The 45619-nt window shown below is 65.2% G+C and carries 30 protein-coding genes; 13 read left to right on the forward strand and 17 right to left on the reverse strand.

All coding sequences use genetic code 11. The annotated features are described in order from the left end of the window. The first annotated feature begins 22 nt into the window (after nt 1-22). On the forward strand, nt 23-1465 hold the full coding sequence (locus FRC98_RS09245) for a sigma 54-interacting transcriptional regulator (protein ID WP_146981006.1): 1443 nt from the start codon (nt 23-25) through the stop codon (nt 1463-1465). Between the two features lie 35 nt (nt 1466-1500). On the opposite strand, the gene FRC98_RS09250 is transcribed toward FRC98_RS09245, so the two are convergent. Beyond that, on the reverse strand, nt 1501-4020 hold the full coding sequence (locus FRC98_RS09250; RefSeq protein ID WP_347342155.1) for a serine/threonine-protein kinase: 2520 nt from the start codon (nt 4018-4020) through the stop codon (nt 1501-1503). Nucleotides 4021-4210: 190 nt separating this feature from the next. Here FRC98_RS09250 and fni point away from each other — a divergent pair, with 190 nt between their 5' ends. Further along, a complete protein-coding gene (gene fni / locus FRC98_RS09255) occupies nt 4211-5269 on the forward strand; it encodes a type 2 isopentenyl-diphosphate Delta-isomerase (protein WP_146981008.1) in 1059 nt (352 codons plus the stop codon). Between the two features lie 35 nt (nt 5270-5304). Here the strand turns inward: fni and FRC98_RS09260 are convergent, their stop codons facing one another. The 6 genes from FRC98_RS09260 to FRC98_RS09285 form a co-directional block, all read right to left on the reverse strand. Continuing rightward, entirely contained in the window at nt 5305-9189 is a 3885-nt protein-coding gene (locus tag FRC98_RS09260; protein WP_146981009.1) for an efflux RND transporter permease subunit, read from the reverse strand. After that, entirely contained in the window at nt 9179-10696 is a 1518-nt protein-coding gene (locus tag FRC98_RS09265) for an efflux RND transporter periplasmic adaptor subunit (RefSeq protein WP_146981010.1), read from the reverse strand. The genes FRC98_RS09260 and FRC98_RS09265 overlap by 11 nt, the downstream gene beginning before the upstream one ends. After that, nucleotides 10693-12108: a TolC family protein gene (locus FRC98_RS09270; RefSeq protein WP_230467456.1), complete on the reverse strand. Its 1416-nt coding sequence runs from the start codon at nt 12106-12108 to the stop codon at nt 10693-10695. The genes FRC98_RS09265 and FRC98_RS09270 overlap by 4 nt, the downstream gene beginning before the upstream one ends. 153 nt (nt 12109-12261) lie before the next feature. Then, nucleotides 12262-12717 carry a hypothetical protein gene (locus FRC98_RS09275; RefSeq protein ID WP_146981012.1) on the reverse strand — a complete coding sequence of 152 codons (456 nt, stop codon included), beginning with the start codon at nt 12715-12717 and terminating at the stop codon, nt 12262-12264. Nucleotides 12718-12786: 69 nt separating this feature from the next. Beyond that, nucleotides 12787-15678 (reverse strand): transglycosylase domain-containing protein, encoded by a 2892-nt coding sequence (locus FRC98_RS09280; protein WP_146981013.1) that lies wholly within the window; start codon nt 15676-15678, stop codon nt 12787-12789. A gap of 139 nt (nt 15679-15817) precedes the next feature. Continuing rightward, nucleotides 15818-16780: a YihY/virulence factor BrkB family protein gene (locus FRC98_RS09285; RefSeq protein ID WP_146981014.1), complete on the reverse strand. Its 963-nt coding sequence runs from the start codon at nt 16778-16780 to the stop codon at nt 15818-15820. A gap of 230 nt (nt 16781-17010) precedes the next feature. Between FRC98_RS09285 and FRC98_RS09290 the strand changes: the two genes are divergently transcribed. Continuing rightward, nucleotides 17011-17757 carry a fatty acid desaturase CarF family protein gene (locus FRC98_RS09290; protein WP_230467457.1) on the forward strand — a complete coding sequence of 249 codons (747 nt, stop codon included), beginning with the start codon at nt 17011-17013 and terminating at the stop codon, nt 17755-17757. Between the two features lie 7 nt (nt 17758-17764). After that, a complete protein-coding gene (locus FRC98_RS09295; RefSeq protein WP_146981016.1) occupies nt 17765-18766 on the forward strand; it encodes an alpha/beta hydrolase in 1002 nt (333 codons plus the stop codon). A 3-nt stretch (nt 18767-18769) separates the two neighbouring features. Here the strand turns inward: FRC98_RS09295 and FRC98_RS09300 are convergent, their stop codons facing one another. The 6 genes from FRC98_RS09300 to FRC98_RS09325 form a co-directional block, all read right to left on the reverse strand. After that, complete coding sequence (locus tag FRC98_RS09300) at nt 18770-20023, reverse strand: alkaline phosphatase family protein (protein WP_146981017.1); 1254 nt, start codon at nt 20021-20023, stop codon at nt 18770-18772. Nucleotides 20024-20162: 139 nt separating this feature from the next. Beyond that, entirely contained in the window at nt 20163-22208 is a 2046-nt protein-coding gene (locus tag FRC98_RS09305; protein WP_146981018.1) for a tetratricopeptide repeat protein, read from the reverse strand. Between the two features lie 72 nt (nt 22209-22280). Then, on the reverse strand, nt 22281-23768 hold the full coding sequence (locus tag FRC98_RS09310) for an AI-2E family transporter (protein ID WP_146981019.1): 1488 nt from the start codon (nt 23766-23768) through the stop codon (nt 22281-22283). 55 nt (nt 23769-23823) lie between these two features. After that, nucleotides 23824-24723 (reverse strand): hypothetical protein, encoded by a 900-nt coding sequence (locus FRC98_RS09315; RefSeq protein WP_146981020.1) that lies wholly within the window; start codon nt 24721-24723, stop codon nt 23824-23826. Between the two features lie 28 nt (nt 24724-24751). Then, entirely contained in the window at nt 24752-26323 is a 1572-nt protein-coding gene (gene guaA / locus FRC98_RS09320; RefSeq protein WP_146981021.1) for a glutamine-hydrolyzing GMP synthase, read from the reverse strand. Nucleotides 26324-26476: 153 nt separating this feature from the next. After that, on the reverse strand, nt 26477-27136 hold the full coding sequence (locus FRC98_RS09325; RefSeq protein WP_146981022.1) for a hypothetical protein: 660 nt from the start codon (nt 27134-27136) through the stop codon (nt 26477-26479). Between the two features lie 184 nt (nt 27137-27320). Between FRC98_RS09325 and FRC98_RS09330 the strand changes: the two genes are divergently transcribed. Continuing rightward, on the forward strand, nt 27321-30650 hold the full coding sequence (locus FRC98_RS09330; RefSeq protein ID WP_230467458.1) for a hypothetical protein: 3330 nt from the start codon (nt 27321-27323) through the stop codon (nt 30648-30650). 140 nt (nt 30651-30790) lie between these two features. Next, complete coding sequence (locus tag FRC98_RS09335) at nt 30791-31762, forward strand: methyltransferase domain-containing protein (protein ID WP_146981024.1); 972 nt, start codon at nt 30791-30793, stop codon at nt 31760-31762. Nucleotides 31763-31810: 48 nt separating this feature from the next. Here the strand turns inward: FRC98_RS09335 and FRC98_RS09340 are convergent, their stop codons facing one another. The 4 genes from FRC98_RS09340 to FRC98_RS09355 form a co-directional block, all read right to left on the reverse strand. Further along, nucleotides 31811-33508 carry a cyclic nucleotide-binding domain-containing protein gene (locus FRC98_RS09340; RefSeq protein WP_146981025.1) on the reverse strand — a complete coding sequence of 566 codons (1698 nt, stop codon included), beginning with the start codon at nt 33506-33508 and terminating at the stop codon, nt 31811-31813. Between the two features lie 286 nt (nt 33509-33794). Continuing rightward, entirely contained in the window at nt 33795-34475 is a 681-nt protein-coding gene (gene rplC / locus FRC98_RS09345; protein WP_146981026.1) for a 50S ribosomal protein L3, read from the reverse strand. Nucleotides 34476-34663: 188 nt separating this feature from the next. Continuing rightward, on the reverse strand, nt 34664-35674 hold the full coding sequence (locus FRC98_RS09350; RefSeq protein ID WP_146981027.1) for a mechanosensitive ion channel family protein: 1011 nt from the start codon (nt 35672-35674) through the stop codon (nt 34664-34666). A 12-nt stretch (nt 35675-35686) separates the two neighbouring features. Next, complete coding sequence (locus tag FRC98_RS09355) at nt 35687-38959, reverse strand: coiled-coil domain-containing protein (protein WP_146981028.1); 3273 nt, start codon at nt 38957-38959, stop codon at nt 35687-35689. A 135-nt stretch (nt 38960-39094) separates the two neighbouring features. On the opposite strand from FRC98_RS09355, the gene FRC98_RS09360 reads away from it, so the two are divergent. The 7 genes from FRC98_RS09360 (at nt 39095) to FRC98_RS09390 (ending at nt 45459) form a co-directional block, all read left to right on the forward strand. After that, nucleotides 39095-40180: a tetratricopeptide repeat protein gene (locus tag FRC98_RS09360; RefSeq protein ID WP_146981029.1), complete on the forward strand. Its 1086-nt coding sequence runs from the start codon at nt 39095-39097 to the stop codon at nt 40178-40180. Next, a complete protein-coding gene (locus FRC98_RS09365; protein ID WP_146981030.1) occupies nt 40177-40920 on the forward strand; it encodes an ABC transporter ATP-binding protein in 744 nt (247 codons plus the stop codon). Before FRC98_RS09360 ends, FRC98_RS09365 begins: the two co-directional genes overlap by 4 nt. An 8-nt stretch (nt 40921-40928) precedes the next feature. After that, complete coding sequence (locus tag FRC98_RS09370) at nt 40929-41726, forward strand: MlaE family ABC transporter permease (protein WP_146981031.1); 798 nt, start codon at nt 40929-40931, stop codon at nt 41724-41726. Nucleotides 41727-41736: 10 nt separating this feature from the next. Beyond that, nucleotides 41737-42582: an MlaE family ABC transporter permease gene (locus FRC98_RS09375; RefSeq protein ID WP_146981032.1), complete on the forward strand. Its 846-nt coding sequence runs from the start codon at nt 41737-41739 to the stop codon at nt 42580-42582. 448 nt (nt 42583-43030) lie between these two features. Continuing rightward, nucleotides 43031-43534 carry a hypothetical protein gene (locus FRC98_RS09380; protein WP_146981033.1) on the forward strand — a complete coding sequence of 168 codons (504 nt, stop codon included), beginning with the start codon at nt 43031-43033 and terminating at the stop codon, nt 43532-43534. Between the two features lie 10 nt (nt 43535-43544). Further along, nucleotides 43545-44294, forward strand: a complete 750-nt coding sequence (locus tag FRC98_RS09385; RefSeq protein ID WP_146981034.1) for an ABC transporter ATP-binding protein — start codon at nt 43545-43547, stop codon at nt 44292-44294. 112 nt (nt 44295-44406) lie between these two features. After that, nucleotides 44407-45459, forward strand: coding sequence for an MlaD family protein (locus FRC98_RS09390; protein WP_230467459.1), 1053 nt, complete (start codon nt 44407-44409; stop codon nt 45457-45459). Nucleotides 45460-45619: the final 160 nt, after the last annotated feature.

Here is a 45619-nt window from a genome sequence, read left to right on the forward strand (position 1 = left end):
TTGCAGCCCGTGTCGAGGCCTCATGGCGCCCAACGAGCCCTATTCTGCGCAGTCTCAGCCCACCAAGATCGCTTATATCAACGGCGATCCGAAGACGGTACATATCCGTCGCGCCCAGCTGATCATCAACCCGGGTGCGGAGGACCAGCGCGAAGTCATCTTCGACCAGAACGTCATCAAGATCGGCGCGCTCGAAGATAACGACGTCGTGCTCGACGATGAGACCGTCAGCCGTAATCACTGCCGCATCGTCCAGGAAGACGACCATTACGTGGTCATCGACCAGGGCTCTACCAACGGCACGCACATCAACGGGGTGCGCATCCGGGAGGCCTTCCTCTCGCCAAACGTGATTTTATGCGTGGGCAACACCAATATTCGCTTTCGCCCCATCGACGAGCAGGTGGCCGTGGAGCCCTCGCGCACCGAGCGCCTGGGCAACATCGTGGGCCGCTCGGTGAAGATGCGCGAGATCTTCGACATCCTCTCAAAAATCGCCCCCACCGCCGCAACCGTTGTCATTGAGGGGGAGACCGGCACCGGCAAAGAGGTCGTCGCGCAGACCATCCACCAGATGAGCCCGCGCAAAGACAAGCCTTTCATCGTCTTTGACTGCGGGGCGGTGCCCGAGAGCCTCATTGAGAGCGAACTTTTTGGCCACGAAAAGGGCAGCTTCACCGGCGCCATCATGACCCGCAAAGGTCTTTTTGAGATGGCCCAGGGCGGCACGATCTTCCTCGATGAGCTTGGCGAGCTCTCCATCGATCTGCAGCCGAAGCTGCTGCGGGTGCTGGAGCAGCGCGAGGTGCGCCGGGTGGGATCCAACAAGCCCATCCCCATCAACGTGCGCGTGGTGGCGGCGACCAACCGCTCGCTCGAAGACGAGGTCAAAGAAGGCCGCTTCCGCGAAGACCTCTTCTACCGCCTGAGCGTGGTGCGCCTCTTTTTGCCGGCGCTGCGCGAGCGTGTGGAAGATATCCCGCTGCTGGTCGATCACTTCCTCAAGCACCTGGACTGCAACCTGGACTTCGATGGCGAGCGCCGCCTGCAGAGCGTGCAACCCGAGGCGCTGGCCGCGCTGATGGCCTACGAGTGGCCGGGCAACGTCCGCGAGCTTGCCAACGCCATTGAGCGGGCCTGCTCCTTTGCCGAGACCGACATGCTGCAGCTGGCCGATCTTCCCGACTACATCGCCGGGCAGCGGCCGCGTAACGTCGACTCCGGCCCGCTGGATGAGGATGATCAATGGAGTGAGATCCCGGCCAAAGCCGAGCTCAAAGAGCAGCCCTTTAAAGAGGCCAAAGAGCAGTGGATCTCGTCTTTTGAGCGCGACTACATCGCCGAGCTGCTCTCGCGCCACGGCGGCAACATCAGCCAGGCCGCGCGCGAGGCCGACATCGACCGCAAGTACTTCCGCAAGCTCATGACGAAGTACGGGATCGTGGCCGACGAACTCAGCTCTTAATTTCGTATCAGGTCAAGCGATGGGGGGCATCGCCATCAGAGCTCAAAGCGAAGGTCGCGCCGAAAGCCGGTGCCCTCGCCAGCGCGCAGCTCGATGTTGAAGTCGACCTGGCGGTCGCCTCGCCGAAAACTCAGCGTACGTTGGCCGGCGGCCACCGGGATGCGCGCGTCGCCCTCAATCGGGGTCACAAGCCCGGTGTTGATGTCGTCAATGTAGACGCTCCACCAGTCCTCACCGGTGTCTACGCTGAGCCAGCCGTAATCGTCGCTGTCGCGCACCGGAAGTTCATGCACGGCGTCGCTTTCGATGCGCCCCAGGCCGAGCTCCGGAAACCCGATGGCGCTCTTAAAGGTACCCAGCTCCAGGGTGTAAACGCGCTCCGGGCTCAGGTCGGTGAGCACCACCGGCGGCGGGCCGTAAGAGCGGCCGTTGAGCACGACCTCGTGGGCACTCTCGCCAGCGATGAGCAGGCGGTCGGAGGGCTCCAGGGCAATCTCGACGCGATTCTCCGCACCGATCTCGGCAATGAGATGATGACTGAAGGGTTTGTGGCCCGGCGCCAGCGCCTCAATGAGGTGGCGGCCGCGGGGCAGGCCCAGTAAGGCGTCGGAACGCTCGCGTACGCTGACCTCCTGGGTGTTTACAAAGACGCGCAGGCCGTCGATCTGCTGCCAGCTCAGCTGCACTTCGAGATCGGCCGCCAGATCCGCGCGAAGCTCCGCGCGCTCATCGGCTCCTACGGTGATGGAGCGCACCAGCGGTTCAAACTCCGGGTGGCGAAGCTCAACGGCGTAGGTCCCGGGCGCAAGATCCGCGATCGTGGCCGGGGAGCCCTGGGCCCGCTCGACCCCATCGATCCACACGCTGACGCCCTGCGCCGGCGCCACCTGAACGTCCAGCGTCGCCGTAGGCGGCGCTGCGGGCTCGGGGGGCGTGCGCATCATCAAATAGAGCGCGGCGGTACCGAGCAACGCGACCGCCAGCACGGTCACAAAGGCTGCGACGATGCGCCGGCGAGTGCCGGCATCAAGCCCCGAAGAAACAGGGGCAGCCGCCGGCGCGGCCCCGGCCAACAGGGGCGACTCGCGGGTGCCGGTGTTTTGAATCGCCGCAAGCGCACGCTGCGGATTGGCCACCCCGGTGACATCGGTGGCTTCCGCATCAAAGCTCGGTCGAAGCGCGGGGCGTGGCGAGGCCATGGTGTGGCGGCCGGTGGGCTCGGCGGAGAGCACTTCGTCGAGGCGCGCGTCAACCTCATCGCGGGTCTCATCGATGGTGTCGGGTGCGTCGGCCCAGGCCTCGTAGTCGGAGAGTTCCAGCCCGCCGGCCTGCACCACGGTGTGGTTGGCCACGAAGGCGTCGAGATCCACACCCTCATCGGGGGCCTCGTCTACATCCCAGATCTGGGTGGCCTCTTCGAGCTCCACGTCGCCGTCGGCGCCGCCCGGCCCGTAGTTCTGCGAGAAGACCTGGCGAACATCATCAGCGGTGTTGATGCGGCGAAAACGCTCGCGCTTTTGCTTCTCGGCGTCGTACTCCTCGGCAAAAGCGCTGCGCATCCAGGTGGTGAGCTGGGAGCGGTGGTAAGGCGGCTTCTGCTGAGTGAGGTAGGCTTTGAGATCGGCGGCCATCTCACCGGCCCACTGGTAGCGATCTTCGCGTTCGGCGGCCAGCGCGCGCATCACGATGGCTTCCACCTGCGGCGGCACCTTCGGGTTGTAGAGGCATGGCGAGTCGATCTGCGGATCTCGAATCAGCCGCATCGTCTCGATCTGGCTCTCACCGCGAAAGAGGCGCTGGTTGGTGAGCAGCTCCCAGAAGAGCGTGCCCATCGCGAAGATGTCGCTGCGGTGGTCGATGTCGTGGCCCCGCACCTGGTCGGGGCTCATGTAGCCGAACTTCCCCTTGAGCACGCCCACCTGGGTGCGGGTCGACTGTGAGGCGGCCTTGGCGATGCCAAAGTCGATGACCTTGACCTGCCCATCCCAGCTCACCAGCACGTTCTGCGGGCTGATGTCGCGGTGGATGATGTTGAGGGGGTTGCCGTTCTCATCGGTCTTGCGGTGGACGTAGTCCATGCCGCAGGCGATCTCGTGGAGGATATGGCAGGCCATGTCCACCGAGAGGATCGTGTTCTGGCGGCGCACCAGCTTCTGCAGGGCGAGCAGATCCTGGCCGGCCACAAACTCCATGAGGATGTAGAAGCTCGACTGGAACTTCCCGAGCTCAAAATTCTGCACCACGTTGGGGTGACGCAGCTGCACGGTAAGACGGGCTTCATCGATGAACATGCGGATGAAGTCTTCGTCTTCTGCAAGATGCGGCAGAATGCGCTTGAGCGCGAAGTAGCGGTTGGGGTCCGGGGCGCCCAGGGGCTTGGCCCTGAAGACTTCTGCCATGCCCCCGACACTGACGCGCTCAAGGAGCGTGTATTTCCCAAAGAGAAGGGGTCGTTCCAAAACGTGGACCTGCGCGCGGCGTCGCAATTCTGGAGGCTGGCAGCCCGCAAAGGCTGCGAGCACCGGGGAGAAGTTCAGCTGAAGTACAGCGCGCACTAAGTTGGCGGCGCGATCGGTGCCGGAGTATAGGGAGGAGGCTTATCAAGCGTCAATCGCAGCATTTGCCCCTGAAGCGCTGGACAACGCCGGGGGTGGGGTGCAGGTTTGGGCCCCGATGAGCCTTCTGGCGAGCACCGCGACACTCTGGACTCGCCGCCCTGCCCTCCCCCACGCCCGCGAGTGAAGTATGAGCCGTCCGGACATCTCCGATCGAAAACGCGACCACATTGAACTTTGTGCCGACCAGGATGTGGAGGCGCGCATCAAGACCAACCTGCTCGACGCGGTGGAGCTTTTTCATGATTCGCTGCCGGAGCTCGATGTGGACGCCATCGATCTGAGCGCGAGTTTTGCGGGTAAACGCTTAAAGGCGCCGCTTTTGATCACCGGCATGACAGGCGGAGCGCCGGAGGCCGAGCGCATCAACAAAGAGCTCGCGATGGTGGCCCAGGAGCTGGGGCTGGCCTTTGGCGTGGGCAGCCAGCGGGCGATGGCCCGAAACCCCGATCTCACCGCCACCTACCAGGTGCGCGATGTGGCGCCGGATATCTGCCTGCTGGGCAACATCGGCGCGGTGCAGGCCGCCGAGATGAGCACCGCCCAGACCGAAGATCTGGTGGGGGCGATCGGCGCCGACGCGCTCTGCGTGCACCTCAACCCCGGCCAGGAGCTGATTCAGCCCGAGGGCGACCGCGACTTCCGCGGCTGCATCGACGCGATCGCGCGCCTGGTCGAGGAGCTCTCGGTGCCGGTCATCGCCAAAGAGACCGGCTGCGGGCTCTCTCCCCGCACGCTCGACCGCCTGGCGAAGATCGGCGTCAAACACGTCGACACCTCCGGCGCCGGGGGCACCACCTGGATCGGGGTGGAGGCGATGCGCGCGCCGGCCGCACAACAGACCCTGGGTGAGCTCTACTGGGACTGGGGCGTGCCCACGGCCGCCTCGATCGTGTACGCAAAGCGCCGTGAAATGAACGTTATCGGCTCCGGCGGGCTGCGCACCGGCTATGATGCGGCCCGCGCCATCGCGCTGGGCGCCGACATCGCGGGCATGGCGCTCCCCTGGCTGCGGGCCTGCTACAACGAGGGCGCGCCCGGGGCGCGCGCCTTTGGCGAGCGCTGCCTCACGGCGCTGCGCACCGCCATGGCGCTGACGGGATCGTCCAACGTCGACGAACTTCGCCAGGCCCCGAAGATGATTGGCCCGCGCCTGGAGCGCTGGCTTGCGGCCGATCCGCGGCGCTGAGCGCCGCGGGTCGGCCATCGGAAATGCGCAACCTATCAGTCCTCATCGACCTCCGGGGTTGAGGCCGTCCCATCTTCTGAGGCTGGCTCATCCTCCGGCAGGTCTTGAGAGCTCGCGCTTTCCCGAAACTCGCCAAGGCGCACTTTGCTCTCTTCGACCGCGCAGTAGAGCGTGGGCACCACAAAGAGCGTCAAAAGCGCGATGGTCATGCCCCCCACCGCCGGCACCGCCATCGGGATCATCACGTCGGCGCCGGTGCCGTAGCTCGTGAGCACCGGAAGGAGCGCCAGAATCGTGGTTGCCGTGGTCATCAGACAGGGGCGAATGCGGCGAAGCCCCGCCTCCACCACCCGCTCGCGCACCTGCTCGATGGTGTCGCTCTTGCCCTCATCAAAGCGTTGTTTGAGGTAGGTGGCCATCACCACGCCGTCGTCGGCGCCGATGCCGAAGAGCGCAATAAAGCCCACCCACACCGCCACGCTCAGGTTCATGGGGCCAATCTGGAAGATCTCGCGCATCGACACGCCAAAAAGACTCACGTCCAGAAACCAGGGCTGGCCGTAAAGCCAGATGAGCAGAAACCCGCCGCCGAAGGCCACGGCCACCCCGCTGAAGATGATGAGCGAAGTGAGCAGCGAGCGAAACTGCAGGTAGATTAAGAGCGCGATGATCACCAGGATCAAGGGCACGAGAATGCGCAGGCGAGCCTCGGCACGCAGGGAGTTTTCGTAACTTCCCGCGAAGCTCAGGCGCACGCCTTCGGCCAGGCTGAGCTCACCGCGATCCATGGCCTGATCGAGGGTCTGGCGCACGCTCTCCACCACGCTGACCTCGCTTGTGCCCTCGGCCGCATCGAACATCACGTAGGCCACCAGCGCGGAGTTCTCGCTGCGGATCATCTCCGGGCCGCGCTCGTAGCTCACCGTCGCTATCTCGCTGAGGGGCACCTGCGCGCCCGAGGCGGTGGGCACCAGAATGCGGTCGATGGCCTCCGGATCATCGCGAAGTTCGCGCGGATAACGCACGCGCATCTCAAATCGCTCGCGCCCCTCCACGGTCTGGCCGACGCTAATGCCGCCGATCGAGGCCTCGACCACCTGTTGGAAGGCCGCCATGGATACGCCGTAGCGCTCCAGGTGAGCCCGGTCGGGCTCGATGATGAGGTAGGGCTTTCCGACGGGACGGTCGGCGTTGACGGCCCCCTGGTTGACCAGGGGATGCTCGCGCAAAAGCTCCTGAATCTTCAGCGCGGCGTCCGCCAGATCCTCCAGGCTCTCGCCCTGCAACCGTACCGCCATCGGCGCGCGGATGCCGCTCTGCAACATCACCAGACGCGTGCTGATCGGCTGCAAAAGCGGCGCGGTGGTCAGGCCGGGGATATGGCGCGCCACATCGACGAGTTCGTCCCAGATGTCTTCCTGGCGGCGAATCTCATCGCGCCACTGGCGGTAAGGCAAACCCTTCGGATCTTCGATAAGACCGCCGGTCTCATCGCGCACAAACTCGCCAGCGGCGTCGACCTGAAAACGCATGCGGCGGCCCTGCGCATCGAGCACGTACTCGGGTTTGTACTGAATGATCGTCTCGACCATGGCCACCGGCGCCGGATCGAGCGCGCTCTCGGCGCGGCCGAGCTTGCCGACCGAGACCTCCACCTCGGGCACCGTCTCAAAGAGAAGATCGAGGCTCGCGAGCATGTCGCGGGCCTCACCCAGTGAGCCGTGCGGCATGGTCGAGGGCATGTAGAGAAAGGTACCCTCATCGAGATCGGGCATGAACTCGCGCTCCAGCCCCGGGAAGGCGTGATGGAGCCATTGACCGGGCGCGCTCTTCTGAAAGGCGTCGGGCATCCAGCCAAACGTGGCCGAAAAGCCCAGCCAGATCGTCAGCCCCAGGACCACAACGAGCGCCGGGGCGGGCAAAAAGACGGCTTTATGAGCCAGAATCCAGCGCAAAAGCGTCGGGTAGGCGATGCGAAAGAGCGAAAAGGAGCCCAGCACAAAGCCGACGACGAGCGCCACGACGATCAGGTTAGCGACGACGCCCTGCCCCGCTCCCAAAGGCATCCAGGAGGTGGTGAGCAACCAGGTGACGACGATGACGACTGCGGCAAGCCCGACCCATCGCAGCGCGCGGCGCGCCCAGATGTGCGCGGGGGTGTCCTGCCAGAAGCCACGGGCTTTGAGCACATCGTCGATGATCCAGGCCAGGCTGGAGATCAGAAGGGCCACGCCAATGCCGGCGTGGACGGTGAAGGTGAGCGCGAGAGCGCCGGCGGTGGCGGCCAGCCCCAGAAGAAGACGCGAGCGAAGCGAGCGGGCGCGCGCCCCCAGCACCCAGCTTGCTGCGGTGGGGATGATGAAGATCGCGATGATCAGGCTCGCCACCAGCGCATAGGTCTTGGTGAAGGCCAGCGGAGTAAAGAGTTTGCCCTCCTGACCGGTGAGCAAAAAGACCGGCAGAAAGCTCACAACCGTGGTGGTGATCGCGGTGAGAATCGCCGGCGCCACCTCCGAGGCGCCTCGGCCGATCACCGCCAGACGCGGCGCATCGTCGGGGGCCTCATCGAGGTGCTGGGCGATGTTCTCGGTCATGATGATGCCCATATCGACCATCGTGCCGATCGCGATCGCGATGCCGGCGAGCGCCACCACGTTGGCGTCAACGCCGGTGTACTTCATGGCCACAAAAGTCATGAGCACTGCCAGAGGCAAGAGCGCCGAGACGAGCAGGCTCGCGCGCAGATGCAGCATGATCAGCATCACCACGAGCACGGTGATCAGGATCTGCTGGTAGAGTGCCAGGCTGAGCGTGCCCAGGGTGCGATCGATGAGCTCGGAACGATCGTAAAAAGGCACGACCGTGACCTGGCTCACAGTGCCGTCTTCCAGGGTGCGCGAGGGCAAGGCGCGCTGCACCTCGTCGATGGCGTGTTTGACCTCGTCGATGACCTGTTTGGGGTTGGCGCCGTAGCGCGCGGTGACCACGCCGCCGACCGCCTCCACCCCGCTGCGCGTGAGCGCGCCGCGGCGGATGCCCGGGCCGGTGGTCACACGCGCCACCTCGTCGACCGTCACCGTGACCCCGTCGCGGGTGACCACCGGCGCGCGGGCGATATCATCGAGCGATTCGACGTAGCCCACCCCGCGGATCAGGTACTCCACCCCGTTGATCTCGGTGGTACGTGCGCCCACCTCGGCGTTGGACTGGCGCACCGCGTCGGCCACCTGGGCCAATGTGACGTCGTAGGCGCGAAGGCGAGCCGGGTCGACCTCGACCTGGTACTCCCGTACGTGCCCGCCAATCGAGGCCACCTCAGCCACGCCAGGAGCGCTGGCCAGGGCGTAGCGCACCGTGAAGTCTTGCAGGGTGCGAAGCTCCTCGGGCCCCCACCCGCCGGCGGGCTCCCCATCGGGGGTGCGGCCTTCGAGCGTGTACCAGAAGACCTGCCCCAGCGCGGTGGCGTCAGGGCCGAGCTGCGGCGCGACCCCCTCCGGCAGCAGTCCGCCGGGAAGACTCGCCAGGCGCTCGACCAGGCGCGCACGCGTCCAGTAATACTCGGCGTCCTCCTCAAAGATCACGTAGATCGACGAGAAGCCAAACATGCTCGTGCTGCGGATCGTCTCAACGCCGGGGACTCCGAGCAGCGCGGTGGTCAAGGGGTAGGTGATCTGATCTTCGATATCCTGCGGGGAGCGCCCGGGCCACTCCGTGAACACGATCTGCTGGTTCTCGCCAAGGTCGGGGATGGCGTCGACCGGCACCGGATCGCCGGGTTCACCCGCCCCCAGATCCATCGGTGCGACGTAAAGGCCCCAGCCGATCGCGGCCAGCGTAAAGACGACGACCAACAAGCGCTGCTGAAGCGCGCCCTCGATCAGACGCCCGATAAAGGAGGTTGAGGAGGTATCAGTGTGCATGATTTCCCCCGCTGTGATCGTGGCCCTGGTGAGCATCGTCGCCGGCATCGTCATCGCCGGCGCCCTTCTCCTCCAAAAACATCCCGCAGACCGGGCATTCGCCCGATTCATGCTGGGCGTAGTGGGTGGTGCCCATCTCGCAGTACCAGACCCCGTCGGGCAGACGCGCCGGATCGATGGGCGGCTCAAAGCGAGTACCCTCAGGGGCGACCTCCACCGGCTCGAGATCGTTCTGCTCGCTCATCATCGAGGGCCCACCGCGGATTTGCAGCGAGGCGTCGATGCGGAAAGCCCCCTGCGCGGCGACTTCGTCGCCGGCTTTAAGGCCATCTTCGATGATCACCCGGTCGCCGATGCGTTCGCCGAGTTCGACCTGCACCGGAACATAAGCCGGCGGTTCGAGCGCGGGATCGAGCTGGTACACGAGCGAGCGCGGCCCCGTCCACAACACCGCGCTGAAGGGCAATGAAAGAAGATCGTCATCGCCGACGCGGCGCTCCAGTGAGGCTTCCACAAACATGCCCGGGCGAAGTTCGCCCCCCTCATTGGGAAGCGGCACCCGCGCGAGCATCACGCGCCGCTGTGGCTCGATCTCCGGCGCGATAAAGTCCACTCGCCCCTCCAGGGTGCGATTGAGGGCGGGGATGGTCACCTCGACCGGTTGGCCGACCGAAACGCGGGGGATGTCCTGCTCGAAGATCTCCAGCTGGGCCCAGACCGTGTCGAGCGCGGCCAGTGAGACGATGGACTGACCGGTAGTCACATAGTCGCCCACCGAGACCTGGCGTTCACGCACCGTACCGCTGGCCTGGGCAAAGACATCGACCGTCTCGCGGGCGACGCCCTCAGCGAGCACCGCATCGATCTGGCGCGTCTCCATGCCGAGCAGGCGAAGTTCATCGCGCACCGCGCGCATCGAGGCCTGGGCGGCCGCCGTGCGCGAGGGGCTGTCGACGCTTCGGGCGTCTTCGAGGTTGCGCTGCGCCTGAATCAGGGTCTGCTGTGCGCTGAGAAGTTCGGGGCTGTAGATGCGTGCGATGCGTTGGCCGCGTTTGACCGTCTCACCGCGGGCGTTGACGTAGAGGCGCTCAATGCGACCGCCCACCCAGGCGCTCAGGTCAACCTCGGCCTGCTCGCTGACTTCGAGTCGACCAAAGACCTCCAGATGATCGTCGAGCGGGCCTGCCTGCACCCGGGCGTTGGCGACGCCTGCCAGGCGTCGGGCGCCCTCCGAGAGCCGCACAGACGGGACGTCGCCCTCGTCGGAGCTGGAGCCCCCCGGCACAAGATCCATAAAACAGATCGGGCAGGTGCCCGGGCCGTCCTGACGGACCTGGGGGTGCATCGGGCAGACATATTCCTGGGCCGGAGCATCTTCGGCAGCGCTCTCAGATGCAGCACCCGCCTCCTCTGCGTGGGACGTCTCATCGGAGCATCCGACCGATGCGCTCATCAGGATAAAAGCAGCAAACAACGCCAGCGCGCTGCGTGATTGGGTGATCTTCATTGTTGACCTCGCAGGGTGGCCGGGTAGGCCCAGGGGCTCTCAGCAGCGAGCTGGCCGGCGCTTAAGTATTGAAGTTCAATAATCTGGTTGGCGCGTTCGGCTTTGAGTTCGAGGTAGCGGCCGTGCAGGTCCCACTCCTCGCGCACCGCGCCCAGATAGTCGGTCACCGAGCGCTGACCGACCTCCACGCCGGTGAGCACCTCGGCGCTCACGAGCGATGCCATGGGCATGAGCTCTTCGCGGTAGGCCTCCACACGCTCGTCGGCCTGGGTGGCGCGAGCGCGGGCTGACTCCATCTGCGCCAGAAGCTCGCGCAGCGCCCCGGCGCGCGCCTCCTCGGAGGCCGACGCGCTGGCCTGCCAGCGCCTCGCCTCGGTGCCGTAGCGCCCGCCCCAGATCGGCAGCGCGATCGAGAAGCCCACCTGAAAGACGTCGTGGCGCGGATCATCGTGGCTGTACATCGGGGCCATATTTCCGTAGCCGATCATGACCTGGGGAGGCGGACGAAGTTGGCGCTCCACAAGCTCCTCCTGAGCGCGAGCCCGGGCGCGCTCAGCCTCAAAACGCGCCAGCGCTGGCGAGCCCGCCTCGATCATTTTTGCGAGCTCATCGCGCGGGGGAAGATCGAGAGTCCAGTCGAGGATGGCGGTGGTTTCGGGCAGCTCCAGCGCGTCAACGCCCACGCCCAGCAGGTTGGCCAGACGCCCTTTTGCCGCATGCAACATCGCCTCTTCCTCCTGGCGCATATCTTCAAGGCGCGCCTCAGCGAGTTGCAGGCGATAGAGATCGGCATGCTCCGCTCGCCCCACCGAGAGCGTCGCCTCAATGATGCGACGTACATCGGCCACCAGCCCGGCCTCCTCATCGATATGCAGGAGCATCTCCCGGGCGCGGGCAATGGCCACAAGCTCCCGGCGCACATCGCGAAGCACCCGGTGAGCGGCGGCGCGCTCCTCGGCGCGCGCGCCCTGCTCCATCGCGCGGGCCGGCGCGGCGCTGGCGCGGCGCGTGGCCGGCCAGGGGATGGTCTGCATCAGCGTGACCATATGGTCGGTAGTCAGATGCGCCGCCCAGGGCGTGCTGATCTCGGCCATGTACTCGACGCGAGGCTCGGGCCAGCGGCCCTCTTCCACCTCGGCGGCGAGTGCGGCCTCTTCGGCGCGCGACGCCGGGGCGCGCACGCTGGGGTGATTCTCCAGGGCGCGCTCATCCAGCGCGGCGATGGTCTCACCGGAGGGCATCGCCGCCGGCGCCCGGCGATGATGCTCGCCCTGGTGGGGAGCGTTGTCTGGCGAAGGGTCGGTGTCGCTGCGCTCCTGAGCGCTGGCGGTGGACGCAAGAAGCCCGCTTGCTCCCAGCGCCATGACCCACGTGCACAGCGCGACTGACACGCGCCGCGAATGCGTTGGCATGGTCCTACCTCTTGAGCCCATTCGGGGCTCAATCCGCACAAAAGCTCAATCTATGATCGCAATACGATCACAAAAGCCCTTGCGATGCTCATTTTAAAGGGACGAATGCACTTGAGCGCCGGCAGGCGCGCGCCTCATCGAAGGCGCGCGTCATCAAAGACGCAGCGTCTGCACTCGCAGGTAGGTCGGAGCTGCATCTGTAGCATGCTCCACACCGGGAGGGGGGGATCGCCAGGGTGGCGAGGGATCGTGAGCCGCGCTCTGCGCCAGCAGAATGCCCTCGGGCATTCCGGGCGCGGGCAGCTCTACGAGAAGGGGCGCGGCCAGGAGCTGCGGGCGCAGCTCTCCGGTCGTGACGGCTCCCGAGGTATCAGCGACTACCGGGGCCTGGGGAGCCTCTTCGGCCATATCGCAACCGCAGCAGCACTCCTTGTCCTCAGAGTCGTCGGAGCCTTCGCCGTGGGAGCAGGAACACGCCCCCGGGCTCGTCTGCACGCTCACCACCGAGGCCTGCGCAGACGCGCAGAGGCAGGGCACGCTCAACGCGATGGCAAAAATCGCCATGAAGAGCGGACCCAGCAAGGTCTCGATGCGGATGGACAGATTCATAAGAAGGCTCCCGAGGTCAGTCACGTCAACATGACGCCTCTCAGGGGTGCAACCTTACGCACGACAAACTTATTCGTCCAGATCCGATGCAGAATCGCCCCGGTCGCCAGGAGATCGAACGCTGGAAGCCTCGGGCGCCTCGCAGAGATGGCTCTGAGCGTCGGCGGCCTCAATAGCCCGCAGCACCGCGCGGCTGAGCTCGGCAGCGTCGCCTCCGTGAAAGTGATGTGTGGCGGCGTCTTCGCCTTGTTCGAACATCACCACGGTGCCCACCAGGCAGGGGCCTGCAAAAAACACCCAGGCGCCGCTTCGGGCCACCGGTCGGCGCTCCATAACGCGGCCGTCGCGGTCGCGGATCAGCAGAACGTGGTCGCTGGTACCCGTCTTTCCACCGACCTCCCAGGTCGTCTGGCCGATCTGCCAGGGCGCATCGGTGGCGTGGCCGGTGCCACGCTCGGCCACACGAAGCAACAACTTCTCCACGGCGCGGGCGACCTCCGGGCCAAACGCGCGCACCGGCGGCGTCGGCGCCGGGCGAAGCCAGGTCTCGTAGGGCGTGCCCTCAAAAAGACGCACCCCTTCAACGCTATCAAGCCGCGGGACCAACCCGCCGGCGCGCACCGCGGCGACAAGCAGGGCCAGGGAGGCGGGCCGGTCGCCGGAGCTCCCCAGCGCCGTGGCCAGCGAGGGAGTCAGCCGCTCAAAGGGGTAGCCTGCGCGCGCCCACTCCTTTTGCAACACCCCGAACACCTCTTCCTCGACGGCATAGTGGACGCCGCGCCGGGTGTCGATTGCGGTGGTGTGTGCGGCGACCCAGTCGCGGGCGTCGGAGCGGATGTTGGCCGTGGCGAGCATCACCTCGGTGAGCGAGGCCTCGGGGTTTTCGACAAGGGCCGCGATGGCGGCCAGCTCCAGAGGGTCTTGATCGTCCCAGGGTTCGACGTCAGCGGGTGCGTCTGTCGCAAGCGAGGCGTCGGCACAGGGGTGGGAGGCATCCAACGTCGCGGCGCTGCCAATCGCCCGGCGAAGCCGGGCGCAGCGGACGTCGGTGGGCTCAAGACCGGCCAGGGCCTGGCGAGCCATCATTGAAACGTCGCTGTGGTGGTGACGAAAGTAGGCGTCGCGCACCAGGCGCTCGGCCGACATCTTCAGATGACGCTCAAAAAGTTCGTCGAAACGCGGATGCTCCCCGGCCACAACCGCCTCAATGGGCGCGCCGTAGATGCGATGGGCATGAAAGGCCACAACTTCCCGCAGCAGACGCACAAAAGGAAGGTTGGCCGAGGCGACAAAGGCCGAGGCCACGTTGAAGTAGCGCGTATCATGCTCCGGGTTGACGTTCTGAAACTCATGGGGGCCGCCGCCGGTGTAAAACACCTCATCGGGGTCGGCGGAGACGGGGCGTTGCAGGGCGCGCTCCAGAAGCTCATCGAGGGGAAGAACCGGGTCGGCCGTGAGCTCCCGGGTGACAAACTGGCTGAGGGGGTCGGAGGCCACGGGGCTTCCTGCGGCGCGCTCCTCAAAGATCGTCTCCACCGCGCTCAGATACGAGACAAGCACTCGAAGTTTTGAGGTTGAGCCCAGGTCGACGCGCCCCTCCGTGCTCAGATCCACGACGCGAGGCTCGGTGTCGACGATGGCGCGGGGCTCGAGTCGGCCGGCGCTTCGGGCGAAGATCGCAACGCTTGTGCGCGCCGGAGGTTGAGCGGCCTCGATCTCACGGCGCAACGCCTCCTGAAGCGCTGCGTCGTAGGTTGTGGTCACCTGCGCATCGCGCTGGCGCATCACCGCACGCTCCTCACCGCTGAGCGCCCCCCACTGCCGGGCAGCGAGCGCGCTCAGGTAACCTCCTCCCCCCTTTACGGGACGTTTTGACGGGGCTTTCTTCACCGATAATGATCGTGAGGCGATCACATGACCCCATTCGCGGGTTACTTTCCCCTCATCCACCAGAGTGTTGACCAGAGCGTCGACGCGCCGCTCCAGCGCGTCGAGACCACCGGGGAGGTAGCGCGCGGGGCGCTGCTGGGCAATGATCAGGGCGAGCATCTCGCGCTCGAGCTGCGCGCGCTGCGCATCACTGCGCTGGCGATTTAACCCCTGCGCAACCTCTTCAGGCGGACGACCAAACCAGGCCCACATGCCTTCAAAGACGCCCTGAACCGGCCCGTAACCCGGCCTATGGCCCAGCGGCACCGAGTTGAGCCAATCCACAACGATTTGCTCAGCCCAGGCGTCGGCCGCTCGCCCCTGATGGTAAGTGCGCAGCCAGGCGGTGAGCGTCTGGCGGGCTTTTTCCCGAGTGCCGGAAGTTCGCCCGTCGGGGGAGTGGCGAAACTTCTCCATCTGCACCGCCAGGGTGGAGCCCCCGATGGCCGGCGCGTCGCTGCCCAGGCGGGCGCGCACCTGGCTGACGGTCGCCACCCCCAGGCGCGTCCAGTCTACGGCCGGGTTGGTGTAGGGATGCGCGCGCTCGGAGAGCGCGCGGTTCTCCAGGAGCCTGGCTGCGTCCATCGCCAGGCGTGGCGGCGTCTTCCAGACCACCTCGGGATAACTCCAGCGCTCCAGCGTTCTCCCGGCGCGATCGGTTAACGTCAGCCCGGCCTGAGGCTCCAGCGCAAAGATGGGATAGATCTGATCCGAAAACGCTCCCCCTGGAGCAGACGTCGGCGCGTGAGCGGCCGCAACCACCTCAAAGCCGCGCTCCTGCAAATGCGCCACCATCTCACGATGGTTGGCATAGCCGCGGGCGCGATCCCAGGGCCCATCGGGGGCCTCGATGGAGGGCGGCGTAGCGCCGGCCTGCACGCGGTAAACGGGCACCGCCTGGCGAGCCAGGCTCACCCCCATGGCGGACTGCAGCGCCGAGGTGCGCACCTCCTGCCACACCACCGCCAGCGCGCTGAGCAGCACCAGACCCGGCACCACCGTCACCGATACCCACCAGGGCGCCCTGGACATCCCTCCACCTCCAAGTTGACGTATGCGATGCGAGCGTTGCCGTCTCAAACGACCGCCCACGCACGCCCATCAACTCAAAGATAAACACCCCGCCGCCGCCCTTCCCCCTCGCCAGCCCAACCTCATTGCGTCTGGCGAGCTACTCGGCCGGCGCTGCGCCCTTCATCTCCTCGTGGGGATCTTCACGCTCGTACTTCGGGCGCACCACCGCCCCCGGTCCCGGCGCAATCCCCGAGCCCACTCGCCGCGCCCACACCTGGGTGAGCTCTGCGCCAAAGAGCACGATGACCCAGGAGTAATAAATCCAGACCAGAATCACCGCCAGGGTGCCCGCCGCCCCGAACACCGAGCCCACCCCGGAGCGCCCCAGATAGGTGCTGATCGCGAACTTCCCCAGCCCGAAGAGCACCGACGTCATCGCTGCGCCCACCCACACATCCCGCCAGGCCATCTTCACATCGGGCAACACCTTGTACATCGCGCCAAAAACGGCGGTAAAAAAGATCAACCAGACTACGCTATCACCCAGCCTCCACAGCCACACCGGGGTGGTGATCAGGTAGGCAAAATAGGTCTCCACCACCGCGATGATCGAGCCCACCAGAAGTGATCCCATCAGCAGCAGCCCGAAAAAAAGCACCATCGAGAACGCCAGCAGGCGGCGTTTGATCGTGTAGAGGATCCCTTTGTCGGGGTTGGCCTGAACCCTCCAGATCATGTTGAGGGCGTCCTGCAGCGCCGCAAAGATCGCCAGCGCGCCAAAGAGCATCGTCCCCAGACTCACCAGCGTCGCTCCCAGGCCCGTCTCATTGATGCGCACCCCGCGCAGCATCTCCTCGATGAACTTCGCCGCATCGAGCCCCACAAACTCCTCAAGTTCACCGACGACCTGGCCCTGCACCGCCGCCTCACCGAAGACCAGCCCGGCCACCGCGATGCCGATCACCAAAAGCGGCGCCATCGAGAAGACCGAGTAGAACGCCAGCGCCGCGGCCAACCGCAACGCCTTATCATCGTTCCACTCCTTGAACGCCTGCCCCACAAAACTCAAAAAGGGCATGATGGGGGCGAGCACTTCAAGCGCCCTCTCCTTGATTTTCATGCCGTCTTTCCTTAGGTTTTGCGGCCACCAACGTTGATAGATTCGGTCGTGCTTCGGTGGCAGCAATCTCACCACCGAAGACGCGTTCGTCAACCGCTGGTCATTGCGCTCTGAGTGCTTATTTAGCCTCCAACGATGAGCGCCCCCGGCCGCTGCAACCTTTGCCCGCGCGCGATGTATCTCGCCATGCGGCCGGCCCGCTGAAACCCCTTTTGCAATCGAGCTGTATGATGCCTTCGATGATCAAGTCCTTCTTCAGTCGTGACTTTGACTACTCTCCCCTGCACCGAATCCTGGAAATCGTCGCGATCTTGAGCTTTTTTGCGCTCGTGGTGGTGATCAGCGCCCGCGCCATCAGCGGGCTCAGCGTGCTGGGGTGGCAGACCGCCGCCTGGCTCGTTCCCCTGACGGCCGTGATGGGCTACGTGGGCGCGGACTTCGCCTCGGGCTTTGTGCACTGGATGGGCGACACCTTCGGCAGCGAAGAGACCCCGGTGCTTGGCGAGCGCTTTGTGAAACCTTTTCGCGACCACCACACCCACCCCCAGGGCATCTGCGAGCACGACTATGTGACGGTCAACGGCAACAACTCGATCGTGCTGGCGCTCTACATGGTGCCCATCGCGCTCTTTTTTACCGATCCGACCCAGATCTGGCAGCTGCTGGTGCTGGCCTTCTCGGTGACCTTCACCTGCGGGGTGTTCATGACCAACCAGTTCCATAAATGGGCGCATATGGACAACCCGCCGGGCTACATTCGCCTTCTGCAGCGCTTCAACCTGATCCTGACGCCCACCAACCACGATTTTCACCACACCGCGCCCTACGACACCTACTACTGCATCACCTGCGGCTGGCTGAACCCGATCCTCGAGCGCATCAAGTTCTTTGAGACGCTCGAAAACGTGGCGCGACGCGCGTTTGGCATCAAGACGGTGCACGACCAGCCCGACGCGGCGCGCAACCAGCAGGCCTGAGACAATAATGGCGCCCGTCCTTCCCCCCTCGGCCGGCGCGCTGCTTCGGCGTGCAGCCGGTCCGGCCATCGCCTCGATGTTCGAGGGCCTGGCCGCAGTCGGCGCGCTGCACCCGAAGGCTCGCCCCGACGTCCACGGCATTGAGCGCCTGCGCGACATCCCCTACCGTGAGAGTGGGCTTGAAGCTCATCTGCTCGATATCTACCGGCCCATCGACTGCGACGATGCGCCGGTACTTTTTTATGTGCACGGCGGCGGCTTTCGCATCCTCTCCAAAGACACCCACTGGGTGATGGGGCTGGCCTTTGCGCGCGCGGGTTTTGTGGTGGTCAACATCAATTACCGCCTGGCCCCGGCGCACCCCTTTCCGGCGGCGCTCGTCGACGCGAGCCGCGCGCTGGGGTGGGTCCAGGATCACATCGGCGAGTATGGAGGGGACCCCGACCGCCTGGTGATCGCCGGGGAGTCGGCGGGTGCCAATCTGGCGTGTGCGCTGACCCTGGCCACGAGTCTGCGCGCCGAGCCGGGCTGGTTGCAGGAACTCTTTGATCGCGAAGTTCGCCCCACGGCCACCATCGCCGCCTGCGGCATGTTGCAGGTCTCCGACCCGGATCGCTTCCGACGGCGCAAAAAACTCCCCGGCTGGCTCTACGATCGCATCGAAGAGGTCTCAAACGCCTATCTTGGAGCCTCCAGCTACGCGCAGCGGCGCTCGGAGCGCTGGGCCAACCCCCTGATACTCATCGAGTCTCTGGCGGGCCCTGAGGCTTTTGCGCGCCCCCTGCCCCCCTTCTTCACCCCTGTGGGAACGCGCGATCCCATCCTCGACGACACCCGGCGCCTGGCAAAAGCGCTGCGCCGGCTTGAGACACCGGTCGTCGATCGCTACTACCCTGGCGAGGTGCACGCCTTTCATGCCTTTGTGTGGAGAGAGCAGGCCCGGCGCTGCTGGGAAGACACCTTCGCCTTCTTGCAGCAGCACGGGCCCGCCATGGATTCGGGGGGCTGAGGCTCAGGCGCCAAACTTGTTGAAACGCCGCGCCTCAGCGAGCGCCAGCGGAAGCAGGTCGCGCGAGGCGCGAAGCCCCAGCGTTCCCCCGAGCACCTCGCGCTCATTAAAGGCCTCCACACCCCCGCTGAGCACGGTCTTCGACCAGAGCGCGGTGGGGATCGGGTGCCAGGAGTGATCCCCCAGAATCGCAGGCGTGCAGTGGTCGCCGGTCAGCGCGATCACATCAAAGCCCATCTCGGTGACTTTCTTAAAGAGGGGGTCGCAGCTCTCAAAGACGCCGACTTTTCCGTCAAAATCAAAGACGTGGGCAAAGCCGTCGGTCTCTTTGATGTGCAGGTAAAAGAAGTCGTACTGGTCGAACGCCGCCTCCAGCGTCTCGACCTCATCGGCGTGCTCCATCGAGCCGACCTCCAGCACATCCATACCCACAAGGCGGGCGATGCCCTTGTACATCGGGTAGGTCGCGATCGCCGCGGCGCGAATGCCGTAGAGCTCCTCGAGTGTAGGAATGCTGGGGGCGGCGCCGATGCCGCGCAACAGAACGGTGTTGGCCTCGGGCTCCTCCGCGAGGATGCGGGTGGCCTGGGCGATGATCTCATTGACGATCGACGCGGAGCGCTCGGCCTCGGGGCTCTCCGCCTCCACCGGTTTGGGGGGCACACCGCTCTTCTGAGGGTCGGCGTCGCTGAGCCCTCCCACAAGGCCCGGACCGCGCAGGAGCAGCGCAAAGCGGTGCTCTTTGCCCGGATAAACGTAAATCTCATAACCCTCCACCGAGAGCTCGCGGCTGAGCTTCTGGCAGACCCGCCGGCTCTCGGCGGTGGCGATCTTGTTGGCGCGCCGATCAGAGATCACCTGCTGGTCACCGCGCTTCTCCAGCGTGGCGAAGTTGCCGCGCATGGCCAGATCACCGGCGCGAATGCTGACATCGCTGGCCAGCTCCCCGTTGAAGAAAACATCTTCGGCGCCCAGCACCTCGAGCACGCCGCGGGGAAGGTCAAACTGGTCGAGCGGATAACCAAAGAGCGAGAGGTGCCCGGGCCCACTCCCCGGGGTCACGCCGGCGCCGTGCGGCACAAGCCCACCGCAGCTGGCCGAGCGCGCAAAGGCGTCAATCGCCGGGATGTTCGCCGTCTCAAGCTCGGTCTTTCCGGTCTCCGGATGTGGCAGCCCGCCGATGCCGTCGAAGACCCAGAAGAGGATCTTGCTCTGGTTCTTGACGACGAGTTCCTGCAACAAGTTGATGCGTTCCATGTCACCTCCCTTCAAAACCCTTCAGGTTGTTCGCTTTAAAAGATAAGGCAGCGCGCATGCACGACCTCCTCGCGCCCCGAATACAACCGGAGGCTTTAGCCGAAAAAAGCCGACGAAGCAGGCGTCGCTGCCTGGATAACTACTGGTTGGTATCGGCCGGATCTGGCGAGATGCCCTGATCGATGATCTGCTCGTAACGCTTGAGCCGTCGCTGGCCCTCGGCGTTCTCCGGATCGATCTCCAGGACCCGACGCACCGCGTCGCGCGCCTCGGCCCACTGCCCGCGACGCTCCGCCAACTCCGACTGCTTGAGAAAGAGCGGCACCGCGTGGGCGAGCTTGTACTCCGGCATGATCCGGGTTCGGTATCCGTGACGCGTGGGGCGCTTGGCCAGCGCGGCATACGCCGCCTCCACCCGCTCATTGATCTCGCGCACCCGCTGATGCACTTCCTCTTCGAGCTCGGCGGGCACACGCTGCGGATCAAACTGCGCCTGAAGCTCGTGGTACGCCTTCTCAATGACCTCCGAGTAGCTCGACCAGTGCACGTTGAGCACCTCAAAATAACTCGCCTTATGCACGCTGAGGTACTTCACGGTGACGTTCTCGCGCAGACGCTCACGCACCACCGTCTGGTGCAACGAACGATCAAAGTGCAGAAGTCCCATCCGGTGCAGCGCGAAGACCACAGCGAAGGTCTCCGCCGGCGGAAGCGCGCTCTCGGTGAGAACTTCGCGCAACCTCCGCCGCCCGTTGAGCACCTTATCGACCAGGCGAATCTGCGAGGCGGCGCTCACCGCGCGCTCCAGGCGATCGCGCTCCTGAACGAGCACCTCCGGGTAGGTGTCGAGCTCGGGCGCCATGGTCTGCTCGCGCTCCCTGGCCGAACATTGCGAGAGCCCGCGCACCAGGCGATCGTAGATGATGCGCTCCACCGCCACGTGCACGCGCAGAGGCGGCTGAGGCAAAAAGTCCGCCGGCAACGACGACGCATCAAAGACCTGGAGGCTGCCCTCCCGCTCCTCGCAGAACTCGCGCAGCAAAAAGGTCAATCGGCCCGAGATGGCATGGCGGATGCGCTCCGGATCGAGGATGTCGAGCTCCATCAGGCTGCGCGCCAGCGTCGTGCCCAGCTCATCGGCGTGGGCCGCAGCCATCGCCAGCTGCCGCTTGGTGATGCGGTTGGCCGCCTGAAGCATCGGCCCGAGCTCCGAGCCCGGGGTGCGCGGCTGGCTGCTGATCTCCACAATGTAGCCGCTCTCAAAGAGCAGCTGACGACCTTCTTTGCCGTGGCGATGGGTTACCGCCCCGGTAAAACCGCTGGCGGAGAGCTGCAAGAGGATATCCAGCACACGCTCACCGGCGAGCTCTTCGACGCGATCGGGATCGCCATCGGGCTCAAACCAGGGGGGCGCCGGGCCGTAAAACTCGCGGGTGACAAGCCCCGACTCCAGCGAGTGCTGGGTGGAGCGCACCACATCCATATCCGGATCGGGCATGTCGAAGCGTCGCCGTCCGGTGGTCTGCATGGTGCGTTTGACGCCGCTTCGGCGCGAGCCGTAAGGCGCAAACGAACGCATCGGATCATCGGCGACCTGCACCGCCGGCCCGCTATGATGGTCCTGAAAGGAGTCATGCACCCCGGGGGCGCTCTCATCGGCGGCCTGCTCTTCGATTTCACGGCGGCGATCATCGGCGATGGCCTGCAGCGCCACGCGATCCTCGCGACTCAACCCGGAGACCTCAATGGCGGTGCCCCGCGCCGACTGATGCACCACGCGAGCGCGCGCCTCCACCTCCAGGTGCGCGCGCGGAAAACTCAACTTCACCTGCACGATCTCATTGAGCCCCGGGGGGTGCTCCAGCTGCACCAGCACCGCGCCAACTTCCAGGATCTGATGCAGGAGGCTGTCGATGAGATCATCGCTCTCGGCCACGATCTCCACATCGGCGCGCACGCGCCCGCCCTGATGGGTGGAAGCCACAGGGCTGACGACGCCCTTCTCAATGCGCCCGGTCCATCCCCCGGAGCTTTCCTGCGCAGCGGAGCGCTCTCGCCGGGCAAGCACCTCATCGAAGATCGCCCGCGCGCTTGATGGGGTCACCTCGGCAAAATGCTCCGACATCAAGCTGTGCAGCGCATCGAAGAGTGCCTGCTCATCACTCGACCACTTGCTCTGACTCATGCGGGGTCCGGGACGAAACGTGTTGGAAAAACGAGATGGCTCTTCGCATCGTTTCAAGGGGGCGAAGAGGTGTCAATCATGGCCGGGTAACTTTCCGTCATGGCCATCCTCATCAGACTTATCCTCGCCAGAAGCATCGTCACCGGGAGCCTGCGCGGAAGGCGGCTGCGACGGTTTCGCCGCAGGCGCAGCGTCTTCAGCAGGCGTGGACTCCCCGGCGCCTGCACCCTCGTTCGTCGCCTCCGATGCAGGCTCGGGGTCGGCTTTTGACTGCGCCTCGGCAACCTCCAGCGCGTGCAGAGCGGGAGATAGCGGAGAGTTGGTGCTGAGCTGAAGGCCGACCTGCTCGCCATCTTCACCGGTGAGGATGCGCGCGCGCACGTGCATCTGTGCCGGGCTGGTGGCCTTGCCGGTATAAAACGAGGTCGTCTCATACCAGGCAATAATATCGGGCAGGAGCACCTTGAGCGCGCCGGTGACCGGGATCGCCAGCAAGATCCCCAGCAGCCCACCGATGTTGCCGCCGAGCAAAAGCACGATGATGACGGTCACAGGCTTCAGCCCCACCTTATCGCCCACGATGCGCGGAGTGATAACATAGCCCTCCAACATCTGCGTCACGCCAAAGACGATGCCCACGCCGATGAGCGCGCCCCACCCGCTCCACTGGATGAGCACAACGAGCACCGCCAGAAGTGAGCCCACGGCAAACCCGAAGTACGGGATCACGTTGAGAAATCCCGCCAGAAGGCCGATGACCACCCCGGACTGTACATCGAGCCCGAAGATGCCGTAGACGATTCCCAGCCCCAGCGCGTACATCCCGGCCAGGATCAGTGCGACCTGAATCTGCCCGCGGAACCACTGACCGACGGCCTGGTCCATCTTCTGCAGGCGATCGATAAAAAGCTCATAGCGGTGCGGCGGAATGAAGCGCATCAGCGAGCGCCGTCCCAGGTCGAAGTCGCGCAAAAAGTAGAAGGTAAAGAGCGGGATCATCACCGCGTTGACCAGACTCGCAACCACCGCGCCGGTGCGCGTAACCGCATTGGTGAGCGCCGAGCCCACATGCTGACCGATGGTCGGCAACGCTTCGCGAATCTGCCCGCCGTAGCGCTCCATCGCCGCCGCAGCGGTCGAGGGCATCTCAATGCCGAAGGTGCGCTCCGCCCAGGGAAGCGCATCGCGCTGAAGGGTCTCCAGCAAGGCCGGAAAACTCTCCACGACCAGGCGCGCCTGATTGGCAAGGGTCGGGTAGAGGAAGATCGCGAAGATCGTCACAAAGATAAGCCCGGCCAGCAGTACGAGCAGGATCGCCGGTGTACGTCCCAGCCCGCGCGCCTCCAGCCGGTCGATGGTCGGGTCGAGCAGATACGCAAAGAGCAGGCTGACGAAGATCGGAAAGACCACCGCCGCGAACTTCCCCAGCGTCCAGAAGATGGCCCCCAGGATCAGCCCGAAGACCAGGAGCTTGGCCAGCAGGTAGGGGTAGCGACCAAAGCGCTCCCACTGCGCGCCGGCGTCGAGGTGTGGGCCCGGACCATCGTTGTGATTCGTCATACATTCACTCAGTCAAAAGCATCATTGAAGGGCGCGGGCTTTTGAAGTCGCCGCGCTAAAAGCCCTGCTCGTAAGGCTCAATCCACAGCTCGTGGACGCCCTCCATCCGAGATCCGGCCACCGGGCTGATTGAGAAGTTATCAAAGCTGTGGCCCTCAAGCACCCGCACCGCGTACTCGATCACGTCTGGCGAGGTGAGCTCCCCGGGGTTGATCTCCAGGGCGATGATGCCCTCGCTGGCCCAGCGTTCCACCACCGCGTGAACTTCGTCGAGCTCCAGCAGGCGCTCGCGCACCCGCTCCAGGTGGCCGGCCTTGCCGGCGTTTCGTACCGCCAGCAGCGGCTCGGCGGTGGCGATACCCACCGGTCCGGCCACTCGCCGAAGTCCGCGTCCGGCCACATCCCCGAGCGCCCCGCCCACTTCCTGGCGAGCGCTCTCAAGCAACGCGCCCAGATCTTCGCCGTAATAATGGCGGGTCACCGTAAAACGCTGCAGCGAGACGCCTTCGACCGAGCCGGCGGCGACCAGCTCAAGCTCTGCGCTCGCTTCGATCCCCTCGACGCCCAGCGGCCACACCGGCCCCATCGCCCGGTAGGTCACCTGCCCCACCAGCACTCGCTCCCCACCGAGGAGCGCGCCGAGCTGGGCGGCGTTGGCCGTGGAGAGCGCCGGGCGTCGGTAAATCCGGGAGATGCTCTGCTGCGGGCTTGTGGCAAGACTCACCCCGCGCGCCTGTAGCGCGGCATTGAACGCCTCATCGCTGGGGGTCCAGCGCGGCTGACCAGCCTCACTCCACCAGAAGGTCACCCGGGGTTGGTCGCCCAGAATGCCGGCCTCAACCACCTCGGTCATCAGCGCAACCACCTGGCCGCGCCCCTGGGCCTGAGCCTGTGCAGGCAGCACAAAGCTCAAGAGCACCGCCGCATAGATCCACCACACTCGCTTGCTCATCATCACTGCTCCTGCGCCAGCTGAAGGCGCCCTACTCCCACTCAATGGTCCCCGGCGGCTTGCTCGTCACGTCGTAGACCACGCGATTGACGCCTTCGACCTGATTGATGATGCGGTCGCTGACCCGCCCCAGAAACTCCATGGGCAAATGGCCGCGGTCCGCCGTCATGCCATCCTTGCTGGTCACCGCCCGAAGCGCAATGACCTCATCGTAGGTGCGCTGATCACCCATCACCCCGACGGTCTTGATCGGCAAGAGCACCGCAAAGGCCTGCCAGACCTGATCGTAGAGGCCCTCGGCGCGCAGCGACTCGATGAAGATATGATCGGCCTGGCGCACCTTGCGCAGCGCATCTTCGGTGATCTCACCCAGCACCCGCACCGCCAACCCGGGGCCGGGGAAGGGGTGGCGATCCACAAGCTCGGCCGAGAGGCCGAGCGCGCGGCCCAGCACACGAACCTCGTCTTTAAAGAGCTCGCGCAGAGGCTCGATCAACTCCAGGCCCATCTGCTCGGGCAGCCCGCCGACGTTGTGGTGACTCTTGATCGTGGCCGAAGGCCCCAGCACGCTGACCGACTCAATGACGTCCGGATAGAGCGTGCCCTGCGCCAGGAAGCGCGCATTCTCAATCGACTCGGCCTCGGCCTCAAAGACCCGCACAAAGAGCTCGCCAATCCGCTTACGCTTGAGCTCCGGGTCGGTCACACCGGCCAGGGCGCTCAAAAAACGCTCGCTGGCGTCGACGACCCGCAGGTCGATGCCGAAATGCCCTTCAAAGAGCGCCTGAACCCGCTCGCGCTCCTGGTAGCGCAGCAACCCGTTGTCGACAAAGACGCAGGTGAGCCGCTCCCCAAGCTCGCGGTGCAAAAGCGCGGCGACCACCGAGGAGTCCACGCCGCCGCTCAGCCCGCAGATGACGTGCCCCTCGTCGCCGACCTGGGCGCGGATGCGCTCGATGGCGCTCTCCACAAAGTCGGCCATATTCCAGGTGTCCGGACAGCCGCAGACCTCGAAGACGAAGCTCTCGAGCATCGCGGTCCCCTCCAGGCTGTGGGAGACCTCCGGGTGAAACTGCACCCCGAAGATCGGGCGCTCGCGGTGTGCCATCGCCGCCAGATGCCCGTTCTCGGTGCGCGCCAGCGCCTCAAAGGCCTCGGGCAGCGCGCTGACGGCGTCACCGTGGCTCATCCACACCTCGGTGGCATGGCCCGTCTCAAAGCCGGCCATCGGTCCGCGGGCGGCCTCCACGATCACCTGGGTGCGGCCGTACTCCCCGCCCCCCCGGGCGCGGTCGACCTGGCCGCCAAAACTCTTGGCGAGGAGCTGCATCCCGTAGCAGATGCCCAGCACGGGCACCTCCCAGCTCAAGATGCCGCCCTGCAACGCGGGCGCTCCCTCGATATGCACGCTGGAAGGCCCGCCGGAGAGCACCACCCCGCGCGCCGGTGCCGATCCCGCATCAATCAGTTCACCGACGCGGGCGTCGTTGCAGGGCCATATCTCGCAATAGACCCCCAGCTCACGCACGCGCCGCGCGATGAGCAAGGTGTACTGGCTGCCGTAGTCCAGGATCAGCAGACCGTCGCGAAGTTGTGGATTCATGCGGCTCTCCAGCACTTATATGGAAGTTAAAGGGACGTCGTCAGCAGGCACATTCGCCGGGTGCGGGCGTCGCCATCGAAGGGGCACACACGACCTATGCCGCGGTGCTCCCGGCGAGTGCGAGCGACTTCATGCGTGCGGGTGTTTTACGACTTATGGGGACTGCAGCACTGTCTCAACCTGGCCAGACTGTCCGCGCTTAAGGCTGACCTGAGCATCGCCCGAGAAGTTCACCTCGGCTGCCGACGCATTGGCCTGCACAATATACTCACCGGCAAAAAGCTCGCCGATGGTGCCGGTGCCCAGGTTGCAGTCGAAGTCCTGGCGCGCCATCTCGTAGAAGGCCTCGTCGTAGACAGCCACCTCCACCCGCCCCACTCCGTTGGCGCCGCAGACGCGTCCGTTTTCAAAGCGCCAGACGACCTCCAGCTCGGCGGGTCGCGCGCTGAGCGCCACAGGGGTAAGCCGCTCAATACGCTCCGGACGCACGGTCACCGCCCGGATGGCGCTCTCAAAGGTGTTGGCGCCGCCGGCGTCAAAGCCGCGCAACATCAGCTCGTAGCTTCCCGGCGCGAGTCCCTCCAGCGCCGCTTCTCCGCGGGCGCAGGGGTAGCTCTCCACATAGCTGCGGCGAGCGTTGGAGAGCTCGATCTCGACGAGATCGACCTCGCTGGCCTCACAGCCCATCGGGCTGACCTGCCAGCCAAGCTCCAGCGCGCCCTCGCCGAAGGGCTCCACGGGCTCGCCACAGCTGAGCAGCGCGCCGCTCAGCGCGACGACGGCGATCCCGGTTCGTATCGGTGTCATGTTCATCGTAGACCTCCCTGGTCGTTGCGGCTCACAATTCCTGCGCTCACCGTCTCGGCATGAGGCTACGACAGCCTCAACGCAGGTCAACTTTTTGGCCGGCGGCAGCCTTCTCGCAGGCGCGCGTGCTGTGTTAATTTCGCGCAGCGCACCCCCTTCTACGATCACCTGCATCGGGCTCCCCACCATCATGACGAACCGCGATTTAAGCGAACTTCTCGAGGGTCTCCCCGACACCGCGCCGAGCCTTGTGAGGGCGGCCCGCGCCTACGATCAGGCCGGCGACCACCGAAACGCCGAGGCGCTTTTGCGCGCGGCGCTCTCGCGTTGCTCCACCCCCGAGCTCCGGCTGGCCTCGGCCGAGCACCTGCTGACGCGGGCACGCTGGGCGGCCGCCTACCAGCAGGCGCGCCACGCTATGGCCGACCCCATGCTCTGGCAGGCGGCGGTGGCCGCCGCCCGCGCAAGCCATAAGCTCGGCGAGCACGGTCGCGCGCAGTCGCTGCTCGATGATGCGCTCGACCGCGGCGCCGATCTGACCCTGGTCAGCGCCTGGCGCGATCATTTCGCCGGCCTGGCCGAGCCTCCCGCGCCGCGCCTGGAGAGGTCGTCGGCCCCCCCGGAGCTCGCCCTGCCCGACTTCACCGAGGAGCCCACCGAGCTCGTCGAGGAGCTCGCCCCGCACGAGCCCACCCACCTGGTGCACATCCCCGCCAGTTTGAGCGATGCGCCCGAGACGAAGTCGCAAAAGCGCGCGCCGGCGCCGGGCTTTGAGCCCGATGAGACCACGCTTCGACGTCGCCGCCCGCGTGCGCTTCGCCCGGGCGCGCCTGCGTCGTCGCCGCCGGTGCTCGACGACGCGCTGGCAGACTCGCCATCGGAGCCGACCGACGTCTTTATGGCCGATCCGACGCTTCCACCGGGGGCGGATCTGGCTCAGGAGCTTCCGCGTCACGACAGCGGTCGGCGCCGGGCGCCCGCGCTGGAGGTTGCCCCCCGCTCGGAGGTCCGGGCTGATAAAGGCGTTGCAGCGAAGCGTGGGGGGCGCGCCACTCCCGATGGTCAGGAGAAGTTGGAGCTGGACCTCGACGCCCTTCGCAGCACACGCAAGCCCGCCTCCGGTCGCACAAGCTCCATCCGCCGCTTGACCCACCTTGTGCAGACCAGCCTGCCCGAGCCCCTGCAGTCGCCGGCGCGCGCGCTGGCCAGCGTGCTCATCTCGGCGCTGCTGGTGCTGAGTTTCTTTGCGACCCTGGGCTACGTCTGGCAGGTCCACCGCGCCACGCGCCACCTCCTGGCGCAGGCCGAAGTAGCACTTCATCAGGACACCTACGCCTCGCACCACCGCGCTCTTCAGCTGGCCCGAGACGCTCGCAACTACACCGTACTCCCCGCCTCAGCCGACGCGTTTGTCCGAGGGCTGACCGACGCCCTGCCCGCCATCGGAACCGGCGCGCCGACCGAGCGCGCCGACGATCTCGCGCTGCTGATTTGCGCACGACAGGCCTATCGCTTTGAACATCCCGGCGAGCTCACCCCCGCGCAGGCACAGGCCTCCGATAGCGCTGTTGGCGTCGCGACACAGATCTATGCGGCGGCGGCCTGGCTGCCCGAGCACGAGCTCGCAAGCACCCTCGATGCTCTGGTCGCCCGGGCTCCGGGCTCCCCCTGGGTGCGCCTGGCGCACGCCGAAGTCCTGGTCGACACATCTTCCGAAGATGTCTCCGCACAGATTGTGGAGGCCCTCGCCACAGACACCAACGCCCGCGCCTTTGTTCGCGCGCAGCATCTTCTCAAGGTCGACCCGAAGGCCGCCTCAGCCGCACTCCGAGCGATCTTCGAGGCCACCCCCGATCATCATAGCTCACGGTTGACCCTGGCCCTTCACCTCGCGCGCACCGGTGCCGACGAAACGGAACTCGACGCTCTGCTCACCCCGGCCTCACGCGCCTCCGCCCGCGAGATCGCGCCGGCCGACCGCGCTCTCGCGCACCTCGCCCGCGCCGAGGCCGCCCCCGACAAAAACGCCCGCATCGACGCCCTGCGCCTTGCCGCCGAAGCCGCCCCCCTTCGCCCCGACCGCGTGCGCCCCCTCATCGACGAGCTGATCACCCGCGGGCAGCTGCTCGATGCGCGCGAACAACTCATTCGCACACCGCGCGCCGACCATCGCCACCCCTATGTTAACCTGGAGCTGGCCTCCATCCATCTGCAGATCGGCGATACCGATCGCGCCATCGCCCTCTTGAGCGCCGCCTCGACCAACCCCCGCGAACGTCTGCTGCTTGCGCTGGCGATGGTCGCCGAGGGCAGCGTCGCCATCGCGCGCAATGAGCTCGGAGAGACGCCCCTCGATATGGCCGCGTCCGCCCTTCTCGACACCCTTGAGCCGGACGCCCCCCAGCCGGAAGACCCCTTCGACACCGAGGCGCCCTTCGTCGCAGAGCGCGCTCTTCTTGAAGCCGCGACGCTGGCCCGACTGGCCAACCGCGCCGACACCTGGGAGGCCCAATCGTCACTGCGCGATCGCGCGCTCGAACGACTGACACACGCCCCCGAGATGCCCGCGCGGCGTCTTCTTCGCTGCCAGCTCGCGCTCGATGCCCGCAGCGCCGAAGAAGCAGCCGAGCATTGCGCGCGCCAGGAAGAACTCGACGTCGCCTCGCGCTGGGCGCTCGACGCTGCAGTGCGCTGGCATCGCCTCAACGATCGCCACGCCTCCGCACTGCGCCTGATCGACCGCCACGAAGATCTCAGCGGCTCCGATCCTCTCCTGGCGCTGCTCCGCGCCGAAGTTGCGCTTGCCACAGACAACCGACCTGCCATCCCCAGCCTACTGGAACCCGCGCTTGGCACACCGACCTCCCGAAACGCGCGTTGGGCAACCCTCCAGGGCGACGTCGCTCGCCATGCTGGCGACACCGAGCAGGCACTCGCCTACTACGACGATGCCCTGGAACGCAGCCCCAACAACCCGGCAGCCACCCTGGGACGTCTTCTGACCACCTTGCACGAGGGCCCGCTGGAGAGCGACGACGAGCAGGCGCTCCGCTCCCTGCTCCGCCACGGCGATGTTGGACCGATGGCCTGGGTCGCATTCGCCCGCCAGCGCCGACTCCAGAAGCGTCATAGCGACGCCAGCGAGAACCTGGAGTTGGCTCGCCGCGCGGCCTCAACACTGGCCTCGAACTCCTTTCTCCACATGCTGCACACCGAAGAAGCCTACGCCCAGGCGGCCAAGAGTGGCCGTGGTTTTGCCGACCCGGCAGTGGATCGAGCGTTGGATAAGGCCCACGAATACGCCCCACTAAGCGCCGATTTCCACATCGCAGTAGCGCGCCAGGTGCTTGCTGCCCGTCGCCCCGACCGCGCCCTCGCGGCCCGTCACCTCGAAGGCGCGCTCGAACTGGCGCCACTGCGCTGCGAGCTCTGGCCTGAAGTGATCTCGCTCCGCGAGCGCCTGCGCCACCCCTCGGCGGTCCAACGCCTCAAAAAGAATCGCCCCGATCGCTGCGAATGAAGACCGCGGGCGGCGCACCGCAACGAAAGCACACTGACGAGGGGCAGTTCATTATGCTAGGACTGCTTCGCTGGCCGGCGCCCGGGTTTGGCGCGCAACTTCCCTCGGCCTCCACGATGACGACCTGGTGAGGAGACGCCATGATTCGGCGCGACATTCTTGATCTTCTTCAATGCCCGGCCTGCGCAGGCCCCGAGCTCACCCTGGGCAGCGGACGGCGCCCCGATCTGGTCTGCCAGAGCTGTGAGGCGCACTACCCCATCGTCAACGGCATCCCCGATCTGGTGGCCCCGGAGGCCACGCCGGCGCCGGGAACCTACCGCACCGAGACGCTGGCCAACGTCATCGCCGGCGTTTACGACGTGGTCGCCCCGGTGATGAGCATGGCCATCTGGCGCTGCAGCCCGCTGCGCTACATCGATCACGAGAACCGCGCCCTGGGACGCGCCCGCGGCGGCGTCTACCTGGAAGCCCCCATTGGCACCGGCGTGGCCCTGGCCCCCTGCATTGCCCCCTACCACGACGTGACCGTGCTGGGCGTCGACAAGTCCTGGAAGATGCTCTTTCAGGCGCAGAAACGCCTCAAAAAGACCGGCGCGAGCTTTCAGCTCATCCGCGCCGACGTCAACGCGCTGCCCATCAAGACCGGCGCTGTGCGCAGCCTGCAGAGCCTCAACGGCCTGCACGGGTTTACCGACCGGGTCGGCGCGCTCAACGAGTTCCACCGCTGCCTGGAGCCCGATGGCTACTTCTCGGGCTCAACGCTGGTGCGCGCCCAGACCGATATGGCCGACGCGGTGCTCGAGCGCTACGAGCGCTACGGCATCTACCCGATGCTGCGCAGCCCTGAGTTTTTGCTCCAGGAAGTACGCGCCGCCGCGTTTGAAGGGATGCATTTTGAGACGCACGGCGCGGTGATGTTCTTCGCCGGCCAGCGCGCCGCACGCGACGAGACCGAGGTCACCTCCCCGTCGACGAAAAGCACCGCGAAGAAAGGCGCCGCGAAGAAAGGGGCTTCCAGGAAGAAGACGTCAAAGAAGTCCGATGCATCGGGCGATGCCAAAACGTCGAAAGGTAAAGGCGCCTCGAAGTCATCGCGGCGTGCCGGTTGATCCCCGCTTTGGATGGCTGAGTTGAACCGCTTCCCCACGCGGCGGCGTTTAACGCCTCGTGGGCGGCGCCACCCCGGAGCTGGCGTAACCGCGCGCCCGAGCCTGCCTGGAGCGCTCCTTACGAAGCGCCACCTCACGCCGCACCGCCTCCCCCACCGAGGGCACCTTGCTGAGCAGGTCACGAAAGATTGTGGCGCTCAGCTCCAGCACAATCACGTCGGTGCGCGCCCGAACCGTCGCCCCCGCCTCGCTCAACTGCGCACAGGGGGTCACCCCCAGAAAGGCCCCCGCCTCCAACGTGTCGACCACCTCGCGCTGACCGCGACGGCCGGCAACCTCAACCTCGACCGAGCCACTGACCACAAGCGAGAGTCGCTCAACATGGTGTCCGCGCTCAAAGAGCGCCTGCCCGGCGATCCACTCGCGCAGCTCAAAATGGCGTCCGAGCACCTCACGTTGCTCCGGGCTTAAGCCGCCAAAGATCGCGCTGGAGGCCAGCAGGTTGTTGAGCATCCGTGCGTAATAAAAGCCCCACAGGGCATCCCACACCTCCGGGAAGCGCCGGCCCAGCTCGTAGACCACCTCATCGCGAACTGCGAGCACCTCCAGCCCCTCTTCGGCGACCACGCGCGCCATCCCGTCGCGCCCCGTGAGCAGACGAAACTCCCCAAAAACCTCCCCCTCCCCGAGGCGAGCCAGAAAGACGGTGCGTCCGTCGACGAGCGACTTCTCGACCCGCACGCTCCCTTTGATGATCACATAAAGGCAAACCTTCGGATCATCGGGCGATGCCAGCACAGTTCCCGCAGCCACGCGGCGGTGCTCCATCACGCGCAATGCCTCCACAAAGGCTTCGGCGGGAAGTTGGCTGAAGAGCGGGATGGCCGGCAGCTCCGAGCGGCGCACGTGGCGCTCCTCGATGACCTGACCGGCGTCCTCCTCACGCAATTCCATGGTGGGGGGCTCATCCATCGCGTCGAAGGCCTGCAGCGCCTCCCAACGCGAGTCGCTCGCTTCATCCAGCTGAAGTCCCTCCCACTCAAAGACGCGCACCTGGAATGTGGACTCCGCATCGGGCTCATCGCCTCCGAGACGCGGACGGTCGACACGGGTCACCTCGCCATGGTCGTCGCGTTCGGCAACCGTGAGCGCAGGCACGTGACGCGTGGCTTCCTGATGCACATCAGGGGTCGCACCGTAGTTTGCAGGCGTCACAGACGCCGGCGCGGCCAGCCCTGGCGAAGACTTGGGTCGCCCGAGGGTAATGGCGCTCTTCTGGCCCCGGCGAACCTCTTCGGCCTCCTGCTCCGAGAGCGCCTGCACCCGCACCCCGGAGCCCTCCCGCGGCCAGGGGGCTCGCGAGGTCTCTACCGATGCGGCCGGCGAAGCTCCCAACGTCGGCGTGGGCTGCGCCCGCCGCGCCGCTCCATCGACCGGACGCGCCACCCGCGCGACATGACCGGTCGCCTCGGGGGCCTGTGCGTAAAGGCGCGCCAGAAAAAACTGCGTCTCGGTGTGGCTGGCGTCCATCTCCAGGATCGCCTTACACGCCGCGATCGCCTCCAGGGGAAGCCCCGCCGCCGCCAGCAACTTCGCCGCGGTGCCGTACTCCTCAATGGCGTGGCGCGGACGCCCCATCTCGCAGAAAAGCGCCGCCAGGCGCAGCCGCGCCTCGATATTCTCGGGCTCCTCGCTGAGCGTGCGCTGGTAATACGCCAGATATTTTCGAAGCCGGGGGCTCGACATCTCGAGAGCACGCTCGTTGGCTCGCGCGCGCCTTTGAGTAGGCGCAGACGCAGCGGTTTCTTGAAGGCTGTTACCACGATCTCCGACGGTAGCGAGCCCCTCACTGCCTTGTCAAACTCGCCATGGGCCGACCATCGCCTCGTGTCTCATGGCTGCACCTGCATCGATCTGCCCCGCTCCCGCCCACTCCAGACATAAAAACCCCCGACTCGCCACACTGGCGAGTCGGGGTTTTGTGTTCGTCGGTAGCTCCGCCCGGCTCAAAGCCGGCCGGGCTGCCTTACACTCACACCACGGTCTTCTTGACCGCCGAGCGAAGCGTCACCACACCACCGTTGGGGCCGGGGATGGCGCCCTTGATGAGGATGGCGTTTTCGTCAGGAAGCACCTGCATGATGCGCAGGTTCTGCACGGTCACGCGGGCGTTTCCGTGCTGACCGGCCATCTTCTTGCCCTTGAAAACACGACCGGGGGTCGCCGACATACCGATGGAACCACCGTGGCGGAAGAACTCGTGCACACCGTGGCTGGCCTTGGCACCGGCGAAGTTGTGACGCTTCATAACACCAGTGAAACCACGACCTTTGGAGGTGCCGGTCACATCGATCCAGACGCCCACGTTGAACGTGTCCGCACCCAGCTCCTGACCCACTTCATAGCTGTCAAGCTCGCCCTCACTGACGCGGAACTCGCGCACAAAGCGACGGGGCTTGTCGATGCCGGCCTTCAAGAAGACGCCGACGCGCGGCTTGGAGAGACGCCACTTGGGCTCGGTGCCTTCTTTTTCAAGAAGCTTCACGTCGCCAAAACCCACCTTGATGGCGGAGTAGCCGTCTTTGCCCTTGGCGCTTTTCTTCTGCACGACCACGTTGCCTTCGACCTTGACCACGGTGACCGGGATGCGGTTACCGGCGTCGTCGAAAATCTGCGTCATGCCGACCTTGCGGCCAATCAATCCTTTGCCCATCTTAAACCTCTCTGGGAAGCTTTCACCCCGCACCGCTCATGCCTCATCAAAGGGCAGTGGAACGTGCGCTTATGCAAGCGCGGGGATGTCGCATTAACCCGCCGTCAACGCGCCTCTCGCGAAGACCATTCGGGGTGGCCGTACCTAGTCGATCGCCCGGCCGGCGTCAAGCTATCAACGCTGTGCGCTCAGACCTCACTGACCTCCGGGGTCTGCGCCCCGACCTCCTCCACCTCAACGCCCTGAGGCGCTCGCCCCACCTTGATCTGCGATCGCACCGGCGCGTTGCTCCGGTTGGGAGACATGGAGAACTCCTCCCAGCCCTTAGCCTGCACCTCGTAGTTGCGGGTATAAGGCGGGTGAATTCCGTGCAGACGAAAGGCCCTCTTGACGCGCTCCATCACATCGCAGAGCAGCGCCTTCTCGTAGCGGGTGTCGATGACATAGGCCTTCGATTTGACGTGGGTCGCAAACGCCAGAGGCGTGATCTCGTCGTAGACCTGGACCACCACCGGCTTGCTCAAAAAGACGTAGCGCGAGGTGATGGTCGCCTCGTAGACGATCTGCTTGGCCAGCTCAAAGTCGGCGGACTGCGCGATGTAGAAGTCGATCTCCACCATCATATCGAGCGCGCCGGCGTTCGATGAGCTCACCGCCTCGGTCAAAAACTTGTTGTTAGGGATCGAGACCTGGTTATCGTCCAGCGTCACAATACGCACCGAGCGAAGCCCGATCTCCACCACCTCGCCATAGGTGTCGCCAAACGCCACACGATCACCGACCTGAAAGGGCTGGTCGACAAGAATCAGAATCCCGGCCATCAAACTCGACGCGGTGTCTTTAAGCGCAAAACCCACCGCCACTGCCAGGGTGCCACCCAGACCGAGCAGCGCGGCGCGATCTTCTTCAAAGTCCAGAAAGGTCGCCACCACCAGGTAGGCCGCTGCAGCGAAGATCCCCAGGCGCGTAAAACTCTGCACCTTTTTAAAGAAGAGGCGGCGGCGAGCCTGGCCCTCTCCCAGACTCTCCAGGGTGGCGGAGAGTACATGGTTGGCGGCGTAGGCCACCGCGATGATCGTGGCCGCGCTGAGCAGGTTCCCCACGTTGAGGAGCTCAATCCGCTGGGCAAGATCCTCGACATCGGGCGCGGCCTGAGCCAGGAGCGGCCCGGCGGCCATCATCGTTTGATAGAGGCTCATCACAGGGGCTCCTTATTCGTAGAGGAAGTTCGCGTCGCGCAGCTGACGCAACACTGCGCGGAAGTAGAGCGTACTCAACGTCGCCCGCCCCTGACGCTGGCAGACCTCCAGGATGTCACTCTCATAGAGGAAGTTGATCGCCGTCTCACAGAACCCGCGGTCGGAGTTGGTGATACGCGCGACCTGCTCGGCATTGAGCGAGCCGTGCTGCACGATCGCCGCCAGCGCGAAGAGGTACTGGTCGGTCAACGACTGCTGCACCGCGTTGGTCGGCCGGCTGAACAACCCCACCTGCAACCGGCCGGTGCTGTCCATCCGCAGGCTTCTTAACCAGAAGGTCAGCGCCACCCGGGGGTTGCCCTGGCTGAACTCATGCAGCAGGCGAAAATACCCGTTGGCGGTCTTGATCACCTCATAGCTGAACTCCCCGCTCTGATGGGCGACCACCAGATCGGTGAAGCTGATCGGAAGATCGATCTTCGCATCCCGCGAGCGCACAAGCTGCTGAATCTGCTGCTCGGTCCAGGGCGCAACCTCATGCACCAGCCCGAAGTAGTGTTTACGCGCCCGCACCCGGTTTAAGTACGACCACGCAAAGCGGTTGAAGACAAGCACCCAGAAGTGGTGATCGTCGGTGATATGAACCACGTCGAGAAAGAGGTCGACGGCGCGAAACCCGCCGATATGCCTTAAAAAGAGATGGTGGCAATCGTCGAGTATGATCGTGCGCGGCGGGGTGCGACGGATCCACTCCACCGCCTCCTCGCGGCAGGTCGGAACCTCCGGGAGGTTAAAGAGCTGCGCGATGAACTCCAGCGCGGCCGGCTCCCCGGAGATCTTCTGCGACAGCGTGGCGTACTGCACCGCGCCCTGCTCTGCAGGCCAGTCGCGCACCACTGCCACAAGCTCACTGGTCTTGCCGAGCCCGGCCTCCCCGACAATCGCCATGGAGCCCTGACGCCGAACCTTCATCCAATTCTCGCGTCGGGCGGCGATCGCGTCGGCCACCCCGCGTCGCTCCACCCGAAACGCCTCATCGAAGAGGGGGCGGTCTGCAAAAAGATCGCGGTAGCGCTCGGGCACCGTGCTCTGGGCCGCCTCGGGCACCTCGGCCGCGCCCCCCTCGCGACGCTGAATTTCGATCTTCTTCCGGAAGATGAAGTTGCCGATCTGCCGGCTGAGCTCGGTCTCCACGAGATAGGCGCGCACCCAACGCGCGAGCTCCGCGATGGCCACGTAAATGGAAGCCAGACCAATCAGGAGCACGCCATAGGGTCGGTTTCGATGCTCGCGAACAATCACCGTGGCGCGTGGCAATCGCGCGCCTGCCAGACGCTCAAAGCCCTGGGCAATATCATCCCGCCACCACCACAGCACCGTGTAGACCAGCGCTACCAGCGCCACCCAGAAGACCCGATCGGCCAGCCACCAGATCACCGAGGGACCGGTCAACTCCCAGACCGTCAGCGGCACGTAGTGCGAGAGCAACCAGAAGCTCAACACCACACGCACGCTGCGCACCAGGCGTCGCGCGCGGCTCTCTTCAACGAGCCCACCCTGCGCCAGCGCGTCGAGTGTATGCGTCTTCGCCGCACCGACCGGGCCCGATGTGCCCCCCACCTGACCAGCTTCCCCGCCGCGCGGAAGCGCCAGCGTCTTCACCACCCGCATCACCACGACATAAATCGCAGCGGCGTCGATCAGCCAGCGCACATACGCAAGCTCGGGAAGCGCGCCGATCAGGTAATCGATCATATGGGTGGCGGCCAGGTAGAGGACGGCCGGCACGATCAAGGCCCGCAGCACCTGCGCGCCTTTGATGAGACCACCGGCCGCCTTGCGCAGCGCGCGGCGCGCCAGCAGCTGGCTCAACCCCCACTGCACCGCACGCGGGCCATACTCGCGGGCAAACCATAGCGCGATGAGGATTGCGATCGCCCGCCAGAACACCCCCATCACCCAGCCCCAGAAGGCCACCGAGGTGAGCATGGTGCGCGGGTCGCTGATCTGCTCCCAGCGTCCTTCCAGCGTATCCAGCGTCAACAGCACGCCCACGCGCACGCCTTCGAGCGCATCGCGCCAGGCCGCGTCGCTGCGTGGCGAGAGCATCATCGCCCGCGCCTCAGCGCCGAGTCGGGGGAACATCGCCTCAAGCGACTCATCGAAGAAAGCGCGGCGCTGCAGGTTAACTTCGTTTCTGGCCTGGCGGGCATCGCGCACATCCCGGGCGATCTGCAGACGTTGCTCGGCGAGTTCCACCTGCAACTTCGCCAGCGCAAGTCGACGCGTGGCGAGCTCGGTGGAAGGCTCCTGGCCGACTTCCTGAGTGAGCTGTTCAAGCTCGCGCTTCGCCTCATCAAGACGCGGCTTCAGCGCAGCAACCTGGCGCTCGGCGGCGCGGTAGCCCTGCACCGTTTGTTTGACGTCATCGCGCGCCGCGCGCCGGTACGACAAGGTCTGGCGTACAACTTCCGCCAGTTCGCCATCGGCGCGCGCCATGCCCTCTTCCACCTCGACGCGGCGCTCCGAGAAGGTCGCCTCACTCTCGCGACGCTCCTCCACGATGTTGCGAATCTGCTCGCCCTCCTGCTCGGAGATGGCGAGGAGCTCCTCAGCGATCTCGCGCTCCCGAGCCAGCACCTGACGAATCTGGGCATCGCGCTCCTGACGCTCGCGCTCCCTGGTCTGCTCCACCGCCAGCCGGGCGGCCTCCTGAGCGCGTTGAGAGCGCTCCAGGCGCTCGGCGGCTTCCTGATCGACCTGCGAGCTCGCTTCGCGCTGCGCCTGCAGAGCCGCCTCGATCGCCCTCAACTTTTCGGTGTCTTGGTCGGCCAAGGCCTGAGCCGATGATGCCTGCGCCTGCCCCAACGCATGGTCGATGGTGGAGCCGACCAGCTCGCGCATCGCCACGCGGCTCTCCGGCTCTTCGGCCAGGCGCGCTTCTAAAAAGGCGCGCACCCGGGCATCCACCTCATCGCCGGCGAGTGCCTGCTGCGCGGCCGCTTCGGCCTCAGCGATGCTCTGGCGCAGCTCCTCGGCCCGGGCCTCACTGACATCTTCCGGCGCAAGCGCCGGCGCGGCGTCAGCGGCAGGTGCCGCCTCATCGCCTGACTCGCCAGCCTCATCCGAAGCAGAGTCCTGGCCAACCTCCTGCGGGTCGGCCTCGCTTGCGCCCTCCCCCGCGGATGTGCCAGAGACGTCTTCGCCACCATCGGCGACCGTCATACCGGGCATCTGGTCGACCACCACCTGGGCGCCACTCTCGGGGAGCGGGCATAGAAACACCGCGACAAGCGCTAAAACCCACGCGATCGCGACGCCTCCTCGCACTGCTGACATAGACTTGGCCGTTGTGGATGGAATCAGTAAGCTACCGCGCGAAAGGTTAAATCAACCTCCCCCGATCTCAAAGTTTTTGCCGTGCCCACACGTTTTATGCTCACCCGGCCGCGCCGCCCCTCGCCGTCGAGGCCCGGATCGCGCTGGCCTGTAGCGCTGCTCAGCGCCGCGCTGCTCTCAGCGACCCTGGGTTGCGCCACGCCGGCTACGCCCGAACCCACCTGGTCGGATGCGTTCCTGGCGGCGATGCGCCTGCCCGACACCCAGGCCGAGCCCGAAGTCGCCGCACTGGCCGAGCGCGCTCCCAATCGTGAGCAGGCCCGCGACGCCCGCTTTGAGCTCGCCCGCTTCGCGCTGCGCCGGGGCGATGTCGCGCTGGCCGAAGAGCGCTTTGAAGCGCTGTGGGCCGAAGGCATCGAAGACCATATCACAAGCCGGGCGCTCTATGAGTCGGCGCGCATTGAGCTTGAGCATCATCAGCGCCGCGCAGAGGCCATCGCCCTGCTCCACCGCGCCATCGCCCAGACCGCGCCCTGGGCCGGGACCGAGCTCGCGCTGGATTTCCTCAAAAAGATCGAGCGGCAGGCCGGCAACCAGCAAACCCTCATCGACGATCTGAGCCGCATCGCCGCCGAGCTGGAGAACGCGCGCCTCAAAGCCCAGCTCCACCTGACCATCGGGGAGCTCCACCACGCCGATCTTCAAGACGACGAGGGCGCGCTCAAGGCCTACCGCCGCGCAGCAAAAAGCTGCGAGGATTGCTCCGCCGCCGATGAGGCGATCTGGCGAATGGCCGAGATCTACAGCGCCTATCAGAACTTCGACGCCGCCACGCGCACCCTTTCGGTCGTCGCCGAACGCACCGACACAAGCTGGTTTGTAGGGAGCTACAACTCCCACCGCGCCGCCGACGCTCGCTTTGAGCTCGGCCGCATTCATATGCTCTTTCTCGAAGATTACGAGCAGGCCCGCGACCACTTCGAGCGCTTCATCGACACCTTCCCCCACGCCATGCGCCGCGACCAGGCCGAGTGGCACCTCGTCGAGATCACGCGTCTGACCGAGAGCGAGCGCGCCTACCGCCGCGCCCTGCGCCGTTTCAGTGACGACTTCCCCGAGAGCCGCCTGGCCGATGAAGCCCACCGACGTCTGGAGCAGCGCTCATGATCCGCATTGAGAACGTGACCAAATACCACGAAGGCCGCGTCGTTATTGATGATGTCACCCTGACCATCAACGACCAGACCAACGTCGGGCTTATCGGGCCCGGGGGCTGCGGAAAGTCGGTGCTCTTAAAGATCGTCTGCGGGCTGATCAAACCCGACAAAGGCCGGGTGCTCATCGACGATATCGACGTTCATAAGCTCAAGCCCACCGAGCTTGCCGATCTGCGCTTTCGCATCGGGATGCTCTTTCAGAACTACGCGCTCTTCGACTCGATGAACGTCGCCGACAACATCGCCTTCCCGCTGCGCCAGGCCGGGGAGACCGATGAGACGCTCATTGCCGAGAAGGTCAAGCAGGCGCTCATCGACATCAGCCTGCCGGGCATCGGGGATCGGTACCCCAATGAGCTCAGCGGTGGTATGAAGAAGCGCGTCAGCTTTGCGCGCGCGGTGATTCGCCGCCCGCCCATCGTCTTCTACGACGATCCGACGGCCGGGCTCGACCCGGTCACAAGCTCCAAGATCTTTATTCTGCTGCGCAAGATGCAGCACGAGCACGACACCACCTCGGTGACCATCAGCCACGATATCGAGGGCATCAAAGATATCTGCGATCGCTTCGCGATGCTCGACCGCGGCCGCCTGATCTTCGAGGGCGACCGCCAGGCCATTGAGGCCTGCGAGGACTCGCTGGTCAGCCAGTTCTGGCAGGGCTACAGCGACGACGAACTCAACGTATAAAGACGCTCATGCATCGACTCGCCACAACTCTGCAGGCCCCCTTTCACTGGCTGGGCCAGACGGCCATGAGCTGGTCCTTTAACGCCGGCGGCCTGGCTCTGCTGACCTTTCAGGTGCTGCGCAACCTGCTGCCGTGGCGCTGGCAGTTCGACGGGCCGGAGACCTGGCGAAATCTGTACCGGGTCGGCGTCAAGAGCTTCCCCATCGTGGTGGTAACCGCGATTCTGGTCGGCGCGATCATGGTTATTCAGTCCGGCCTCTACATCGAGCAGTACGGCGCCTACGGGCTTCTGGGCTGGGGGGCGGGCTACTCCATTCTGCGGGAGGTCGGCCCGATTCTTATCGGCCTGATGTTCTCCGGACGCGTCGGCGCCAACAACACCGCCGAGCTGGGCACGATGAAGGTCACCGACCAGGTCGACGCTCTGCGCGCGCTGGCCATCGACCCCATCGGGTATCTGGTGATGCCGCGCTTTATCGCGATGATCCTGATGATGTTCTTGCTGGTGGTCATCGGAAACTTCACCGCGCTTATCGGTGGGGCCATCACAAGCCAGGTGCTGCTGGATGTGAACATGGTGCTCTTCTTCCAGAGCGTGATTGCCTATGTGCTCCTCGACGATCTGCTGCACGGGTTGATCAAGGCGGTGGCCTTTGGCTTTGCCATCGCGATCATTTCCTGCCACTTCGGGCTGAGCACCTCCGGGGGCGCCGTGGGGGTGGGCCGGGCGGTCAACGCCTCGGTTGTGGGAAGCGCCATCGCCATCTTCGTGCTCGACTACGCCATTACCTTCGCCTCGCTGTGAGCTCGCCATTATGAGCGCATCCCCCGATAATCCGGGCCGCCCCGCCGGCCGCGAGCCTTCAAATTTCCGAGAGTTTCTCTCGGCGCTCGGCGAGCCGATCCTGTATCTGACGCGCACCTTTAAGGAGCTCGTCGAGATGTTCGGGCTCACCTTCTACTACATGGTCCGAGGGAGGACCCGCTGGCGCGCGATCTTTGAGCAGCTCCACGAGGTGGGAAACCGCTCAGTGATCTTTATCGCGGTGACCCTGGGCTTTCTGGGGATGATCCTGATCTATCAGGCCGGCTACCAGGCCGAGCAGATCACGGGCGATTTGCAACTTCTGGGCGGGCTCTTTTTGCAGCTTTTGCTGCGCGAGTTTGCGCCGACGATCACCGCCATGATGATCGCCACGCGGGTGGCCACGGGTATGGCCGCCCAGATCGGCTCGATGGTGGTCACCGAGCAGGTCGACGCCCTGCAGATGTGCGCCGCCCCGCCGGTCGACTACCTGGTGGTGCCGCGCTTTATCGCCACCACGATCATGATGATCGTGCTCACGATCTTCGCGGTGCTTGTCTCCTACAGCGCCGGCGCGTTGACGGCGTATTTCTCCTTTGGTCTGAACGTCCGCACCTTCATCGACCTGAGCTTTATCGGGTGGTTCGACCTGATCTTATGCCTGAGCAAGGCGCTGGCCTACGGGATGGCCGTCCCGATCATCGCCTGCCACGCCGGCCTCAACGTCTCCGGCGGCAGCGAGGGCGTGGGTCGCGCGACCACCAATGCGGTGGTCAACGCCAGCCTGGCGGTGGTCATTCTCGACTTCATCATCACCAGCCTGGGCTATGTGGCGCTGAGCCTTCTCCCCTCATGAAATCGTGATTTTGCCGACCATAAACCTGACCCACGGTCACTTTTCGACCGACCTATTTGACCGACCCACGGTCACCTTTTGACAGACCCTTTCGACCAACCCACGGTCACTCTTTGACTGACCCACGGTCACCTTTTGACCAACCGATTTTGCTGACCCACGGTCACCTTTCGACTGACCCACGGTCACCTTTTGACCAACCGATTTTGCTGACCCACGGTCACCTTTCGACCGACCAACTTTACCTCGTCGAACGCGTTCCCACCGCCCCTCGGAAATCGTCTTGAACCCGCTACTTCCCCAATTTCCACGCCTCCGCAGCGCAGCGCTCATCGCTGCGTTAGCGCTGCTGACGTTGTGGAGTTCAACCGCGAGCGCCCAGTCGGTGCATATGCCCATGGTGGGGCGTCAGTTCCCGACGGTGGGTATCACGGCTCAGGGGGGCGCAGTGATCGACTTGCCCGACTCCGGTGCGAGACTCAGCCCGAACGCCGGTGGAGGCGCGCGCCTGGGACTTCATCATGTCGTCGGGCCGCGCCTCTCGATGAGCGCCGACGTGGGCCTGGGAGCAACCTGGCTTGGCGAACATCCCATGGCCACAGTGCCGCCGGCCGAGGCCGAGGTAGGCTTTGCCTGGCAGCTGGCCGTGCTCGCCCGGTATTTCCCTATCTACGAGCGTAGCGGACTGACCTTCGGCGGCGGCCTGCAGTACAGCGGGCTTCGCTTAAGCGATGTGCCCACCACCCAGATGGGCGCGGAACTTCGCGCCGGCTACTACCGCTGGCACAGCGAGGAGCGCTTCTGGACCCTGGAGTTCGGGCTGAGCGTTCCGCTGATCGAGGGCCTCACCCTCCCTAACGAGTTCGCCAGCCCGGAGCAGCCCGCATCGCCGCCCGTGGAGCGCACGTGGCACTATGTCCGCGCCTCCCTCGGTCTGAGTTTCGCCTTTTAAGGATCTTGTGATGGGCACGATTGAGTTTCGCGACATCTACAAAAGTTTTGGCAGCAATCACGTCCTGCGCGGTGTGAGCGTGACTGTGCAGTCCGGCCAGGTCTTTTTTGTGATTGGCCAGTCCGGCGCGGGTAAAAGCGTGCTCGTCAAACACCTCGTCGGTTTGATCCGCCCCGATCAAGGCCGCGTGCTGCTGGACGGCGTCGACGTTACGGACTTTAAAGAAAAAGAGTTCTTCCCCATCCGCAAACGCTGCGCGATGGTTTTTCAGAACTCAACCCTCTTCGACTCAATGACCCTGCAGGAGAACGTGGCGCTGCCCATCCGAAAGCACCTTGGGGTCACCGTAGAAGAGGCCGGCCAGATGGCGCTGGAGAAACTCAAGCTCGTCGGTATGCAACGCCACGCCGACCGCTTCCCGGCCGACTTCGGAGACGGGATGCGCAAAAAAGTTGCCATTGCCCGAGCGCTCACGCTCGACCCGGAGTTTGTGATCTTCGATGAGCCCACCACCGGCATCGACCCCATCAGCGCGGCGATGGTCGATAAGCTCATCCGCCACCTCTCCGATGCCCTCGGGGTGACCTCGATTGTCATCAGCCACGACCTGCGCTCGATCTTTGGCATCGCCGACCGCATCGCCATGCTCTACAAGGGCAAGCTCATCCTCGATGGCAGTCAGCAGGCCTTCAAGGAGAGCGATAACCCGATTGTTCAACAGTTTATCAAAGGGCTGCCTGACGGCCCCATGGAAGTCTAACCTCACCGGTGTGCTGACCGGGGATGAGCAGGGTTGATAATTTCGGCTCTCCCGGGTGAGAATGCGCCTCATTTCGCGTCGCACTTACGCCACCCTTTTCGGGATCTTCTCGATGCAGAAAAAAGAAACCGCCATTGAAGTTAAGGTCGGGGCGCTCGTCCTGCTTGCGACCGCTCTGCTGGTCGCCTTCGTGTTCCTTCTGGGCGACTTCCGCCTCTCCAGCGGCCATCAAATCCACGTGCAGTTCAGCACCTCCGGCGGCCTCAAAACCGGCGCCGACGTGGCGCTCTCGGGCATAAACGTGGGCTCGGTCTCGAAGATGGAGTTTGTGCGAAACGACGACCCGGCAAGCGGCCTTCCAGCCGTTGCGGTTCAGGCTTCGCTGGACATCGACGCGCAGTACGCCGACTCCATCCGCGAGAACAGCAAGTTCTACATCACCACGCGCGGCGTTCTGGGTGAGCCCTACGTGGAGATCATCACGGAAAACTTCGACGGGGCCGCCCTGGCCAGTGGCGAGACGATCCGCGGGGTAGACCCGCCGCGTATGGAAATCCTACTGGGCCAGGCCTCGGAGGTGCTCGAGACGATGACCGAGATCCTCAACGACGAAGATCAAGACGTGGGCGCGCTGGTCGCCAACGCCACCCACTTCTTCGGAGTTGTCGGCGACGCGGTCGGCGAGAACCGCGACGAACTCGATTCGGCGATCGAAGGGCTTAATACGACCACGACCGAAGCCTCCAAATTGCTCTCCGCGATCAACGTCGCCGTGGGCGATGGGCAGCAACTTCGCACCATCGTCAACGACGCCGGAGCCACCGCCGCGAGCGCCCGCCGGATGACCGGTCGACTCAGCGGCCAGATCGATCCTGTGATGGCCGATGTTACCCAGACCGCCGCCAATGCCCGCGAGATCAGCGAAGTCACCCGACGCCTTCTCGTCGACAACGAGGGCCGCATTGTCGCAGTGCTCGACGATGCTGAGACCAGCGTCGACAACCTGCGGCAAGTCTCCGACCAGGCCGTCACGCTCGTCGACGGCGTTGCCGCCGGCGAGGGCACCCTGGGCGCACTCCTGGTGGAGCGGGAGGTTTATGAGGACCTGAAGGATCTGCTTCGGGTGATCAAGCAGCAGCCCTGGAAGATCCTCTGGAAGGAGTAAGGTTCAGAATCTTGCTCGGGCACTACCTGGAAGCGCAAGACGGCAGTCTATAAATAAAGGGGGCTTGACCCGACGAGGGCCTAGCGGTAACTGTCAAAATAGTTGTCGCCTGACACATCTCATTTTTCCCACCTCAATAAGAACGTCAGTCCTGATTGAG

Source organism: Lujinxingia vulgaris (genome assembly GCF_007997015.1).
Classification (GTDB): domain Bacteria; phylum Myxococcota_A; class Bradymonadia; order Bradymonadales; family Bradymonadaceae; genus Lujinxingia; species Lujinxingia vulgaris.

What these genes read in the sequence shown, in the direction of transcription:
- FRC98_RS09245 (WP_146981006.1), top strand. Translation starts at nt 23, where the DNA reads ATGGCGCCCAACGAGCCCTATTCTGCGCAGTCTCAGCCCACCAAGATC.
- fni (WP_146981008.1), top strand. Translation starts at nt 4,211, where the DNA reads ATGAGCCGTCCGGACATCTCCGATCGAAAACGCGACCACATTGAACTT.
- FRC98_RS09260 (WP_146981009.1), bottom strand. Translation starts at nt 9,189, where the DNA reads ATGCACACTGATACCTCCTCAACCTCCTTTATCGGGCGTCTGATCGAG.
- FRC98_RS09265 (WP_146981010.1), bottom strand. Translation starts at nt 10,696, where the DNA reads ATGAAGATCACCCAATCACGCAGCGCGCTGGCGTTGTTTGCTGCTTTT.
- FRC98_RS09270 (WP_230467456.1), bottom strand. Translation starts at nt 12,108, where the DNA reads ATGCCAACGCATTCGCGGCGCGTGTCAGTCGCGCTGTGCACGTGGGTC.
- FRC98_RS09275 (WP_146981012.1), bottom strand. Translation starts at nt 12,717, where the DNA reads ATGAATCTGTCCATCCGCATCGAGACCTTGCTGGGTCCGCTCTTCATG.
- FRC98_RS09280 (WP_146981013.1), bottom strand. Translation starts at nt 15,678, where the DNA reads ATGTCCAGGGCGCCCTGGTGGGTATCGGTGACGGTGGTGCCGGGTCTG.
- FRC98_RS09285 (WP_146981014.1), bottom strand. Translation starts at nt 16,780, where the DNA reads ATGAAAATCAAGGAGAGGGCGCTTGAAGTGCTCGCCCCCATCATGCCC.
- FRC98_RS09290 (WP_230467457.1), top strand. Translation starts at nt 17,011, where the DNA reads ATGCCTTCGATGATCAAGTCCTTCTTCAGTCGTGACTTTGACTACTCT.
- FRC98_RS09295 (WP_146981016.1), top strand. Translation starts at nt 17,765, where the DNA reads ATGGCGCCCGTCCTTCCCCCCTCGGCCGGCGCGCTGCTTCGGCGTGCA.
- FRC98_RS09300 (WP_146981017.1), bottom strand. Translation starts at nt 20,023, where the DNA reads ATGGAACGCATCAACTTGTTGCAGGAACTCGTCGTCAAGAACCAGAGC.
- FRC98_RS09305 (WP_146981018.1), bottom strand. Translation starts at nt 22,208, where the DNA reads ATGAGTCAGAGCAAGTGGTCGAGTGATGAGCAGGCACTCTTCGATGCG.
- FRC98_RS09310 (WP_146981019.1), bottom strand. Translation starts at nt 23,768, where the DNA reads ATGACGAATCACAACGATGGTCCGGGCCCACACCTCGACGCCGGCGCG.
- FRC98_RS09315 (WP_146981020.1), bottom strand. Translation starts at nt 24,723, where the DNA reads ATGATGAGCAAGCGAGTGTGGTGGATCTATGCGGCGGTGCTCTTGAGC.
- guaA (WP_146981021.1), bottom strand. Translation starts at nt 26,323, where the DNA reads ATGAATCCACAACTTCGCGACGGTCTGCTGATCCTGGACTACGGCAGC.
- FRC98_RS09325 (WP_146981022.1), bottom strand. Translation starts at nt 27,136, where the DNA reads ATGAACATGACACCGATACGAACCGGGATCGCCGTCGTCGCGCTGAGC.
- FRC98_RS09330 (WP_230467458.1), top strand. Translation starts at nt 27,321, where the DNA reads ATGACGAACCGCGATTTAAGCGAACTTCTCGAGGGTCTCCCCGACACC.
- FRC98_RS09335 (WP_146981024.1), top strand. Translation starts at nt 30,791, where the DNA reads ATGATTCGGCGCGACATTCTTGATCTTCTTCAATGCCCGGCCTGCGCA.
- FRC98_RS09340 (WP_146981025.1), bottom strand. Translation starts at nt 33,508, where the DNA reads ATGTCGAGCCCCCGGCTTCGAAAATATCTGGCGTATTACCAGCGCACG.
- rplC (WP_146981026.1), bottom strand. Translation starts at nt 34,475, where the DNA reads ATGGGCAAAGGATTGATTGGCCGCAAGGTCGGCATGACGCAGATTTTC.
- FRC98_RS09350 (WP_146981027.1), bottom strand. Translation starts at nt 35,674, where the DNA reads ATGAGCCTCTATCAAACGATGATGGCCGCCGGGCCGCTCCTGGCTCAG.
- FRC98_RS09365 (WP_146981030.1), top strand. Translation starts at nt 40,177, where the DNA reads ATGATCCGCATTGAGAACGTGACCAAATACCACGAAGGCCGCGTCGTT.
- FRC98_RS09370 (WP_146981031.1), top strand. Translation starts at nt 40,929, where the DNA reads ATGCATCGACTCGCCACAACTCTGCAGGCCCCCTTTCACTGGCTGGGC.
- FRC98_RS09375 (WP_146981032.1), top strand. Translation starts at nt 41,737, where the DNA reads ATGAGCGCATCCCCCGATAATCCGGGCCGCCCCGCCGGCCGCGAGCCT.
- FRC98_RS09385 (WP_146981034.1), top strand. Translation starts at nt 43,545, where the DNA reads ATGGGCACGATTGAGTTTCGCGACATCTACAAAAGTTTTGGCAGCAAT.
- FRC98_RS09390 (WP_230467459.1), top strand. Translation starts at nt 44,407, where the DNA reads ATGCAGAAAAAAGAAACCGCCATTGAAGTTAAGGTCGGGGCGCTCGTC.